This is a genomic window from Glycocaulis sp. (assembly GCF_051859565.1).
Taxonomy (GTDB): Bacteria; Pseudomonadota; Alphaproteobacteria; order Caulobacterales; family Maricaulaceae; genus Glycocaulis.
The window spans coordinates 1-55,575 of record NZ_JBHYFK010000006.1 but is presented as its reverse complement, the minus strand read 5'-3'; the positions used below and the strand labels follow the sequence as shown (position 1 = coordinate 55,575).

The following is a 55,575-nucleotide window of genomic DNA, read 5'->3' as shown; positions in this document are numbered from 1 at the left end:
CCAGCCGGCTGACCTCGGCCTCGCTCATGCCCGGACCGCTATCACCAACCGCCAGCACCAGCTCGGCTCCGCTGGCGCGCAGCATCACGACGACAGCCCCGCCATCGGGCGTGAACTTGATGGCATTGGACAACAGGTTGAGCACGATCTGGCGCAGCGCCTTGCGGTCGGCGTGAACCGTCAGTTCGCTTTCGCGAAGATCACAGCTCAGGCGGATATTCTTGTCCTCGGCGCGCAGGCGCATCATCCGCACGCACGTCTCGACGACCTCGCCTGCATCGAACGTCTCGCGCAGCAGCTCGTAGCGGTCAGCCTCGATCTTCGACATGTCGAGAACATCCCCGATCAGATCGAGCAGATGGACGCCACTTTCATGGATGAGGTCGGCATATTCGGCATAGCGAGCCGGCATCGGGCCGAACAGGCGCTGCTTCATCAGGTCTGAAAAGCCGATAATAGCATTGAGCGGTGTGCGCAGCTCATGGCTGATCGCCGCCAGGAACTCTGACTTGGCCTTGCTGGCGGCAATGGCCTCATCGCGCTCGCGCGCCAGCCGGTCCAGCACCTTGTCCTCACGCTGCGGCACCGACAGGGCGACGACAAAACCGTCTCCGGCCCGGTGCGCGCGCGCCTCCAGTGTTATCGGGCGGCCGTTATCGCCGCGCATCTGGGTGACGATGGACCCGCTCGCCTTGTGCAGCTGGCGCTCCAGCATGTCGCGCCCCTCGTCTTCATAGGCAAGGTGCGATACCGGCAGGCCTGCCACATCGCGCGGCAGGCCGGGCATGAGGGAACGCGCCGCAAGCGATACCGCTTGCATCCGTCCGTCCGCATCGCACACGATCAGGGCGGACGGCGCATGCACAAATCCGTCTGCCAGCGGCTGCAATCCGGCATTATCCCGGCCCAGCCGGGTGAGCGCGGGCAGCAGGCCTGCCAGGGCAACCAGCACGCCAAGCCCCAGATAGGCGGCCAAACCCAGCTCGAGCGGGAAAGGCAGGCCCGAGGCAGCGGGCTGCACCACGCCGGCATAGAACATGATGAACAGGGAGGCGGAATTGACCAGCAGGCTGACCAACGCGCCACCATACTGCCGGCTGGCCGCCAGCGCTGCACCACCGGCCAGCGCCGCAAACGGCGTCAGCCAAGCCGGCCCGCCCGGAAGCGCGGCGAGCGCCAGCACCGGCACCACCCAGCTGATGACGATGAAGGCACGTGCCGCATCGCTCCAGCCGTCCGCGCGCGCCAGACGCAGGCCCACTAGTCCGGGAAGGGCCGTCGCAGCCAGCAGGGCGGCCGTTTCAAGAGGGGAACCCAGCATCAGCGCCGACGCTCCGGCGCACAGCCAGAACGCTGCCCAGAGCGCATGAATCCAGCGGGTCCGGGTACGGGCTATCCAGCTGCCAAGCCTTGTTGCCAGGGTGATCATGCGGCCCTTGAGATTCCGACTCACTAACATCGTTGATGACCGCAAGCTCTGCCTGCGGCGTTAACAATTATTGAATCGCGCTTAAGACTTGTGATCGCTGCGTGCGCCCTTGGACAACGGCAAATTTCACGGCAAAGTAGCTCCACTCAAGCTGTCTGGAGCGCTACCGGCCATGATCACACCTCTGCTGGCCATCCTGTCTGTGTCCCTGCTGCATTCCGGCGTTCAGGAAGCCGCTGAAAACACAGAAGAAAATGCAAGTGCGGATCCGGTTCTGGTGCTGGAGTCCGCGCCTCAGGCCTCGGCCCTGCGCCTTCATGCCGACACCTATGCCGCCTACCATTCCGATGTCAGCGAGGCGGGCGCCCGCGAACTGACCTCTGTCATGGCGCTCGACGAGACGATGGACTCGCTGGCCGCCTATTACACCGATGACCGGCTGGTGGACGCCCAGATCGCCTATGCCGCCCTCGTCGCGGCGCAGCATCCTGAATTTATCGACTCGGTACGCGCCATTGCCGACTATTACGGTTCCGGCATAACGGCCGCCAGCCTTATGAACGATCCGGTTTTTGTCACCGGCTTCATGGGCGCTGACACCGCCTCTGACAATGTGGTCGGCGCGCTGACCACCGATACACGCACGATGAACATCGTGGCCGACCGCTACCGCGAGGCGGCCTACGATCTGCAGAGCCAGACCTGGGCGCGCACGCGCGCGCATGACCGCCGCACCCGGCTGGAACAGATTGAAAGCGGGTCTATACGGCTGCAGACGCCGTTCCGCATGGCGGAAAACGGTAATGGCCGCCGTCTCGGCGCCGCCTCTGACCTCTTTGGCGCGTCGGCCAGCGCGCCCCGCCCGGAAGCCCCGACACCCGGTCTGGCGCTGACAGTGGGCGAGACCCAGCTTCAGCCCGATGAGCGCCGCGTGGGCCGCATCCTTGCGGTAGCTGCGCTTCAGTCCATCGAGGCCGGCGACATGCGCGCCATGGATGCGCTGCTGGCCGATCCGGCCGTGGGCCGCTGCATCGTCTCGGCGCGATTGAACCTCGCCCAGTGCGTCGCCGCCGGTCACTTCAAGTATGAAGACGCTTTTTGCATCGCCGAACACGCGCTTCAGGAAGTGGCTGTCTGCCTGACGACAACGCGCGCGCCTGTGGCCGAGTAGCGGCAGCGTTAATGCTCTGAAAACCATTACTAACTGGCGTTAACAGGGCATTTACCGCGACCACTGCTTTTGTTGGAAATGGCCGGAACGCTCGCCTAGCCTTCATCGTAAGGGACAGTAAGTACCCGTCGAAGCAGGTCTGAGGCAAAAGCCGATGATGTTCATATTGCGCGCTGTATTCTGGATTGCGGTCGTGGCGGCATTCGTGCCGCCAGGCTTCACCGCGGCTGGCGGCCTGTTTGCCAGCGATATGGAACGCATGCTGGCCGAACCGGCTGCGCGTGCGGCCCAATCCCTGCACAGCGAAACGGCCCAGCCAGCACAGACCCGTGCGCACGAAACGGGCATTTGCGCCGAGTATGGCGAGCTGTGCGAGATCTGGGACCATGTCACGGGTTTCGGCGGCTATGTCGGCTCGGTGGCCCTGTCACAGGCCGATGCGATGATTGAATCGGCGCGCGAGACCAGCTCTGCAAAACCCGCCGCGCAGACGCGGTAGCACACGCGCGTCTTGCCCTTGACTGCCGGTGCGCCTAGGTCAGGCGCATGCAGACCGGCGACACCGTCATTGAATCCCTCGTGGACGAGTTCGACTTCCTGGGCGACTGGGAAGAACGCTACCGCTATCTGATCGAGATGGGCCGGGCGCTTGAGCCTTTAAGCGCGCAAGAACACAGCGATGCCAACAGGGTGCAGGGCTGCGTCAGCCAGGTCTGGCTGGTTCTCGGCAAGGATGGCGAAGGGCGGCTCGTCATTCGCGGGGATTCCGACGCCCATATCGTCAAGGGTCTGGTAGCGCTTCTGATCCGCCTTTACGCCGGGCGTCCGCCGGCCGAAGTAGCCGCTATTGATGCGCGCGAAGTGCTGGTCCGCATCGGACTGGGAGAGCATCTTTCCCCGCAACGCTCCAACGGCCTTGCCTCCATGGTGGCGCGCATCCGCTCCTGGGCCCGAGAGGCCTAGCCCGCAAACGGATCAGCGGCCCTCGCGGCCCGCTTCAGCCCGTAATGGATGGCCAGACGATCCAGCGCGAGATGCAAGGCCGTGCCACCCGCCTTGTCCGGCCAGTCAAGATCACGCACCGCCCGCTCCATACCCGTCTCCCGGATGACGATATTGATGAGCAGCCTGTCCAGCCCCGGCCCTGCCGCTGCCAGCGCCGCCATCACCCGTTCGCGGGCATCCAGCGCCCGCGCAGGCGCGCCAGCGGGGTCATGACCGCCGCGCGGACCGGATCGCGGCACACCTGACCAGTCGGACGTCACGCGCGAGCGCAGCGTCGAGGCATCATAGTCAGCCCGCAGCCGGTCTGCCGCTGTCACATGGACGCGCTCCAGCAAGGCTGCACGCCCCGGACGCGCAACGGCGTAGCGTGCAACGGGCGACGCATCGCCATTGGCCAGCGCCGCTACCACGCGGCCATCGGCCTGCATGACAGCGCGCGGTTCGAGCCTGCGGTGCTGGGCCGCAAACCGGCCCTCATCGTTGCTGCCCGGCACCTCTTCGCGCTTCAGCCTTGCAAGCCCTGCCTCCGTCACGGTCCAGCACGTTCCGCCCTCGCCGGCCTCCAGCGTGCCGTCGCTGACGCCCGCAGACAGCTCGCGCGCACTGAGTACCGCCAGTGGCCGGCGGCGGCGGTCAGCACCGGCAAACACGCCATAGCCGCGCCCGCCGGGCAAAGCCGCGATGCGTCTTCCAGGGCGCGCCAGCCGGATCAGCCAGGAGGGCGCGCTCACCAGCACAGCTCCGCGCGGTGGCGCCCGTCTGCGTTCAGCGGAGCTGCTGCCGGAAGAGCGGGCGATGGCATGGCCCGCAGCGAGGTTTCAAGATCATCCAGCCGTGCATCAAACCCGGCATCATCGCGCATGTCCTCGATCTTGTGGCAGGCATGGGCGACCGTGCTGCGATCCCGGCCAAAGGCGAGCGCGACGCGCGCCAGCGACATCTCGAACGCGACATGCGCCAGATACATCGCAACCTGACGCGCCTGCGCAGCCTCCGCCGTGCCGCGGCCCGTAGCCTGTACCGCCTCCACTGGCACACCCAGGCTGAACGCGGCGGCCTGGCGGGCCAGCTGGGCCCGCGCCCGGTCTAGCCTGACCCGGTCTTGCGGTCCCCGGCCCTGACCGCCGCGCGCATGCATGTTTTCCATGTCCTCAACTCCCTGCTTCAACGCCATGCCGGGCATAATAGGCCCATAAGCCGAAAATGAGGATAATATTCCTATCTGAAACGCAAAAACCCAATCCCCCTCACGAAACCGCTCGGGGATGAACCGGGGGGAACGCCCCGGCAGAACCTTGAAATCACTGATGAATGAGCTTTTACGCAGAGGGGCCCGCTTCGCCACAGGCGATGCGGACCGGGGGACATGAGCGGGGATAAGGGAGGCTGGCCTAGGCCACCGGGCGCGTCAGCGACCAGTTCCAGTAGCGCAGCACGGTCTGCGCCTTGTCGACCGAGAGCGTGTCGAACACATAGCGCGCCTGTTCGGGCGCGGGATCACCGCGCCCTGCCGTTTGCAATAGCGACATCAGATGCCCGCGTGACAGGCCGGTCGCCTTGGTCAGGACCGCCAGCGGCTCACCGCCGAAATCCGCCAGCATCCGCTCCAGCAGCGAGCGCTGGATGTTCGCCAGCCGCGCCATTTCGTCGATCAGTTCCGGAGAAAGACCCGTCCGGGCCGCTTCTTCAATGGCCCCTTCCAGCGATCCGAAGGGCGAGTTTTCCGCAGCGGCACGATTGCGCTGGCGGCGCTCGATATAGCTCAAGGCGCGGCCAATCAGCTCGTCGCGCGGCGTTTCGCTGGCCGCCAGTGGGAACACATCTTCGGCGGCATCCTGCAGGATCGCGCGGCCCACGGCGAAGCGTTCCAGCAGGGCCCGCCGCTCGCCATGCCCGCATTCCCAGAACAGGGCCATGGCCTGTGCCGGGCGCATCTCAGCGCGCTTGATGAGGCCGTGGGTCAGGGCCAGCTCGTCAGCGGCCATCTGCAACAGGCGGTCCACCGTCTGGCTGGCAAGCTTCGCGCCGGGATTGGCCAGCAATACCAGTATTTCTGCCGTGCTCCCCGAGGCCACCAGCGCCGCCGAGACCACTTCGCTCACATGCTCGCGCCGGGCGATGGCCATGCGGTGGCGGGTTTCGCCCTTGGCCGCAATCTCCATCAGATCGAAATCGGTCAGGGCGCGCGCTGATTGCAGGATCGGCTCGGCCACCTCATAGGTGTCCAGCGCCAGACGGCGCAGGAGGCCCGGCGGGGCCTCTGCCTGCTCTGCCAGCCGCCGGGCAATGCGCATGCGCAATTCCGGTGCAGCATGGCGCATGATCTCGTCCAGCACGTCAGCAACCACCCAGCGCTCCTGCGGGCTGACCTGGCTGGAGGGCAGGCAGACAATGTCGGCCAGCCGCCGCGTCAGCCGCGAACGGGCCGTCACGCTGGGCGCAATTGCTGGATCGGCTCGGTCCATTGCGGCTCGGCTCCCTGACGCGCGAAAGGCTTGTCGCTGCAAAGCTTGCCTTCAGCGCGTTAAGGAAACGTGGCAAAGCCTGTTCAATCGGCGTAACTGGTCTTCTCCGGCCCGCTGCAAGGATCTGTGCAGATTCGCCATGAATGACAGACCGACCGTATCCCGGCAGCCCTACCGGCGGCGCTTCAGACCTGATCCGTTCTGGGCCTATATGGCCGTGGTAGCGGCCTGGTTTGCCAGCTTCGGCCTGCAGACCACCCTGTTTCCGGGCGTTATCAATTTCACCCTCGCCGAAAGCCCCGCGCGCCTTGGCATCGCCCAGGCCGCCCTTACGGCGCCCATGCTGTTCCTCCTGCCGCTGACCGGCGTGCTCGCCGAGCGCGCAGACCGGCGCACCCTGCTTCTGGTCTTTCACGGTGTGGCAGGCGTCTCGGCGGGCATCATGGCCGCCCTGATGTTTGCCGGCCTGCTCAGCTATGAGGCGCTGGTAGTCTATGCGCTCGTGGTCGGATCGGCCGGCGCGTTTGTGATGCCCGCGCGCGATTCCGCGATCAATGGCGTGACACGCGTCACCCAGCGCCTGGGCAACCCGCTCAGCCTGCAGCGGGCCATCGTTTTCGCGTCCCTCGTGCAGTTCGGTGCCCAGATCACCGGCATGGGCGCAGGCTTTCTGGCCAGCTATGTCGGCCCGGCGCCGCTGTTTGCCGTACAGGCCCTAATACTGGTGGCAGGCGGCGCAATGGCCATGTCGATGCCGCGCCTGCCACGTCCGCGCGAACACACCGAGCCCGTGCTGACCGCCCTTGTAACCGGACTGCGCACGGTCATCAGCTCACCCGTCATCTGGCCGATGACGCTCATCATGATCGCGGTGGGCGCGCTGGTGGTCGGGGGCGGCTTCTTTGTCATCATCCCCGTACTGGTGCGCGACATCTATCTGGCCGGCTATGACGTGCTGGCCGGGCTGATGGTCACGTTCTGGGTCGGCGCGCTGTTTTCCAACATCATCCTGGCGCGCATGCCGCTGATCGAGCGTCCGGGCAGAACACTGATGGTGGTGCAGACAGCCGCCGCACTCGCGCTTGGATGCATTGCCCTGCCTTTGCCCCTGCCCGCCCTCTTCCTGACCATCTTCGTCTGGGGTCTGGCGGGCGGCGTGGCGATGTCGCTATCGCGTGCGCTGGTGCAGGAAAACGCGCCCAAGCGCCAGATCGCGCGGGTGATGAGCGTCTACCAGCTGGGCCTTTTTGGCGGCATGCCGGCCGGCGCCGTCATCATGGGCTATGTCGTTGAGTGGATGGGGCCGCGTGATGCGGCGCTGATCCCGGCTGCCGGCATTCTGGCCGTTCTCATTGTCATTGTGCTGACAACGCCCATCTTGTCTGTCAAACGCGCCGATCCGTCATAGGCGGCGCACAAGACGGGAGCTTGCCCCATGCCGCGCCTGCCAGCCGACCAAGTCCGCGCCCTGCGGGCCAGACTCACCCCCGAACAGGACCGGATCGCCTTCCATGAGGGCACCGAGCCGCCCGGCTGCTCGCTTCTGAACGCGGAAAAGCGTGCCGGAACCTATCATTGTGTCGTATGCGGCGAGGCCCTGTTTTCCTCCTCTGCAAAATACGAGTCCCGCTCTGGCTGGCCCAGCTTTTTCGAGCCCGTAAGCCCGGACGCCATCGGCACAAAATCTGATTTCAAGCTGTTGATGCCGCGCACCGAGTTCCACTGCGCCAATTGCGGCGCCCATGGCGGACACGTCTTCAATGACGGACCGCCGCCGACCGGCCAGCGCTGGTGTGCAAATGGGGAAGTGCTGGACTTCCGTCCCGACGCGAATGAGGGCTAGAGTGCAGGCCATGCCGCGTTGCGGTCTGGTCTTTTATTCCCGGAGCCTGATTTCCATGTCTTCCATTCGTTTGCGTGCAAGCCTTCTGGCTGGCGTGGCCGGTCTTGCCCTTGTCGGCCTGACCGCCTGCGAGCCCGCCAATACACCCGAAAACACCAGCGCCGCGAGCCAGTCTGAAATGAACGAGAATGCCCCGCAATCTGCCCTGATCGACCGGGCGCTTGCCTTCACCCCGCCAAGCGTGGAGGCCCGCCCCGTCACCATCGAGCAGCTGGGCCGCACCCGCACCGACAACTACGCCTGGTTGCGCGATGAGAACTGGCAACAGGTCATGCGCGACCCGTCTGTCCTGACCCCTGAAATCCGCACCTTCCTGGAGGCGGAAAACGCCTATTACAACGAGGTGATGAGCCCGCTCTCCGAGCTTCAGGAGACGATCTACCAGGAAATGCGCGGCCGTATCCGCGAGGATGACAGCTCTGTGCCCAGCCGCGATGGCGAGTGGTTCTACTATTCGCGTTTCCGCGAAGGCGGCCAGTATCCGGTATTTGCCCGCCGGCCTGCCGACGCTAACGGCGAGATTTCCGGCGAAGAGCAGATCATCCTGGATGGCGATGCAGAAGCCGAAGGCGTCGAATACTTCTCGCTGGGCGCGTTCGAGCACAGCCCTGACCAGCGCTATGTCGCGTGGGCGGTCGATACCAATGGCTCGGAATATTACGAAATCCGCATTCGCGATCTTGAAACCGGCGAAGACATCGCAACCCTGACTGATGAGGGCTATGGCTCGCTGGAATGGGCCAATGACTCGCGCACCATCTACTGGGTATGGCGCGATGACAGCGCCCGGCCCAAGCGCGTCTACCGGCAGGCCATCGACTCCACCGAGCGCGAACTGGTCTATGAAGAGGCCGATGACGGCTTCTTCCTGGGTGTCAGCCGTACCGATGGCGATAGCTGGATCAGCATCTATACCGGCGACCATACCACCAGTGAAATCCGCCTCTATGACGCCAATGACCCGTCAGCAGAGGCCGTGCTGGTCTCCGAGCGTGAGGAGGGCGTGGAGTACTCGCTGACCGAAACCGGCAACGGCATGTTCATCCGCACCAATCAGGACGGCGCCGTGGATTTCCAGATCATGCGCGCGCCGGTCGATGATCCGCGCCGCGAGAACTGGGAGCCCTTCATCGACCACCGTTCCGGCACCTATGTGAACGGGCTGATGGGCTTTGAGAACTGGCTGGTGCGCTCCGAGCGTGAAAATGCCCTGCCGCGCATCATCGTGCGCAATGTGGAGAGCGGTGAAGAGTTTGCCATCGCCTTCGAGGAGGAGGCCTTCTCGCTTGGCATGAGCGGTGGCTACGAGTTTGCCACCGACCAGATGCGCTTCACCTATGAAAGCCCGTCCACGCCGCGCCAGACATGGGACTTCAACATGGCGACACGCGAGCGGACCCTGCGCAAGGAGCAGGAAATCCCCTCCGGCCATAATCCCGATGACTACACCGTCCGGCGCATCAACATTACCGCGCGTGACGGCACTGCCGTCCCGGTCACCATCCTGCACCGGGTCGAGACGCCGATTGATGGCTCGGCACCGCTGCTACTCTATGGCTACGGCTCCTATGGCTATTCCATGCCGGCCAGCTTCTCCATCGGCAATCTGTCGCTGGTGGACCGCGGCATGGTCTACGCCATCGCCCACATTCGCGGCGGCACCGACAATGGCTATCAGTGGTATCTGGACGGCAAGCTCGACCGCAAGATGAACACCTTCAACGATTTCGTTGATGCGGGCCGGGCACTCGCAGCCGAAGGCTATACCAGCGAAGGCAATATCGTGGCCTTCGGCGGATCGGCTGGCGGACTGCTGGTCGGTGCAGCCATGAACCAGGCGCCCGAGCTGTTCTCCGGTGTCATCGGCGCTGTGCCGTTCGTCGACGTCATCAACACCATCTCCGATCCCACCCTGCCGCTTACCCCGCCAGAGTGGAATGAATGGGGCAATCCGATCACCGATGAAGCTGCCTATGACTACATGCTATCCTACAGCCCGTACGATCAGGTAAGCGCCCAGGACTATCCCCACCTTCTGGCGACGGCCGGTCTTACCGACCCGCGCGTCACCTACTGGGAACCGGCCAAATGGGTTGCCCGTGTACGCGAGATGCGCACCGATAACGGGCTGACCCTGCTGCGCACCAATATGGGCGCCGGCCATGGCGGCGCCTCTGGCCGCTTCGACAGCTTGCGTGAGCGGGCTCAGGACTGGGCGTTTGCACTAATGGTCTCAGGCCTTGCCGACAGCGAAGCCAGCGTCGAGGTGGAGGACGCGCCTGCCGAGGATGCAGCCGAATAGGCCGCGCCCTCACTTGCCTGTTGAATGCAGAAAGCCGGGCAGTGTCGCTGCCCGGCTTTTTTCTGACCGAAGGCCTGTCGATGACGCCGACGCCAGCAACGAAAAAGGCCCCGGACAAATCCGGGGCCTTTCATTGATCAGAGCGCCAAGCTGGCTGTGAACTAGCCTGCTGCACCTTCGCGTGCAGCACGCTCCAGAGCTTCGCGGCGTTCCGCCGCCTGCTCGTCATTCATGCCGACTTCGCGGAACTGCTCGCCGTACTGGTTGAAATAGATCTGACAGCGCTGGGGCACTTCGATGCGCACGCGGCCATCCTCGTCAGCCTCACCGATAACCGTCGCGATACGGCGTTCAGCTTCGACTGTCAGGCGGCACTCGTCGATCTGCACCTGTTCACGCTGGCGGGCACGGCGCGCCACACCCTCGATCTGGCCATTCACGAACGTGATCCAGCCATTGGCCTGGCTGCGCGACGATGCAAACCTTGCACCCTCGCGGAAAGCGGCCAGCGCACCCTGGTTGTCATTGAGGTTGAAACGCGCGGTACCCAGCAGCACCCAGGCTTCGCCGGGCTGGCGAAGGCCACCGCGGTTAAGCGCTGTCTGGAAAGCTTGCGCAGCCGGCTCCCACTGGTTCAGCTGGTAATGCGCCTCCGCCAGCACCAGCGCCGTCTGGCCGTCCTGGCGCATTTCCGAAAGCTGGCGCAGAACCGGCAGGGCCCGTTCAAACTCGGCCGCCTGACGCCACATATTGGCCAGCAGCTCGACATTGCGGACATTGCGTTCGATACGCCCGGCATTCATTTCCCGTTCGAGAATGGTCGCGCCGCGATATGGGTTGTCGTAAAAGCTGTAATACTGGGCAAGCCGCAGCAATTCCTCGCCTTGCGTAAACAGCCCGTTCAGATACATCAGCTTGTTGGCTTCGAACGCCTGTTCTTCCTGCTCCGTCCGGGCCATGAGGCTGACCAGGTTCTGCCAGCCCGTGCGCTCCTGGGGGAAACGGTTCACCATCTCGCGCACAACCCGAAGCTCGTCAGCAGGACGGTTCAGCTGCTGATAATAAACCAGCATGATCGGATATTCGTTCAACGTCTTGTTGGGCGTAGCCTCATACCACTGCTCCGCGTAGCGAAGCCCGTCATTATAGCGCTCGCCTTGCGCATACGCGATGGCCAGCAGGCGGGCTAGACCGGCATTGACCGTTGCTCCTGCCGCAATCGCTGCCTCCAGCTCACGGATACCGGCATCGATTTGCTCCATGCTGATCAGGATCTGCCCCAGATTGACGCGAACATCGCGCACCTCTGTGGCATTCAGACCGCCCGCATTGATCGCCGCACGGAAATCGGAAACGGTCTGGCTCATATTATCGAGCATGAAATGCAAGCGGGCGCGCTGCGAATACATGACGCTCGCCTCATAGGCGCTCGGATTCATGCCAAGACCACGGGTAAAGGTGTCGACCGCAGCCCGATACTGCTCGGCTTCGATCTGTTCCTGTGCCTGAAGCACCAGCGTACCGATCTGGGTCGAGAACGTACGGTTCTCGTTACTCTGCTCCCTTTCCTGGTCGCGGTCACGGCGCTGCGCTTCGGCATCAGTGCCGACAGCCGTCATGCCAATGCTGCCAGCTACCAGCACAGCTGCGAGGACACGCCCAATTCCGGTCATGCTCTGGCTCTCGCGGATCATCTTGTCACTCCTGTAGAACGCCTCGAAGGCGGCGAGCCGACACGTATCGGTCTGTTACTGGTTTAGATTATAGTCGAACTGCGTCTGCACACCGCGCCGCCACTGCGGCGTACCGTCCTGGACGCGCGGCTCATAGCGCCAGCGCTCGACCGCGCGAATGGTTTCGCGTTCGAACACCGAGTTGGTGCAGCTCAGAATACGCACATTCGTCGGGCTGCCCTCCGGTGTCACGTCGAACTCGACCGAACACCGTCCCTCGATACCACGCTCTGCGGCCCGGGGAGGATAGTTCGGAGGAATCCGTACCAGCGGCTGCGCGTCACGGTCGGACACGTCGAAGCTGATATCGCCACCGGCCAGCGACGGGCGGTCAAACTCCGGCAGGCCACCGACGATGGTGGACATGCTCTCGGTCGGCTGATCGGCGCGAGCCCGCTCGATTGCCGGGGGCGGCGGCGGCGGCGTTACATCCTCGACCTGGTCGATATTCGCGTCACGTTGACGGGCCTGGATTTCCTCCGGGGCGTCGGCAATCGTGATCCTGACCTCATCACCCGCGTCGTCAGGCGGCGCGGTATCATCAAAGATGAGGATCTGCATCAGCGTGAAGAGAAGGAAGGTGACGATTGCCGCGAGCGGCGCACCTACAAGAAGACGGACAAGACTGGCCATCGTTATATTCCTTCCTGCCTAACGCGGACGCGTCGAAATGGTGACCGTGACGCCCAGCTGCTGAAGCACTTCCTGGACATCAAGAACGGTACCCACAGGCGCATCAGCATCGCCTTGAATCATCGCTTCCGCGCGGGGGTTTTCCTGCAGAAGCTGCTCCAGCACGTTTCTGAGCTGGTTCATCTGATAGACCTGACGGTTCACCCAGATCTCGTCATCGGACGTTACCGCAACGAGAATAGTGGGGCGAACCCGCTCTTCAGTCTGGGTCAGCGGACGCTGAACGTCCACACCCGGCTCTTTAACAAACACGGCCGTCACGATGAAGAAGATCAGCAGGATGAAAACGACGTCCAGCATGGGCGTCATGTTCAGTTCTGTATCTTCGTCTTCGGTTACGACCCGGCTCTGTCGGCGCGCCATACTGAATACTCCTCGCTACGACTGACCGCCGGGACGGTCGCGATTGATCGACACAGGAATGCCGTTCGCCATCATCTCATCCCAGATCTGCACCGTGATCCCGTGATGGGCCTCGTCATGAGGCTGGATCAGCACCGCAGAGTTGGGCGCTTCAGCCCGCAGCCGCGATACTGCCGCCATGACACGGTCAACCGAGGTCTGATCCTGGTTCACGAACACACGGTTCTGCTCCGTCACCTGGACCAGAATTACAGGATTGGCGTCCTGTGGCGGTGTGTCAGACGGAGGCGGCGGGCGCATGTCAATGCCCTCTTCCTGGAGGAAGGTCGCCGTCACGATGAAGAAGATCAGCAGGATGAACACGATATCCAGCATCGGCGTCATGTTGACTTCGGCTGAATCGTTCCCGCGGTTCTTACGTCTGCGCATGGGCTACCCCACTTCCAGTTCGTCGGCCAACTCGTGCACACGGCGCTTGGCCATGCGTTCAATCTGGCTGGAGAAAATAAGTCCCGAAAGCGCAGAGACCATGCCGGCCATCGTCGGAATGGTCGCGCGGGCAACACCCGCTGACATCCCGCGAGCATCCGACGAGCCTGAAATGGCCATCACGTCGAACACTGCCACCATGCCGGTCACCGTACCCAGAAGACCGAAGAGAGGCGCAAGAGCCACGAGGGTCTTGATCAACTCCACATTCTGGTCGGCCTTCAGCTTGACCTCGGAAATGAGCTGGTCGCGGATGGCGTGGGCGTGCCAGGAGCTGTGGTCGCTGCGCGCCCCCCACTCCCGGATCGCCCGGCCGGCCACTCCCTTGTGGGCCAGCCCGAAATAGGCCAGCCGCTCAAGGATGAACGCCCACATCACGAAGGTCAGAGCCATGATCCAGGTGAGGATCGGGCCACCGCGCTCCAGGAATTCCTGCAGGCCGGAAAAGGCGCCTTGGAAATCCATGATTGCCGGTCCTTCTAGCCAGCACGCTCTTCAGCGTGACGTGCAATGATACCAGCGGCCTGCTCTTCCAGCGTTTGCTGTGCCCCGCGAGCGAAGCTGGCGGCAAACGAGTGGATGAAGAGCAGCGGGATGGCGGCGATAAGACCCATAACCGTGGTCACGAGGGCCTCGGAGATACCGCCCGCCATGATGCGGGGGTCGCCGGTGCCGAACAGGGTGATCTGCGTAAAGGTGCGGATCATACCCGTAACCGTACCCAGAAGACCCAGCAGCGGCGCAACAGCGGCAGCGAGCTTCAGGAAATTCAGGCCGAATTCGAGCTTGGGCGTCTCGCGCAGGATGGCTTCATCCAGCTTGAGCTCAATCGTCTCGATCGGACGGTCTTTCACCTCTTCATAGGCGAGCATGATGCGGCCGAGCGGGTTGCCCTTCGAGGCCGTGGAACGGCGCTTCTGGCCATTAATCGCCGAGTTCGTGGTGAACAGGGCAAACAGGCGGAACAGACCGAAGGCAGCCGAGAAGATCAGCAGGCCGAGAATGATCTGCGCAACGATACCACCCTGGTTGAAGCGTTCGACCGTGTTGGGGACATCCTTGTAGATGTTCAGCAGCTGGCCACGCGACGGATCGATCGGGCCGGAGACGATCTCGCCTTCAGAAGCGCGGGCAAGATTGCTGGCGGCATCAAGCAGGCGGCCTGGCGGCTGGCGCTCAAGCTGCACGAGACGGTAGCCGGCAGCCGGGTTGGTCTCTTCGGTGCGCCACAGCACGTAACGCGTGCCACCTTGCGTGATGAAAGCGTTGAACACGCCCACGCGGGTCACCGGAACCGGCTGGCCGTCATTCACACCAGACACGCGGGCATTGAAGGTTACGACATCACCCTGAAGCTCCATTTCGGAGATCATGGCCTGCCAGATCCGGTCCAGCTCGGCACGGTCCGGCAGGGTGCGGCTTTGCGACAGTTCGCGAAGCGGCTGGTGACGGCCCGGCGCCTGCGCCGAAGCAATGGAGGCCTCGATGATGGAGGCGAACTCGCCAGATTTCTGACGGGCTGCACCAAACAGCTCACCGAACGCGCCCTGGGCCTGACGCAGTTCGGCGTCAAGCTCGCGGATCCGCTCCTGGTTGGCCTCGAAGCGGGCCTGGTTGGCCCGTCCGGCAGATTCCAGGGTGTTCAGCTGACCGCGCGCCTGGGCAACAAGAGCTGCCTGACGATCACGGTTGGCGCGGAACTCCTGCAAGCGGCGCTGGTTTTCCGCCGCTGCGTCACGGGCATCAGCCCGGACGCGGTCAAGAAGTTGCGAAATGGATGTTACCGGCTGGCGCTGGCTTTCCTGGGCCATCGCGGTGCCGGCAAGAAGGCTGGCGCTGAGCGAGACAGCCGCGGCAATTTTAAAAAGCGTTTTCATCGCTTTGTTTCTCCGTCTCTACAGCGCTAGCGGGTAGCCGGGCCCGGAAGGGGCGCGACAAACACATCAGGCGTGGTCACTTCCTGCGCAATCCGCAGAGCACGCTGGACGTTGTTGGCGTGAGACCCTGACAGCGGACGCCATTCAGGATTCGACTGGGTCATGATCTCCATCGAGCGGTCCTGGAAGATGCGCACCAGCGCAACACGGCCGAACTGAAGAACGTTCACCTCATTGGGAACGCCATCGATGACGACCTCTTCGCCATAGGTGCGAAGGCTGCGCCCGTAGGCGGCCTCGATCTCATATGCGTTCAGGATTACGCGGTATTTCTCTGCCGGAGGCACCGAGGCATCGCCAAGCAGCCGCTCGATATTGTCGAGACGGGCGCGGCGCACATCGGTCTGGAAAGGCAGGTCATTGGAAACGAATTCGTCGATAGCGACATACATTTCCAGAAGCATCGGCGTGAGATCGCGCTCGATCGAGCCGACGCGCTCAAGCTGGAACTGGAGAGCTTCAAGCTCGTTTGCCTGCGAGCGCAGAAACACTTCCTGCTGCTCTACATAAACGCGCTGATCTTCGATCTGCTGACGCAGAGCCAGATATTCGCGCTCAAGATCACCCGCCCGGTCAGCGACCTGGTTGATCTCTTGCTGAGCGCGGGCGCCCTCCTGGGTGGACTGGCGGGCCACCTGAAGCGCTTGATCGAGCTGGGCATGGGCAGCGCCCGCGACCAGCATGGAACCCAATCCGACGGCAATCGCCGTACGGAGACGTGATTTCAGTTGTGACATGTCTCGCCTCACAGAAGCCGGCCAGCAAACAGGGAACGTTGCTCGTCCGGTTACCCTCTAAAAAAACCTGCCAGGTCAAACCTCAACCCGGCACCCCCGACAAACCATAAGCGCCACGACCTGGCGCCAGAGCCCGTCAGGGCCCGCGAATCGTCCGCAGGGAATAACCGTATGATCAATTATCCCCTTTCAAACGCGGCGTTTCCCGCCGTCTTTTTGAATGAGCAGATGCCATGCATTCCACTCCATGATTTTGACGCTAGCGCTCAAAACGCCTTCGATCAACCGTGCAAGCGCTGCAAATGCTGTGCCGCTCGCAGTTAACGCTTCCTAGTGCGAAACGGTTTCGAAATTGCGACAACTTCCCGATTGCTGCAGTGCAAGGGGCTTCCCGCTACAGGCCACAGCGCCGGGACAACCACACCAGACAGGCTGTCAGGCAATCAGGGCAGCAGCATGACGGGAAAATGGCTGGGGTGCCAGGATTCGAACCTGGGAATGGCGGTACCAAAAACCGCTGCCTTACCGCTTGGCCACACCCCAGCAGAACACCCGGAGGTGTTTGCGGACCGGCTAGATAGCCCGCGCGGGAACGCGATGCAACGCCCTCCTGCAACTGTCTGACACAATCTTCTGCACAAAAGCCAGTCCAGCGCGATTGCCATGCTGCCGGGGACTGGATATACAGCCCGCCTCGGTTCGGAGTATAGCTCAGCCTGGTAGAGCACCGTCTTCGGGAGGCGGGGGTCGCAAGTTCGAATCTTGCTACTCCGACCAGTACATCCCGCCCCCATAATCCCACATTGCAGACAATACATATTTGGTGGCCTCGACCCGGCGCGCCGTGCTCTATATCTTCGCTCGCGAGGGGCCCGTATTGCGGCCACGTCTTCGGATGATCGGGAGTGCTGCGATGCGCCAGTTCTGGATTACTTTTTTCGGGTCAATTGCCGGCGTCATAGCCGGCGCAATTCTTACCATGCTGCTGCTCGGCTTCATGCTGGCAGCGCTGATCGCGTCTGCGGCGCAGCAGGCCAGTGAAGGCCGCAGCGCGCGTGCCTCTGGCGGCGACGTGGTTCTTCAGCTGGATCTGCGCCGCGACCGGTTGGACCAGCCCTCGCGCTCACCCTTTGCCTTTTCAGAGCCGCTGTCCGTGGTCGATATCGTGACCACACTGCAGCGCGCTCAGAGCGATAGCCGGGTCCGCGGGGTTCTCATCCGCGCCAACGAGTTCGGCATGTCACCAGCGCAGGCCGAAGAGATTCGTGGCGCCCTTGCCCGCTTCTCCGCCAGCGGCCGGTTCGTCATCGCCCACGCCCAGGGCTTCGAGGGTACAGGCATCACGAACTATTTTGCGGTCAGCGGCGCTGATGAAATCTGGATGCAGGACACCTCGTCGTTCTCGGCTGTGGGCCTTGCCAGCGAATCGCTCTTCCTCGGCGGCCTGTTGGAGCAGTTCGGCGCCCAGGCCGAATTTCTGCAGTTCCACGAATACAAGAACGCGGCCAACACCTTTACCGAGGACGGGTTTACCGAAGCCCATCTGGAAGCCACCAGCTCCTTCCTCAACGCCATTCTGGAATCGGCCCTGGCGGCCTCCGCCGGGGACCGGGGCATGGATATCGCCACCTTCCGCCAGCGGATCGTGTCCGGCCCGCACAGCGCGGAAGCCGCCTTGCAGGCCGGCCTCGTGGACCAGCTGGGCCATCCGGCCGCCGCGCGCGCAGCCGCCCTCGAACGGGCCGGAAGCAACGCGGCAGTGCAGGACATCGAAACCTATGCCCGCAATCTGTCCACCACGCCTGCCGCCACGCGCGGCCCGGTGATCGCGATGGTCAGCGGACAGGGCTCCATCATCACGGGATCCGGCCAGACCGGATTTGGCGGCGGCAATGCCATTGGCGGCGACGCCATGGCCGATGCGATCGACGCTGCGGCCGCCGCAGACGATGTGCGGGCCATTATCGTGCGTGTCGACAGTGGCGGCGGTTCGGCCATCGCCTCCGACCAGATCTGGGACGCCGTTGTGCGGGCCCGCGAGGCAGGCAAGCCTGTCATCGTATCCATGGCGTCCCTCGCGGCATCGGGCGGCTATTATCTGGCAGCGCCGGCCGACATGATTATCGCCAATGCGACCACGCTCACCGGCTCGATCGGTGTTGTATTCGGCAAGGTTGTAATCGAGGGCGCTCTGGACCGCATCGGGGTCAATATAGAGCCCGTTTCGGTTGGCGGCGAGTTTGCCACCGCCTACTCCTCCCAGACGCCGTTCTCCGAAACCCAGCGCGCTGCGGTCGAAGCCATGGCCTCGGAAATCTATGACGATTTCACCAGCCGTGTTGCCGAAGGCCGCGACCTGCCGATCACCCGCGTGCGCGAGATTGCCCGCGGGCGGGTGTGGACCGGCGCGCAAGCGCTGGAGCTGGGACTGGTCGACCGCATTGGCGGCCTGCACGAAGCGCTGGAAGCCGCACGTGAGCTGGCTGGCATCGACGCCGATGAAACCGTGCGCGTGCGCAGCTATCCGCGCCAGCCGACCCCGATGGAGGCCCTGCAACAGCTCTTCGGGCTGAGTGCCGAAGGCGCGCAGTCAGTCTCGCGCCTGCAAGCGCTCATGGAGCTGCCAGAGGTACGCGCAGCGCTGGAAGCGCGCGAGCGGGCAGGCGTGCGCGGCGTGCAGATGCGCACCGACGAGACCGTGCCCCGTTAGCAGCTTTTCACTCCAGCCTGAAAATAAAGAGCCCGCCGGAGACATTCCGGCGGGCTTTTTGGTGCGCTGTGCCTCAGCTAGTTGGCCAACGACATGGCACCGAAGACGACTGCCATGAGCAGACCCGTCATCAGAAAGAAGAAATAAAGCCCATCCAGCACGAGGGTACGCACCACCGAGCTGAACCGGCCGCGCCCGTAGACGACCCGGTTGATCCGGTAAAGATAGGCGTTGGCGTAGATCAGGAGGCCCAGCGTCGCCCAGCCCCAGCCGATCACCATGGATGCCAGCACGGTCACGGTCATGGCCAGGAACAGCGCCGCATGAAAATGCAGCGATACGATCAGATGATCGAAGTACAGAAAACGCCGCCGCCACAGATACACCAGGGCCAGCAGGGCTGCGTAAACCGGCAGCAGGACGAACATGATGCGCGGCACCCACCGGCGGGTCTCGGCCCAGAGACGCGAAGCATTGTCCCGCACGAACCCTAGCCCCGTCATGTCGAGATCGCCCGTCCGGCCCGCCGCCTGCAAGGCTTCTAGAGCCTCCGGCGGCATGCCCGTTGCCGGACGTTCGCTCCCGGTGCGATCCGGCGCATCCTGCGGCAGGGTCTCTGGAGCGCGCCCGCGCAATATGCTCTCTGCCAGCCCCAGGCCTTCAAGCGCGTCCTGATATTCCTCGTCACTCATCTCGCCGCTGTCGCGCGCCTGTTCCAGCTGTTCACGAGCGGTATCGATGCCGCCCATGGACGGATCGAACCCGATCCCCTGCCCTAGCGTCAGCGGCAGCAGAACAAAGAATATCAGGGACGCGAACACATACAGGCGGAAGGGTGGAATGAACCGCGCACGGCGGCCATCAAGATAGTCCCGCGATACGCGGCCCGGATACAGCATCAGCGCCGGCAGGGTTTGTGCCACCCGCCCGTCCATGACGAACAGGGTCTCGACGCTTTCCTTTACCAGCGTCCAGAAGGGACGCCGCAGGCTGCGCGCGCTTTGCCCACACTGATGGCAATACTCGCCAACCAGATCTGCGCCGCAATTGCGGCAGACCCCGTCACTGCCCCCATCACCGCGGTCGGCGCCGAGCCCGCCCAAGGCATCTGCCTGGACGTGCTCGACAACCGTATCTGCGGCTTCCCCCAGCGGATCGTTCAATAGCCTCAGCCTTCAGCTGAACCGTCCTCGATATCGGAGAAGCACATCCACCGCGTCCGGTGAATGTGGACGATATTGTCTTCCCAGCCCGTCACCCGGGGATTCACCAGCGACTTGTTCACATAGTAGACAATCGGGATGTAGGGCATGTCATCGAGCATGATCTGCTCGGCTTCCACCAGCAGGCGGCCACGTTCGTCGGCGTCGACCGTGCGATTGGCCTGAGCCACCAGCGTGTCGTAAGCCTCGTTGGACCAGCGGGTATAGTTCATCGGCACGGACTCAGTCTCGGCCAGGAACAGGAAGTTGTAGGCGTCGTTATAGTCGCCGATCCAGCCACCATCACCCAGCTCGTAGTCGGCAGAGCGCATGTTCGAGTAGTGAATCTGCGTTTCGACGACCTGGATATCGACCTGTACCCAGTCTGCGATCAACTGCCAGTCCTGCTGCACCACCGGCGCAATACGCGGGTTATCGCCCGTCGCACGGAAGGTGTAGGTGAAGCGAAGCGGATTACTGGGCCCGTAGCCGGCTTCTTCCAGGAGCTCGCGCGCCAGGCGGCGGCGCTCTTCTACCGGCGCATCAAACCAGCCGATGCGCGCCGTACCGGGATAATTGTCAACGCCCGGCGGTATGAAGGAGTGCGCAGGAATTTGGCCTGCACGCAGAATGTTCTCGGCGATAAACTCACGGTCAATCGCCATGCCGAGCGCATTGCGCACGCGGGCGTCGGAAAACTTCTCCAGCGTCGTGTTGAACGAGAAATACACAATGCCGAGATAGGGATGCACGCGCACATAGTCCGGCACCTGCTGGCGCAGGAAAGGCAGGCTCTGGCCGGCAAAGTCGGTGATCAGGTCCAGCTCGCCATTGCGCACCCGCCGCTCGGCGGCCGCATTGTCAACGGTGGGGTAGTAGAACACCTCGTCGATGCAGACATTCTCATTGTCCCAGAACAACTCGTTGCGGGTCACATGAACGTAGTTGCTGGCCCGCCAGGCAACGAGCCTGTAGGGGCCATTGGTCTGGATGTTCTGCGGTTGCACCCACGCATCACCGAACCGCTCGACGACGTGACGGGGGACGGGAAAGGTCGTGTAATGCGTCAGAAGACCCGGCAGATAGGGCGCAGGAAACTCCAGCTCGATCACCAGAGTGCGCTCGTCCACGGCGCGCACGCCAAGCTCCTCAGGGGTCATATCGCCCGTGTTGACCGCGCGCGCATTGCGGATCGGGTAAAGGACGGAGGCATAGTTAGCCAGCGTCTCGGGCGTCAGGATGCGGCGCAGCGCATACTCGAAATCATGGGCTGTAACCGCCTCGCCATCGCTCCACTGCGCTTCACGCAAGGTGAAGGTCCAGCTTAAGCCGTCCTCTGCCATCTCCCAGCTTTCGGCCATGCCCGGAATGGTTTCACCGGCGGCATCCTCGGTGAACAGCCCGATGAACATGTCACCGATAATGTTGTTTTCCCAGGTTCCCGAAGCCTTGTGGGGATCAAGCGTAAGAGGCTCAGCCATATTGCCCCGGTGGAGGACCACCGAATCTCCGTCGACATTGCTGCGGCCGCATGCGTTAAGCGCCAGCGCGGCAATACCGGCCAGCGCAAGGCTGCCCGCCTGTCTCATTATCCCCATGGATTATCTCCTTGTTATTGATGGCGTGGCGCGTTTCCCCTCGCGGCCACACCAAAGCTTCCGGTTTGTGATTTTAACCAGACCATATCCGTTATCGCCTGGCGAGACTATGGCATCTCTCTTTCGCTTTTCATCTGCCTGCTGCAGATGCTTGCGTCAGCAGGGCCATATTTGGCGGCAGATGTTACGCTTGCATTGACACACGCCCGCGCAACCGGGCTCAATCTGACAAAATCGACTGTCTGGAGGTATCCGTCATGTTCCAACCCGGCCGCCGCACCGCGTCCTCCCTGGCGTTTGCCGTAAGCGCCCTTGCGCTTGCGGGCACCAGCGCATCAGCGCAGGAGCTTCAGGGCTCACCGCTGATGGACGACCTGATCGCCTGCCGCGCCCTGACATCCGACAGCGAGCGTCTGAGCTGCATGGACCGGGCTGCATCAGCTCTGGACAGCGCAATTAGCGCAGGCGAACTGACCGTTGTAGAGCGCCAGCGGGCTGTTGTTGCTGAACGCAACACCTTCGGCAGGGCGGTATCGGGCACCGGCCGGATTTTCGGCTCGTTGTTCAGCAGCAGCGGCACTGACCTGTCGGCCGAGCACGCCTATGATGACGGTGCTGTCGCCGAGCGGACCCCGGACGGAGACATACAGGCATTGCGCGGTGTCCCGGTGAGTGCGGTTCGGGCCGATCCGTACGGGAAGCTTGTCATCACCCTGTCTGACGGACAGGTCTGGCGGCAAACCGACTCCCGGCGCCTGCCTGTTCCTCGCGACACTGACGGATTAACTGTTGAAATCGAACGGGGCGCGCTGACCTCGTTCTTCATGCGCCTCAGCTCTCACCCGACACGGTTTCGTGCTGCACGCGACTAGCCGTCCTTCCAGCCGCGCGAGCGCTAGCGATCCTTCGGATCGATAGCGTCGCGCAGGCCATCCCCGATGAAGTTGAAGCAGAACAGCGTCAGCATCATCGTCAGCGCCGGCACGATGAGCGTCCAGGGCGCGACTTCCATATCCCGCGCGCCATTGGAAATCAGATTGCCCAGCGAGGTGAGCGGCTCCTGCACGCCAAGACCCAGGAAGCTGAGGAAGCTTTCGGCAAGGATCACAGCCGGAATGGTCAGCGTCACATAGACCACCACCGGCCCCAGCACATTCGGCACGATATGCCGGCGGATGATGGCGAACTGGCTGACACCGGCCGCTCTGGCCGCCTCGACAAACTCCATACCCTTCAGGGCAATCGTCTGCCCGCGCACAATCCGCGCCATGGTCAGCCATTCCACGGCCCCGATGGCTACGAAGATCAGGATGATATTCCGCCCGAACACCACCATCAGGATGATGACGAAGAAGATGAAGGGCAGCGAGTAGAGCACGTCCACGATGCGCATCATCAGCTGGTCTACGCGCCCGCCGATAAAGCCGGCGGTCGCGCCCCAGAGAACGCCAATGACCAGTGACACAGCGGTTGCCACCACACCGACCATCAGCGACATGCGCAGGCCGACCAGCGTGCGCGCCAGAAGATCACGCCCCTGCGCGTCGGTACCAAACAGGTGCCAGTTTTCCCAGCCCGGCGGGATCTGTACCCGGTCGCGATAGATGAAGCTGGAATCATGCACCCACAGCAACGGTCCGATAAACGCCAGGAAACACAGAACGCCCAGGACAATGAGGCTGGCGACAGCTGCGCGGTTACGCAGCAGGCGCGCACGCGCATCATCCCACAGGGACCGGCCGCTTACCGCGGCGCGTTCCATCATTTCGGCCTTTTCGGTCGGAGGAGATGTAAACGCCATCAGTCGTACTTCACTTTCGGATTGAGCGCCGCATAGAGCAGATCCGCGATCAGATTCAGAATGATGATGAGGCTGGCATAGAGTATGACCACGCCCATCACGACCGTGTAGTCACGCTGCAAGGCGGCCTGCACGAACTGGCGCCCGATACCGGGTAGTTGGAAAACCTGCTCGATCACAATCGAGCCCGTCAGCAGCGCCGCAGCGGCCGGCCCCAGATAGCTGACCAGCGGCAGGACGGCACTGCGCAGGGCATGGCGCACGATGACGCTGGCAGCGGGCAGGCCCTTGGCTTTCGCCGTTCGCACATAGTTCGACCGCAGAACCTCGATCATGGAGGCGCGCATGAGCCGGGAAATGATAGCGATCTGCGGCAGGGCCAGCGTTATCACGGGCAGGATGAGCCGCTCCGCTGTCATGCCATACCGCGGATCAAGCCCGCCCGTTGGCAGCAATCCCCAGTGCAGACCGACGAGCAGGGCCAGGATTGGCCCCATCACAAAGGGCGGAATGACAATGCCGATAGTGGATATGCCAACCACCGTATAGTCCGCTGCGGTGTTCTGCCGGAGCGCGGCAATGGAGCCCATGATCGTGCCGACAAACACGGCCAGCGAGATCGACAGCGCACCTATCACGGCCGATACAGGGAAACCCTCGGCAATGATGTCAGCAACCGTTTTGTCACGGAATTTCAGCGACGGACCAAGATCGAACCTCGCGATCCCGGCCATGTAATCCACATACTGCTTCCAGACAGGCTGATCCATGCCATAGGCCGCCATGACATTCTGGCGGATCTCTTCTGGCATGGGGCGTTCAAGGTCGAACGGGCCGCCGGGCGCGGCGCGCATCATGAAGAACGCAACAGTGATGATCACCAGGATCGTCGGGATAGCGACGAGCAGGCGCCGGGCGAGATAACTGAGCATGAAGCCTTGCGCGGTAACTGAACGAAGGCGCGAAGTCTTGGCCGCTTAGGCGTGTGCGATCAAGCAAGCCTCGCAGTCATATCTGCGCTCCGTTACAGAGCGCCCTGTTCCAGCACTATTCGCGCGCTGCCCGCTGGCGCCTGCCCTGCATCTCCTCCCGCAGCGCCGGGAGAGCCACCCAGTTTTATTGCTGCGGCGACCAGGATTGCCATCAAAACAACACGAATGCGCGCCGATATTCCCGACAGCACCTTTCCGGTCTTTTCCATTGGGCTGTGCCAACCTGTTTCAGCTTTCCGCCACTGCGCGCACTGCAGCAAAAATCACGCCGACCTAGCTACTGTGCAAAACACACCATTTGCGTTGCCAAGCCTCACCGAGGCGCTAGAGTGCGCCCGGAACCTGTCTGGGAGCCTAGCCTGATGGCCTCTTCTGCCTGGTGGAATGATTTCCGCTACGCCAAAGGGACGATGCATGTGAAGAAGACCGGCGCGGCGGTGCCTATCGAACCGGCCATCGTGCGGGACTTTCTGAACTGGTGCGTGTTTCACGGCTGGGTGGAATGTGCCCGCCACAGCGTGGTGTCTGACGGGCCGCGCATCTGGTTTTCGCCCGACCAGCCCAGGCCCTGGTATCTCATCTGGCCGGTCATGGCGCTTAGCCGCGCGCGCTTTGCCCGCCACCCCTCCGAAGCCGATGTGATTTTCACCTTTGATGACGCCACCTGGGTGCCGGAGCGGCCAGTGCCGCTGCATGTTCCTGTGCTGAACGCCCGCTGCAGCGACATCTCGAAAACGCATGTGGCAGAGGTGTTCGAGCAGGTCTCAGGCCGGGCCTTGCGGTGTGACCCGTTAAATTACGGCGCTCCCTATGTCGAAAAATCCGAGCAGAACGCGGCCCATGACGGCCGCATCCTCTACCAGCCGCAAGCTCCGCGCGATGGCTACACATACCAGCGCCTCATCAACAATCTCGACCATGACGGCAATGTGCTGGACCTGAGATGCTCTACCATCGGCGGGGAGATTGTTCAGGTCTATCTCAAGCGCCGTCCGGTCGAACGCCGCTTTGCCAACAGCAATACGCGGGTAACGCTCGCAGACCCCGCAACGGTTTTTACGGCGGTCGAACGGGCGATGATTGCCCGCTTCTGCTCAGCCATGGAGCTTGACTGGGGCGGCATTGACGTCTTGCGTGATCGCGACACAGGCGAATTGTGGATCGTTGACGTGAACAAGACCGATATGGGGCCGACCATTGCGCTCGGCCTGAAGGACAAGATTACGGCTGTACGCAGGCTCGCCACCCGGCTGGACGCCTATCTGGAGACGCGCCTGCGCCAAGAACAGTCCGCGATTGCCGCGTGACCCGGCAAGCCCCCACACCCCCGCCGCCGGTCCCCTTTGTACGGGAGATGGCGTTCCAGCCCGGACAGGCCGATCAGGTTTCACCGGCCATCAGACGCGTGGTGGCAGGCAATTCGGGTGCCTTCACCTATACCGGCACCGGCACCTATCTGGTCGGGCGCGGCAAGGTCGCCGTGATCGACCCCGGCCCCGCTGACGACGCGCATTTTGCCGCGCTCAACCGGGCGCTGGGCGGCGAAACGGTCAGCCACGTCATCGTCACCCATCACCATCTCGACCACTCTGCCCTCGCCCGGCGCTTTGCCGATCATCATGGCGCGAAAATCTACGGACGGCCCGCATCTGGCGGACGGCCCATGGATCCCGATGCGCCGGTAATGGAAGAAGGCGCTGATTTCAGCTTCACACCGGACCACACGCTGCAAGATGGCGATGCCATTGCCGGACCGGGCTGGACGCTGGAAGTGCTGCACACGCCCGGTCATACGGCCAACCATATCTGCCTTGCCCTGATGGAAGAGAACGCCCTCCTGTGCGGGGACCACATCATGGGCTGGGCGACCTCGGTCGTGCTGCCGCCTGATGGCGATATGGGTGATTATCTCCAGCAACTGGAGCGCGTGCGCCAGCGCGGCTTTGCGACGCTCTGGCCCAGCCACGGCCCGCCCGTGACAGACCCAGAACCCTTCATCACCGCCTACATCGCCCACCGGCATTACCGCGAGGCGCAGATTCTGTACGCGCTTGAAGCCGGACCATCACGGATTACAGATCTGCTGCCCGTCATGTATGCCGGGCTGGACGAGCGGCTCTACCCGGCCGCGGCCATGTCGGTCTGGTCCCACATGGTGGACCTGCACCGGCGCGGGCGCGTGACAGCGGGCGGCGAACCGGCGCTGGACAGCACTTACGCTCTCAGTCGCTAGGGCTTAGTCCTCGCCCAGCCGGTCACGCAGCCGGTCCGAGAAAGTACGCAGGCGCGCCGCATTTGCACCGAGATCAGATACGCCTACGCGCGATACGGACCGCGCATCCACCACGGCCCCGCCATCGGCAAGCGCCGTGACGCGCACCACAATATCGTCGCGGAAACCGTACCAGAATGTCGTCGCGGTCGCCTCGAACATGAGCTCACGCTCGGACTCGGTAGAGACCGTCCATCCCAGCTCGCGCGCCACCCGCAAGGCTGCCTGATAGGCCGCTAAAGGTTCGGCGGAAACGGCAATCGGCTGGATGTCGGGATAGGCCTCCGCCTGCACCTCCGGCAGCGGGCGGCCCGAACGCGGATCGGTCTTGGCGGCGTAATCGACGCTATTGGCGTCCGCCCCGCGCCGGATAACCAGCGAAGCGGTAAACTGGGGCGGGTTGGCCGTATCAGTGGAAATGTCGTGGATGGGCGGAATCTCGGCGGCGCGTGCGGCCACGGACGCGGCATACCACAGGCCGCCCGCACCGACGGCGATCGCCGCAAGCGCCGCAACCCACGAGCCGGCTCCTGCCCTGCGATCCTTGACGAAAATCGCCGTGGCAATCAGCAAGACCAGCGCCAGCGCGCCCAGCCCCAGGGCGGCAAAAAGCAGGTTTGGCCCGATCTCGCGCGTCATCGTGCCAAGACCGAAGCGCCAGTCCCACAGGCCAAAACGCGAGCCCAGCCCTGCGGCTGCGAACCATACTGGCACTAGGATCGCGGCCAGCCCTGCCAGCCAGATAACGATTGCCCTGATGGTCAGCAAAATGCCCATAACGCTTCCCCGCCCCGCTTTTACATGCTGGCTAAGGATAGAGCCTTGTCTGCGTGAAGGGCGAGTCCAAATCGGCCCGCTCGAAAACCAGACGGTCATGCAGGCGGAAGGGCCGGTCGCGCCAGAACTCGATACGCAAGGGGCGCACGCGGTAACCGCTCCAGAAATCCGGGCGGGGAATCTCGCCCAGGCCAAACTTCGCGGCGAACTTCGCCACGCTCTTTTCCAGCGCATGGCGGCTTTCCAGCGGGCGCGACTGGGATGATGCCCAGGCGCCGATCCGGCTGTCGCGCGCCCGGCTGGCGAAATAGGCGTCGGCTTCGGCATCACTGACCGGCTCCACCAGCCCCCTCACCCGCACCTGACGGCGCAGCGACTTCCAGTGAAAACACAGCGCCGCCTTCGACACGGCGGCCAGCTGATTGCCCTTGGCGCTCTGCAGATTGGTATAGAAGACAAAGCCGCGCGGGTCGGCGTCTTTCAGGAGCACCATGCGAACATCGGGCAATCCGTCTTCATCGACTGTTGCCAGCGCCATGGCATTGGGATCATTGGGCTCTTTCCCGCTCGCCAGGGCCAGCCAGTCGGCAAACAGCACGAATGGGTCATTGCCTTCGGTCAGCGGCACATCGCCTTTTGCGCCGTCGCGCTGATAGTCCGCCTCGCTGGGGCTGGGCGGGATAATGTCGCGTGAGGCCATGGGAAGGCTCCTTAGGAAAAAATCGGGCATGAGCGCAGAAATGACACCCCGCGCGATATCGTCAACCTTTCGCCAACCGGCCTGCGGTTAGTTTGCCCCTATGAGCAATGCGAGCGAAGCCATTTGTGCCGCGTACCGCGTGTTGGGCCTGGAGCCCGACAGCGACTACGCGTCGGTGAAATCTGCCTTCCGCAACAAGGTGAAGGCCGTGCACCCAGATCATGTGGAGCCGACCGCCGATACGCTGTCACGCCTGCAGATTCTGCTCAAGGCCCACGAAATCCTCAAAGTCTGCGCGCCGCGCCAGCAGGATCTGGTGTTAACGCCCGACGAAGCGCGCGTGGGCGGGCTGCGCACGGTCGACCTTGATGGACGCAGCGCGATGATACGCGTGCCGCCCTTGTCAAAGACGGGCGCGACCATCGTGCCCATTGGTGAGCCCGTCTGGCGGGTGCGCATTCTGGTGCGCGATCCGATGGCCGACTGCGCCGCCGATGAGGGCCCCGCCGAGCGCGCCGCACGCGAGGAAAAGGCACGAAAACTGGCCGAAGCCGACGCCCGCCGGCAGGCGGATGAGAGTGCGGGCCTTCTGTCGGCGTTCTACGAGCGCTTCGTCAAAGCCTCTCCGGCTGCCCGCTTTGCCCGATGGGTGCGCAAGAACGCGGCGTAAGCCAGACCATGGATGACGCGGGCGCGAACGCGCCCTAGGATCAGCCATCACTCCCATCGCGTCTGGCAGCTTCCTCATGTCTCACAACAGTTTCGGCCATCTTTTCCGCTTCACCACATGGGGCGAAAGCCACGGGCCTGCCCTTGGCTGCGTGGTCGATGGCTGTCCGCCGGGCATCGCGCTCACCGAGGCGGACATCCAGCCCTTCCTCGACCGGCGCAAACCCGGCCAGTCGCGCCACGTCACCCAGCGCCGCGAGGATGACGCCGTGCGCATTCTCTCCGGCGTGTTCGGGGACGAGCGCACGGGCGGTCAGGTGACAACCGGCGCACCGATCAGTCTGATGATCGAGAACACCGACCAGCGCTCAAAGGATTATGGCGACATCCGCGATAGCTGGCGGCCCGGTCATGCCGACTACACCTATGACGCCAAGTATGGCGTGCGCGATTATCGCGGCGGCGGACGCTCCAGCGCGCGGGAAACGGCTGCGCGCGTTGCCGCCGGAGCGATTGCCCGCAAGGTTCTGGGAGACACAATCACCATTCGCGCCGCCCTCATCCAGATCGGTCCGCGCGCGATTGACCGCGCCCGCTGGGACTGGGACGCGGTTCACAGCAATGATTTCTTCTGCCCGGACGCCGAGACCGCCAAGCTATGGGAGGCGGACATGGACGCCATCCGCAAGGCGGGTTCGTCTGCCGGCGCGCTGGTGGAGACCGTCGCTTCCGGCGTACCCGCAGGCTGGGGCGCGCCGGTCTATGGCAAGCTGGATGCCGACCTTGCCAGCGCGATGATGAGCATCAATGCCGCCAAATCCGTCGAGATCGGCGCAGGGCTGGAAGCGGCCTCGCTTCGCGGTGAGGACGCCGCTGACGAGATGTATCTGGACGAAAGCGGCAAGCCCGCATTCCGCTCCAACCACAATGGCGGCGTGCTCGGCGGCATCTCGACAGGGCAGGATGTGGTTGTCCGCATGGCGATCAAGCCCACCTCCTCCATCCGCATTCCCCGCCAGAGCCTCAACCGCGATCTTCAGAGAGTGGAAGTCGTCACCAAAGGCCGCCATGATCCATGTGTCGGCATCCGCGCCGTGCCGGTCGCCGAGGCGATGATGGCGCTGGTGCTCGCCGACCAGATGCTGCGCCACCGCGCGCAGACCGGCCTATGACTCTGCACTCCGGGCCAAAGCTGGCCGTCGGCGGCGTGGTCTGGCGCGGCGGCGAGGTGCTGCTGATCCGCCGCGGCAAGGAACCCTGGATGGGCCAGTGGTCCATTCCCGGCGGCAAGGTGGATTTCGGTGAGACGCTGGAAACCGCACTGGCACGTGAAATCCGCGAGGAGACCGGCGTCGAGGCTGCGCTGAAAGGCTTTGTCGGCGCGTTTGAATCCATCACCGCGCACGGCCATTACGTAATGATCGACTATGCCTGTGAATGGCTGTCTGGCGAGCCGGTCGCGGCAGACGATGCGCTGGACGCCGCCTTCTTCCCCTTTGCCAAGGCTATGGAGAAGGTAGGCTGGGACGAGACGCGCAATGTCATCTCGCTCTCGAAATCGCTGATCACGCCTTGAACATGCCGCTTTTTCAGACGAATAGACGCTCCATGATCGCGCGCATCGCCCTCCTCGCCCTTGTCGTGCCGGCCCTGACGGCCTTTGCCCCCAAGCCGGGTATGCTCGCCACGCAGGCGCCCGTTACTGGCAGCGCCCAGTCCGACGCCACCTACCCGCTCGAACAGCTCGCCGGCGTGCTGGGAGAGCTGCATGCGCTTGCCTTCCTGTGTCAGGGATCGGGCGCGCAAGCCTGGCGCCGCCGGATGGAAGAAATGCTGTCGGTGGAAGCGCCCGATGATGCGCGCCGCCAGCGCATGATTACCCGCTTCAATGATGGCTTCCGCCAGCACCAGCAGCGGCGCACGCGCTGCGGCGCGGAAAGCGAGATGGAGGCCCAGCGCCTTGCGCTGCAGGGTCAGGCCCTGTCTGAGACGCTGCGCCGCAATTACGCGGATTAGGGCCTTTCACCCTTCCCGCGTTTCACCGGCGTAAGCCGGTGCCCAGAAAGTGCTGGATCCCGGCGTCCGCCGGGAAAACGCGTTTAATGGTCGCCCCTCTCCGCGTCATTCCGGGCGACCATCAGGGAGACCCGGAACCCAGTCGGCGCGTAGCGCTGCAAGGGCGACCGCCCGCCCGCGACTTTTCGCGGAACATCGCAACGCGGATGCGTTGCAGAACAAAAAAACTCTGGGTTCCGGATAAGCGCTGACGCGCTTTCCGGAATGACGAAGTGAATGGCGTTACCAATCACCTCGTCATGCCCGCGTAGGCGGGCATCCAGAGATCGTAGGGCGAAGACAGTGCCAAGCTGCTCTGGGTTCCCGCCTGCGCGGGAACGACGAAGAAATCTCACAACGGAATATTGTCGTGCTTCTTCCACGGGTTGGTGAGTTTCTTGTCGCGCAAGGTCCGCAGCGCCTTGATGAGGCGCACGCGCGTATTCCTCGGCTGGATCACGTCATCGAGATAGCCGCGTGAGGCGGCCACGAACGGGTTGGCAAAGCGCGTCTCGTAATCCTTCACGTGCTCGGCCATTTTTTCAGGATCATCCATGTCCTTGCGGAAGATGATCTCGGCGGCGCCCTTGGGGCCCATCACGGCGATTTCCGCCGTCGGCCAGGCATAGTTCACATCGCCGCGCAGATGTTTCGACGCCATCACGTCATACGCGCCGCCATAGGCCTTGCGGGTGATGACAGTGAGTTTGGGCACGGTGGCTTCGGCATAGGCAAAGAGCAGTTTCGCGCCGTGCTTGATGAGCCCGCCATATTCCTGGCGCGTGCCGGGCAGGAAGCCGGGCACGTCGACGAAGGTGATGATCGGGATTTCAAACGCATCGCAGAAGCGCACAAAGCGCGCGGCCTTCTTGGAGGCATCGATATCGAGCACGCCCGCGAGCGAAAGCGGCTGGTTGGCGACAAAGCCCACCGTCTGGCCTTCCAGACGGCCAAAGCCGACCACGATATTTTTGGCGTAGTCCGGCGCGATTTCGAAGAAATCGCCTTCATCCGCCGTTTTCACGATTAGCTCGCGAATATCGTAGGGCTTGTTGGGGTTGGGCGGCACCAGCGTTTCAAGGCTCGGCTCCACGCGGGCCGGATCGTCATAGACCTCGCGTACGGGCGGCTTTTCACGGTTGTTCAAGGGGAGAAAATCAATCAGACGGCGCATCTGGAAGAGCGCTTCAAGATCGTTGGAGAAGGCCCCGTCGGCCACGCCGGACTTCTTCGCGTGGACGCTTGCCCCGCCCAGCTCCTCATGGGTGACGATCTCGTTGGTGACGGTTTTGACCACGTCCGGCCCCGTCACATACATGTAGCTGGTATCCTTCACCATGAAGATGAAGTCGGTCATGGCGGGCGAATAGACATCGCCGCCCGCGCACGGCCCCATGATCACGCTTATCTGCGGGATCACGCCGCTAGCCAGCACGTTGTTCTGGAAAATCTCGGCATAACCGCCCAGCGCATCAACGCCTTCCTGGATGCGCGCGCCGCCCGCATCGAAAAGTCCGATGATGGGCGCGCCGTTCTTCAGCGCGGTTTCCTGCAGGCGGGTGATCTTGCGGGCGTGCGCCAGCGAGAGCGAGCCGCCAAACACGGTGAAGTCCTTGGCGAACACATAGACGAGGCGGCCGTTCACCGTGCCAGAGCCCGTGACCACGCCATCGCCGGGAATTTTCGATTCGCCCATGCCGAAATCGGCGCACTGGTGCTCGACAAACATGCCGGTTTCTTCGAACGAGCCGGGGTCCAGCAGCACGTCGAGGCGCTCACGCGCGGTCAGCTTGCCTTTGGCATGCTGTGCGGCAATCCGCTTTTCGCCACCGCCGAGGCGTGCCGCTGCACGCTTGTCATCAAGCTGTTCGAGAATGGGTTTCATCGGTTTGGCCGTCCGCCCTGAACTGGAGTTGTGTTGGTCGCCGTGCTGGTTAGCACGCAGAGGCCAAAGGGCAAATCCCGGCCAGCTCCGGCGCAGGCGCAAACGCCCCGCGACAAGCAGGCCAAACCCTTGCTAGAACGCTGCTCATGACCAGTAACGACACCTCACGCCCTGCGGACACGTTCGAGGAAATGGACGAGGCGGCAGCCTCCGGCGCGATCACGGCGACCGATCCCGGCGCGGCCCATGGCAAATTCCGGCCCGGCATCGCCTCGCGCGTCGGCATGGCTATCGGGCGCGCTTTACCGCCCGGCCGTCCGGGTTTGAAGCTTGCCGGACTTGCCCAGCCGCTTGCCATGAGCGCGCTGAAAGACGGCGTGGCCGATATCAAGGTACTGGGCATGAAGCTGCGCCTGCACCCGCTGGACAATCTGTCAGAGAAGCGCGCCTTCCTGACCCCGCAATGCTTTGACGCGGTGGAGCTGGACGCGCTGCGCGCGGCCATGGGGCCGGGCAAGACCTTTATCGATATCGGCGCCAATGCCGGGCTTTACAGCCTTGTCGCGGCCAAGGCGGGCGGCCCGGCCGCGCGCGTGATCGCGGTGGAGCCACAGGACGAGATGCGCCGCCGCCTCGCCTATAATGCGCGCACCAACAATCTGGAGAATATCGAGATTTCCGGCGTGGCGCTGGCCGATTATGAGGGCGAGAGCGTGATGCGCCTGATCGGTCATAATCGCGGCGGCACGCAGCTCGCCGTGACCGATGATGGCGCGAGCGGACGCACCACAGCCGTGCGCGTGGCAAAGCTCTCCACCCTGCTGGAGGAGTTGCGTGTCAGCCGGCTGGACGTGATGAAGATTGATGTCGAGGGCGGGGAGCTGGCCATTCTGGCTCCCTTCTTCGCCAGCGCGCCGCGGGAGACCTGGCCGGAGATGATCATCATGGAACGCCCGGCCATGAACAAGGTCGAGGCCGGGCGCGATGCGCTGTCGCTTGCCTGCTCACGCGGCTACCGGGTCGAGACCGAGACCCACGCCAACGCCATTTTGAAACTCGCCCGCACCGAGGGCTGACGGGAAGGCGCGGGGGGGCAGACAGGGCATGGTCTTCAGCACGCCGATATTCCTGTTCGTCTTCCTGCCGCTGACGGTTCTGGCGTTCTACGTGGTGAACCGGCGGCTGGGCCATGAGGCGGGGCTGATCTTCCTGCTCCTTGCTTCGCTGGTCTTCTATGGCTGGTGGGATGTGCGCTTCATGCCGCTCATCCTCGGCTCGATCGTGGTCAATTACGCCCTCGCGCGCGTCATCAGGCCCGGCAATGGCGGCTGGCTGCTGGCCTTTGGCGTCGCGCTTAATCTGGGCGCGCTGGGCGTGTTCAAATATGCCGATTTCTTCGTGCGCAATGTGAACGCGCTGACCGGGCTGGAGCTCGCCGAGCCCGGCCTGCCCTTGCCGCTCGCCCTATCCTTCTTCACCTTCCAGCAGATCGCGTTCCTGGTCGATTGCTCACGACGGATCACCGCGCCCGACGGCAAACCCCACCGCTACAGCCTGTTCGTCGCCTTCTTCCCCCAGCTGATCGCCGGCCCGATCGTCCATCACCGCCTGATGTCGCCGCAGCTGGGCGAGAAAGACCGCCAGAGCGATATCAGCGCCAATCTGGGTATCGGGCTGTCCATATTCGCGGTCGGCCTCGCCAAAAAGGTACTGCTGGCCGACAATCTCGCCCCTTACGCCAATGCCGCGTTTGACACCGCCGCCGCAGGGGAGCCGGTCGGGCTGTGGCTCGCCTGGACCGGCGCGCTGGCCTACACGCTGCAGATATATTTCGACTTTTCGGGCTATTCTGACATGGCGATGGGCATTGCGCGCATGTTCGGTTTTCAGCTGCCGGTCAATTTCAATGCGCCCTACAAGGCCCGCAACATCACTGATTTCTGGCGGCGCTGGCACATCACCCTGTCGCAGTTCTTGCGCGACTATCTCTACGTATCGCTTGGCGGCAATCGCAAGGGCTATGCCCGCACCCTCGCCAATCTGATGATTGTCATGCTGCTGGGGGGCTTGTGGCATGGCGCGGCGTGGACCTTCGTGGTCTGGGGCGGGCTGCACGGCGCGGCCCTGATCTGGTGCCGCCTGCTGGACCGCTGGTTGCCGAACGGCCTTTTCGGGCGCTTCTGGATAGCGTCCAGCGCCTGCACCTTCCTGTTTGTCATCATCACCTGGGTGTTCTTCCGCGCCACCAGCTTTGATGCGGCGGCCATCATGCTGCAGGGCATGGCGGGCCTGAACGGGCTGGGCGTCAATCCCGGCGACGGGCCGTTCATAGCAGCCCTGATCGGGCTGATCCTTGTCTGGTCACTGCCGGAGACCGCGCAAATTTTCTACCGGCAGATCGAGGATGGCGTACTGAAGACCGCCAATGTCGCGCCGCCGCGCAAGGAGCGCTGGAAGGCGAATATGCGCTGGGGCGTCGGCCTGTCGGTCCTGCTGTTTGCGTGCATGATCGCCAGCTGGTCCTATTCCGAATTCATCTATTACAACTTCTGATCTGATGCAGCGCTACACCCGCCTCTTCCTCATCATTCTCGGCAGCGCACTCGCCCTCTTTGTGGCGTTCAACGCGCTGGTCGATCCGTATGATACGGGAACGGGTCCGCGCATTGCGGGTCTCACCGCAGAGAAAACCCGCGTCCACGAGGACGGGCGGCGCGTGCAGGTCGGCCACCAGATAGGACAGGTGAACGCAGGCACGCTCATCACCGGGTCTTCGCGCACGGTGGACGGTTTTCCGGTGGAGGTCGAAGACTGGCCGGGGGGGCTGTGGAATGCCGGCATCAGGGGGTCGAACGCGTTCGAGCTGGCACATCTGGCCGCCATTGCAGGCCGGGAAGCGAACCTGCGTTGCTTCATCGTCGGCCTCGACATGGCCGAGTTTGCCAGCGGCGAAAAATACAAGCCCGCCTTCCCGATCAGCCGTCTGGCCGACGGCCGGCGCTGGGTGGCCACGGCGCGCGTGACCCTCTCGCCGAATACGTTTGCCCGCGCCGTTCAGACCGTGCAGGAGAACGTCACCGGCACCGCACCCGAACCGCCCTTCCGCGACGTGTACCAGCCGGGCGAGCAGTACCGGCGTTTCCTGAACACGCCGCTTCCCACGCTCAGCTATTACCGCGCCATGCGCGTTTCGCCTGAACGGATGGATTTCCTTTTTTCCACGCTGGAAGCGCTGGCACGCGAAGGCGTGCAGGTGATCGGCTATATCCACCCGGTCCATGCCTGGAACGAGGAAGCCATTTTCGCCGCCGGACGCACGCAAGCCTATTTCGACTTCCGTAGCCAGATGGCGGCGCGCTTCGCCGCGCTGGAACAGGCTGGCGAGCCGGTAAACGCCTGTGTTCCCGGCGGCGCGGCCGTGTTGTGGGATTTTTCAGGCTACCAGCCCCCGTCCACCACTCCCCTGCCAGCCTCCGACCAGACCATCAGCCATGATGTCTATCACGAGCCTGCGCACTATCTGCCCGCGCTGGGGCTGCAAATGCTGGCCGTCATCCAGGCGGGCGAACCGATAGACGGGTTTGGCATCAATCTCAGCCAGAGCGATCCGCGCAATAGCGAGGCCGCCATTCTTGCGCGGCGGGAGGCTTATCTTGCCACGCAGGACGGCGAGAGGCTGCACGCCATGCTGGCTCCGGGCCTTACAGAGACAGGCTCGCGCGGCTGGCAGAGCGTGGGTATCAGCCACGCCGAATGGCGCAGCCTGATCGCGCTGAACGGGGCGATAGCCAGACGCGAGGAGCGGCTCGCGGCCAGCGCCGACTAGTTGCGCTGACGCAGGAGCTTTTTCAGGAAGTATTGCAGCCCGCCACGGTTTTCCTTGCGGTCGAGCTCGTCCTGACTGGTCAGGAAGGTGACCTGGATCACGTAGCGCTCGCCCTCGAACGGCAGATGGCCGTGCCAGGAATTGTCAGAACGCAGGAAGGCGAAAACCTGCCCAGCGAGCGGTGGCACCTGGGCGGTATAATCGGCAAAATCGTCCGGCCCGTTGAGTACGCGAATGCAGCCCGCATCGCTCTCATCCCAGTGCTCATTGAGATAGAGCAGCATGGTGAGGATTTTCGATTTTGAATCGTTGTGGATCGGCCCATCCGACAGCTTGGAGATGCGGCGCACCGTGATCATGCGCGGCTTGTCGGACAGATCGATGCCCAGTTTCTCGCCGAGTATCTCTGCAAGACGCGGGCTCATCAGATCATCGGTGACGGCGGCGAACGCGCCCTTGCGCTCCAGCTTTGAGAGCGGCAAATAGCCCGGCTCATTGATACCGGGATAATCGGCGCGGATCTGCGCAGCCTGCTCCGGCGTCACGACATTTTCGGCCATCAGGTAGGTGTAGGGCTGGTGCTGCACCGGACCGGAGGCCAGAGCCTCGAAATTCATCAGCGTGGTGGCGCTCATCCGCTCGTCCTTTGAAACCGTCGCGCTTTCTGTAAGTTCTATCTACTATCGCAGCCTGTCCCGTTCAATCGGCCTGCGCTTACGCGCCGCACTGGCAAGGAAAGAGACCATCATGTCCGAACCCGATATCATTATTGAAGGCCGCAAGAAGGATCTGGGCGGGTTTCAGGTGGCGCGCGTGCTGCCATTCGCGAAGAAGCGCATGGTCGGCCCGTTCGTGTTTTTCGACGAAATGGGACCGGCAAGGTTCGCGCCCGGCAATGGAATCGACGTGCGCCCGCACCCGCATATCGGGCTGGCCACAGTCACCTATCTGTTCGAAGGCGCCATGCACCATGCCGACAGTCTGGGCGTGTCGCAGGAAATCCTGCCCGGCGCTGTCAATCTGATGATTGCCGGCAGCGGCATAACCCACTCGGAACGCACCGACCCGGAGGTGCGCGCGCGCGGCTTCTCCCTGCATGGCATCCAGACCTGGATCGCCCTGCCCGAGGCGCGTGAGGAGGACATGGCCAGCTTCGAGCATTACAGCGCCGACACTCTGCCGGTCTTCGTCGAGGGCGGCGCCACGATACGCCTGATCATCGGCAGCGCCTATGGCCACACCGCGCCGACGACCATGCTGTCGCCGACCATCTATTTCCACGCCGATCTGGCGCCGGGAGCATCACTGAACTTGCCCGAGGGCCACGATGAACTGGCGGTCTATCTGGTGTCAGGTGACGCCAGCGTTGATGACACCGCGCTGGAGCCCGGACAGATGGGCACGCTGGAAGGCCGCAGCGCCAATATAACGAGCCAGAACGGCGCGCGCGTGATGGTTCTGGGCGGCGCCGTGATCGGCAAGCGATTCATTGAGTGGAATTTCGTTTCGTCCTCCAGGGAGCGCATCGAGAGGGCGAAGGAGGACTGGCGCGCCAGCGCCGCTGGCGGCTGGACCGGCACACCGTTCACCCTGCCGCCGGGTGAAAACGAATACATTCCCCTGCCCGGCGACGATCTGCCCGAACCCCCTGCCCCGTCGAAGGACTGCCCGACGACCTAACCTTCCTTTTCGAGAGCCTTGAGGCGGGCGGCCAGGTCACTGCGCACGTGCAGAAAGTCGAGTATTTCGACGTCCCGGCCTGTTCGCCGGAACACGATGAAATGCATGGACGCACGCCGGCAGGCCACTTCGCCGTCACCGCGCATCGTCAGGCCGTGCAGACGCCGGTCGAGAGGGGATGGCGCCGGCAGGGACTGGCAGGCACCCAGCAGTTCAAGGCGATAAGCCTGAGCCTGTTCCGGGCCGAAACGGTCAAATGTCCAGTCCGCGATATCCACAAGCGCCGCAACGGCGCGTGACGTAAAGCGAATGGCCATCAGGCAGAATTACGTCTGCTGTGGCGGCGCTCCGCGCTATCGAAAGCCTGATTGATAATGTCTTCGACGCTGCCATCGGCGAACTCGCCCGCATCGGCCTCGGCGAGGCTGGCTTCGATGCGTCCGCGCAAGGCCGCCATCGTCGCTTCCTCCCGCTCCAGCAGGCGCAGCCCCGCACGCATGGCTTCGCTCACATTCTGATAGCGGCCTGATTTCACCAGACCGTCCAGCATCTCGGCCTGGGTATCGGTGAGCACCACGTTGCGCGTGACCATTACTGCCTCCTCGGATTGTTGGCATAATATGCCAATCAAGGCCAGAATGCTACTCCGGCAATATCGCCTCCAGCGCCTTGCCGGTCACCAGATAGGTGGCAAAGCTCGCCAGCCAGTGACTGCCCTCATAATGCTCATCAGAGACCGATGCGACGCCTGCTTCACGGTGCTCGGCCGCCGAAGCGAGCAGTGAAGCGATACGCGCATCGCCCTCCGGCAGGCGGGCGGCGATAGCCTCCAGATTCCAGGCGCGTGACAGGTTGAACCCGTCCAGATGGACCAGCTTACCGTCTGTGGGGTCGAGCACCACGCCGGGGCGGATCCAGTCCGCGCTGCCATCTTCGGGGATTTGCGGCATGAAGGCGGCCAGCCAGTCGGAAAACTCTGACCGGCCCATCACCCGGCGCATCAGGTCGGCCTGCATCATGCAGGGCGAGAGGAAGTCCTCGCCCGATGGTTCATACGCCAGCGGACAGTTCACATCGGCCAGATGGAACTCACGCGTCTTCTCCACCAGCAGCGCTTCCAGCTCGCCATGCCCGGTCTGGCGCGCCCAGTCGAGCGCCAGCGCAAAGCCGAACGCGGTCTGGTTATGGGTGCCCGAGCGCACCGGGTAGACAAGATTGGGCAGCCATTCGAGATAGCGGCTGACGGCAACCGCCTCCAGCGGCCGCAGGGTTTCGGCCCAGCGCTGCGCGTCGGCATCGTCAAAGGCGCGCAATTCCGCCGTCAGTTGAAGCAGCCAGGCAAGCCCGTAAGGGCGTTCAAACGATGCCCGGCCTTCGCCTGCCATATAGGCGGCCTCCACCGCAGCCGCGTCATCGGTGAAGTTCCGCTCCAGCGCCGCGCGCGCCGGGGCTGCGATCGGCGAATCGGGATAAAGGCGCATCAGGCGCACCAGCAGCCAGTGGCCATGCACGGCGGAATGCCAGTCATAACAGCCATAGAAGATCGGTGTGAGCTGGCTCGGCGGCAGCGCATCCGCGTCCGAATGCAGCACGTGCGCGATCTTGTTGGGGTATTCGCGGTGTACACAATCCAGCGCCAGCCGGGCAAACCGCTCGGCCTGCGAAACATCCAGCATGGCATCGCCCTCCTCTGCTTTCGCGGCTCCGGCCCCGGCCACCATGAAGCCGCCAAGTGCCCAGACCAGCAGCCATTTTCTGAAACCCGTCTTCGCCGACCCTCCCTGTCCGTTCAGCTTCGCGAGCCTAGGCGCCATCGCACCGCGGGGAAAGCGCCGCACTTTGTGTACTTGGCGCGCCGGCTGTTTCGGGGCTAGAAGGAAGGCCATGCACGACAAGGCCCCGGCAAGCGGGCCAGTCCGAGGGAGATATCATGTCTGACGTAGCAACGCCGATCCGCGATCTGCGGGATCTGGGTATTACCCGTCCAGGCAAGCTGAACATCAACTGGCTTGAACCGGCCCTTTACGAAGAAGCCATCCGGCGCGGCGAAGGCCGTGTGGCTAAGGGCGGCGCGCTACTGGTCGAAACCGGCCAGCACACCGGGCGCTCCGCGCGCGACAAGTTCACCGTGCGCGACGAAAACACCGATGGAAACATCTGGTGGGACTTCAACGCCTCCATGACACCGGCGCATTTCGACGCGCTCTGGGCCGATATGCGCGCCCATATGGAGGGCCGCGAGCTCTTCGTGCAGGAGCTGTTCGCGGGCGCAGACAAAGCCCACCGCCTGAATGTGCGGGTCGTCTCCGAGCTCGCCTGGCATTCGCTGTTCATCCGCCATTTGCTGCGCCGGCCTGAAAACGCAGAGCTGACAGACTTCGCAGCAGAATTCACCATCGTGAACCTGCCAAGCTTCCGCGCCGACGAGCACCGTCATGGCACACGCCATGGCTCTGAAACCGTCATCGCGATCAATTTCACCGAAAAGCTGGTCCTTATTGGCGGCACCTCCTACGCAGGCGAGACCAAGAAGGCCGTCTTCACGATCCTGAACTACCTCCTGCCCGAAAAGCACATCATGCCGATGCACTGCTCGGTCAATGTGGGCGAGAAGGGCGATAGCGCGGTCTTCTTCGGCCTGTCGGGTACCGGCAAGACCACCCTCTCGGCTGATCCCAGGCGCAAGCTGATCGGGGATGACGAGCACGGCTGGTCGGAAAACGGCCTCTTCAATTTCGAGGGCGGCTGCTATGCCAAGATGATCCGCCTGTCCAAAGAGGCCGAGCCGGACATTTACGCCACCACCGCCATGTGGGGCACCGTCCTTGAAAACGTGGTGATGGACCCGGCAACCCGCGCCCTCGATCTTGATAGCGCCGAACTGGCCGAGAACTCGCGCGGCGCCTACCCGCTGCACTACATTCCCAATGCCTGTGACAAGAACACATGCGGCCACCCGTCCACGCTGGTCATGCTGACCTGTGATGCGTTTGGCGTGATGCCGCCCATCGCACGGCTGACCCCGGCGCAGGCCATGTATCACTTCCTGTCGGGCTATACGGCCAAGGTCGCAGGCACCGAAAAGGGCGTGACCGAGCCGTCGGCTACCTTCTCCACCTGCTTTGGCGCGCCCTTCATGCCGCGCCACCCTGCCGAGTATGGCAATCTCCTGCGCGAGCTGATCGCCCGCCACGGCGTGCAATGCTGGCTGGTCAATACAGGCTGGACGGGCGGCGCCTATGGCGTGGGCCACCGCATGCCGATCCGCGCCACGCGCACGCTACTGAACGCAGCCATCGACGGTTCACTGTCAGCGGCCCAGTTCCGGAAAGATCCGGTCTTCGGCTTTGACGTGCCGGTATCGGTACCCGGCATTGACCCGGCCATCCTCGATCCGCGCCAGACCTGGAGCGATGCATCCGCCTATGACGCGCAGGCGCTGAAACTGGCTGACATGTTCGTGGCGAACTTTGAGAAGTTCGAGACTCATGTGGATCCGGCAGTGCGAGCCTCCGCCCCCAGCCCGGACGCCATCCGGGCGGCAGCGGAGTAGCTGGCCGGGCCAAAATGGAGATTGTCCGGCTTTGGCCCGGTCATGACGCCCGCTTCCGCTGAAGCGGGCGTAGTCTGCGCACCCCAACTCGTCACCCCCACGCAGGTGGGGGTCCAGAGATCGAAGGGCGAAGGCAGGTGCCAATCAGCTCTGGGCTCCCGCCTCAAGCGGGAACGACGAAGGGAGTGCTGGAGCGGTTACGCGCTCTGGCGTTGACCACCGCCGGGCTTGCGCCGGCGATTGCCTGAACGCTTCTGGCCGCCGCCACCATTGTTCTGCTGGCCACGCTGGCCGCCCTGACGATTGCCGCCCTGGCCACCACCGTGTCCGCCACCCCGGCGCGGGCCGCGCTGGGGCTGAACCGGACGCGTCGGGCCAGAGATCGGCGGCGCATCATTGAGCCCCTTGATCCGCAGACCCGTGAGCTTCTCGATATCCTGCAGCAGGCCACGCTCGTCCGGGGCCACCAGAGCCACGGCCCGGCCTTGCGCGCCGGCACGGGCTGTACGCCCGATCCGGTGAACATAGGATTCCGGCACGTTCGGCAGCTCAAAGTTTACCACCAGTTCCACGCCATCAATATCCAGCCCGCGCGCGGCAATGTCGGTCGCTACCAGCACCCGCATCTCGCCGGACTTGAACGCGGCAAGCGCTTTCTCGCGCTGGTTCTGGCTCTTGTTGCCGTGAATGGCAGCCGCCTTGTGGCCGTACTCGGCCAGAAACTTCGCCACCTTGTCGGCCCCGCGCTTGGTGCGGGTGAAGATGATGGTGCTCTTGTTGGCTTCCGGCGCCATCAGGTCGATCAACGCCTGACGCTTTTCCGCCGTGCCGACATACATGACCGATTGCTCGATGCGCTCGACCGGCTTGGACTGGTTGGCAACGGCCACCGTCACCGGATCGTGCAGGAAGTCGTCTGCCAGCGCGCGGATAGGCGGCGGCATGGTGGCCGAGAACATCACCGTCTGGCGCGGCTTGCCCACCATGTGCAGGATTTTGCGAAGCGCCGGCATGAAGCCGAGATCGAGCATCTGGTCGGCTTCGTCGAGCACAACCAGCGAGGTGAGGTCGAGGCGCGCCTTGCGGTCGGCCACATGGTCCAGCAGACGGCCGGGCGTGGCCACCAGAATATCGAGGCCGCGCGCAAGGGCACGCACCTGCGGCCCGTGCTTCACACCGCCAAAGACAACCGCATGCGTCAGGCCCGTATGGCGGCCATAAACGGCGATGGAATCGCCAATCTGGGCAGCCAGCTCGCGCGTTGGCGCAAGGATCAGGCAGCGGCAGGAGAGGCCCGGAGCCTGCTTCTTTTCAGCCAGCAGGCGGGTCAGGATCGGCAGCACGAAGGCCGCCGTCTTGCCGGTGCCCGTCTGGGCGATGCCGACAACGTCCTTGCCCTGCAGAAGCGGCGGGATGGCGCGCACCTGAATCGGTGTCGGCGTCTCATAGCCTTCATCCACGACTGCACGCTCGACCGGGGCCGCAAGGCCCAGCTCAGTAAATTTAGTCATATCAATGCCTTTCATGCGGGCGCGCAAACATGCGTCAGCCCGCGAGGGGAGTTTTGTTTTTTGACAACTGCGCAGATCAGCCGCCGGTTAGGAGATGGGCCTGCCACACTGGCAGATCATGCATCTCACGCCCGGACTGAAGGTTTGCGGGAGATGTCCGCTACCGGTCCGATCAGGCCACGCTTGAAGCCCTTAGGAGGGCCTTTCTACGCACGCAGCACTTATGCGCTGGCGCGGTGTATGCGCATGCTTTGCGGCGAATGCAAGGCGTATTGCGGTCAGATCACAAGATCGGGATCGAAAAAGATGGCCATCTGGCTTGCGCCGCCCACCCCGTCGCGCACACCGGCAATATCACGCACCAGCCAGCGCCTGTTGTGACGCGCCGCCACGCCTTCGGCCCATGCCCGGAAGCGCGCCCGGTCCCACTCAAACGTGTGTTCGGGATGGCGGAAACGGTGAACGGGCACGCCCAGCAACGGATTGTATTCGGCGTTGGGTGTGGTGATGACCACCAGTTTCGGCGCGATGATATCAAAGACCGCCTTCTCCCAGCGCGAAAGCTGGTCAGGAGGCAGGTGTTCGATGGTTTCCACCATCACTACCGCGTCGACCCCTGCCAGCTCGGGGCGCGGCTCGAGCATGGAGCCTTCAATCAGCGTCACACGGTTGCGGATATTTTCATCAAGGACGGCCAGTGCCGCGCGCAATGCCCCAAGCGCGGTAACGGATTGCTCAATGCCCGCCAGACGCACAAAGGCAGGGTCTTTGGCCAGACGTAGCAAAAGCGCGCCATCACCGCATCCCAGATCGGCAACCGAACGGGCGCTTGTCAGGCGCAGCACGTCCATCACCGCCTGCAGACGCTCTTCATGCAGGGCTGTGCTCAAGGCTTTCTCATCAGGGCGATGTCCTTGGCCGGTATCTCGCAGTGCCAGCCGAAATGTCCCGCCAGCCAGCGCAGGGTCTCCTCGCGATAGAAAACCACATGAGTGGGGTCCTTGCGGTAGTGCCAGCCACCAAACCGGGCATCATCGGTGTGAAAGCAGGTCATCACGCCCAGCCATCCGCCTGGTCTGAGCAGATCATCAAGCCGCGCAAACTCGGCCGCTGGATCATGGAAGTGCTCGGCCACCTCGCTGCACGTGATGAAATCATATGTCCGGTCCAGAACCGCGGCGCCCGGCGCATAGAACGGATCGTAGAGCGCCACCGAATGACCTGCCTCCTCCATCATGGCCGCCAGTGCGGGGCCGGGACCGCAACCATAGTCCAGCCCGTGGCTGCCCTCTGGCAGCCTCTCCAGCAGCGGCTCGGCGAGGCGTGACAGAAAATGTCTGTAGCCTGCGTGCGAAGCGTCGTTCTCATGCAGGTCATAATGGGCGCGTTCGGTATCCGCATCCGGGCGGTAGCAGGGCTCGAGATATCGCGCGCCGCACCCAAGGCAGCGGCTATAGACCTTCGCCCCCTCATTGAAAAAGGCCTCAACCTGGCGCCCGGCACAAACCGGGCAGGCACTTTGCACCATGCTGGTTCCCCACCTTGCCCTTGGCTCCGGACGGGTCGATCACACAAAGTTTGTAGCCGGAGCAATACAGGATTACCCTGCCCTTCAAATCAGGGGCATTTAATCATATCCACGCCTGCCAGACACGTTTATCAGAGCAGCAGGCGGGGGCAGCAGGGCTTTTGTAATCCAACCGGACCGCTTGATCTCACCTTACAGCGGGATGGACCAGCGGCTCGCAGGAAAGGCGGATATCGGTGATTTCCGGCGGTCTTGATCAGATTTTCGAATGGCCGCGTCCGGTCAAGCGCGCGATTCTGACCATTGTGGACGCCCTCTTCATCGCGGCAAGCTTCCTTGCTGCGATGATGCTGCGCCTGGATAGCCTGCACTGGGTAAGCGCGCCTCAGATCTGGGTAGCGCTGGCCATCACGCTGCCTGTGACTTTGCTCCTTTTCGACAGGCTGGGCATCTATCGGACGGTAGTGCGCTTTATCGGAACCGATTCGCTGAAGGCTCTTGGTCTCGGCGTCATTCTCTCAGCCTTGTTCGTGTTCACAGCCAGCCATTTCTTCCAGCTGCTGGTGCCGCGCTCGGTCCCCTTCATCTACGCCCCGCTCCTGTTCATCCTGGCAGGCGGTGCACGTTTCGCCGTCCGGTCACTCTTCCTTCAGCGCCGGTCATTGCAGAAGTCGCGTGTCATCATCTACGGCGCCGGCATGTGTGGCCGCCAGGTTCTGGTATCCCTCCAGCAGGCTTCAGACTATCTGCCGGTCGCCTTTGTGGACGATTCGCCGGAGCTTCAGGGCGCCCATATCGGCGGGTTGGAGGTATTTCCGCCCCAGGCCGTACCGCGCCTGATGGCCTCCACTGGCGCGAAAATTGTGCTTCTGGCCATCCCCAGCGCAACGCTCGCCCAGCGCAAACGCATCATCGCGCAGATGGAAGACCTGCCCGTCCGAGTCCAGACCATTCCCGACATGAGCGATATCGTCTCTGGACGGGCCAATGTAAGCGAGATCAGACAAGTGGCCCCCGAGGACATGCTCGGGCGTGACCCGGTTCCCCCCGATCCCGCTCTGATGGGCGCCAATATCGCTGGCAAGGTGGTGCTGGTGACCGGAGCGGGCGGATCAATAGGCTCCGAACTCTGCCGGCAAATCCTCCGGCAGAAACCCAGCCAGCTTGCCCTGCTCGAACAGTCAGAGATCGCGCTTTACATGATCGAACGCGAGCTGGATGCAATGGCCTCCAAGGAGGGGATCGATGTTGTCATCACGCCGCTGCTCGGCTCGGTCCAGCACGAAGGCCGGATAAGTACAGTCCTCGCCCGGCTGGGTGTGAACACGATTTTTCACGCCGCCGCCTACAAGCACGTCAATCTTGTGGAGGAGAACGTCGTCGAGGGCCTGCGCAATAACACGTTCGGCACATTGACCATGGCGCGCGCCGCCATTCAGGCGGGCGTAAACATGTTCGTGCTCGTTTCCACCGACAAGGCGGTACGGCCGACCAATATCATGGGCGCCAGCAAACGGATGGCAGAGCTGGTCTGCCAGTCGCTGGCTTCCGAGCAGTCGCGCACCCGTTTCTGCATGGTCAGGTTCGGCAATGTTCTGGAGTCCTCGGGCTCTGTTGTTCCGTTGTTCCGCCGCCAGATTGCCGCCGGAGGGCCGGTAACGGTGACCCATCCGGACGTCACCCGCTACTTCATGACCATTCCCGAGGCATCCCAGCTGGTCATCCAGGCAAGTGCGCTTGCGCGGGGAGGAGACGTCTTCGTTCTCGACATGGGCGAGCCGGTGAAGGTCTACGACCTTGCCCGGCGCATCATCAGACTGTCTGGCCTGAAACCTTATGTCGCCGGCGAACGCGGAGCGGAAACAGGCGATATCGAGATCGTTTTCGGAAAACTGGGGCCTGCCGAGAAGCTGCACGAGGAATTACTGGTATCTGACCATGCGCGGCCAACCCGTCACCCGCGGATCCTGACAGAGCCCGTAACCTCGATGGCGTGGGCCGAGCTTGAACCCGTACTGCACCGCCTGCGCGATGCCTGCGACGCGTATGACATCACTAATATACGCAATATTCTGGTGAGGGCGCCGGTCGAATATACCCCTGCCCCCCGCATCGCCGATCTGATGTGGCGCCTGACGGCACGCAACGCTGCGGCAGAATAACATGCAGGCCGCGCGCGGGTTACGCGGCAAGTGTTGACTATGCTGAGCGGATGGTCTGTACACCCCTGACACTTGCAAGAAAGTACGGGGCAGTCATGCCGGATTTCGCCGCGAACCTTAAAAGCTACGCTGCCCGGTTTGGTGCAGGCGCCGGCGAACGCTCGCGCCCTTTGTCACCGCACCTGAAAGCGCTGGAGGCTGAATCCATTCACATCATGCGCGAGGTTGCGGCAGAGTTTGCCAATCCCGTCATGCTCTACTCCATCGGCAAGGATTCAGCGGTCATGCTGCATCTGGCGCTGAAGGCCTTTTACCCCTCCCGTCCGCCATTCCCGCTGCAGCATGTCGACACCGGCTGGAAATTCCGAGACATGATCACCTACCGCGACACCCTGGCCAATGCGCTGGGGCTGGAACTGCGCGTGGAGATCAATGAGGAAGGCGTAAAACGCGGTATCAACCCGTTCGACAGCGGTTCAAACCTGCACACGCAGGTGATGAAGACCGAGGCACTGCGCAACGCAATGAACCGCCATCGCTATGACGCAGCCTTCGGCGGCGCACGGCGCGATGAAGAGAAATCACGCGCCAAGGAGCGGATTTTCTCCTTCCGGGACGCCCACCATGCCTGGGACCCGCGCAATCAGCGCCCTGAGCTCTGGCGCACCTTCAACACCCGGATCAAGCAGGGCGAATCTATCCGGGTTTTCCCCCTGTCCAATTGGACCGAGCTGGATATCTGGCAGTACATCCTGGAAGAAGATCTTCCGATTGTCCCGCTCTACCTGGCCGCTGAGCGTCCCGTTGTCGAGCGCGGAGGCACCCTGCTCATGGTCGATGACGACCGTTTCCCGCTGCAGCCGGGCGAAACGCCGCAAATGCGCCGGATACGGTTCCGCACGCTGGGCTGCTATCCGCTCACCGGGGCTATCGAGTCCGATGCAACATCACTGGAAGACATCGTGCTGGAAATGCTGACGGCGCGCACGTCAGAGCGCTCCGGCCGCCTGATCGACCACGACGAATCCGGGTCGATGGAAAAGAAAAAGCGTGAGGGATATTTCTGATATGGCCGAGGGGGACGCACGCAGCACCGTGCTGAGCCGGCTCACGCGGGCTGGCGACAAGGGGGTCTTGCGCTTCATCACCTGCGGATCGGTGGATGATGGCAAGTCGACGCTGATCGGACGGCTGCTTTACGATTCCAAGCTGTTGTTCGAGGATCAGATCGCCACGCTTGAGCGTGACTCGAAAAAGCACGGCACGACCGGCGAGAACACGATGGATTTCGCGCTTCTGCTCGACGGGCTGGAAGCCGAGCGCGAGCAGGGCATCACCATTGATGTCGCCTACCGCTTCTTCAACACGGAAAAGCGCAAATTCGTCGTCGCCGACACACCCGGCCACGAGCAGTACACCCGCAACATGGCGACGGGCGCCTCGACCGCGGACCTCGCGATCATTCTGGTGGATGCCCGCAAGGGCGTGCTGACCCAGACGCGCCGCCACACCTATATCGCCAACATGATGGGCATCCGCCACGCCGTGCTGGCGGTCAACAAGATGGACGTCGCCGGGTATTCCCGCTCGCGCTTCCACGAGATCGTGTCGGACTATCTGCGTATCGCCGAGACACTCGGCTTTGACACCATCACGCCGATACCAATCTCGGCCCTGCATGGCGACAACATCTTCGCGCCTTCAGAGGCCATGAGCTGGCATGACGGCCCTACCCTGCTGGCCCATCTGGAGAGTGTGGAAACCGCGACCGAGGAAGTGGCCAACCGGCCTTTCCGCATGCCGGTCCAGTGGGTGAACCGGCCCAATCTCGATTTCAGGGGCTTCTCCGGCGCCGTCACCTCAGGGCGGATCACCGCCGGTGACGAGATCGTCGCGGCCCTGAGCGGCAAGACGGCCAATATCGCGCGCATCGTGACCGCTGATGGCGACAGAAACGAGGCCGTGGCCGGCGACGCGGTGACCATCGTGCTCGACCGCGATATTGACGTGTCGCGCGGCGATATTCTCGCCGACCCCAAGGCCCGTCCGGAGGTTTCCGGCCAGTTTGCCGCCGAGCTTTTGTGGATGGCCGAGGAGGAGATGCTCCCCGGCCGTTCCTACCTGCTCAAGGCAGGCGGCCAGGTAACGCCAGCCTCGGTGACGACGCTCAAGCACAAGCTGAATGTAAACACGTTCGAAAAAGAGCCCGGCACCAGCCTGAAGCTCAACGAAATCGGGGTGTGCACGCTGGCCACCTCCCGCGCCATCGCCTTCGATCCTTACGCCGACCAGCGCGATACCGGCTCCTTCATCCTGGTCGACCGTTTCACCAATCAGACGGTTGCTGCCGGTATGATCGAGTTCGGCCTGCGCCGGGCCAGCAATGTCCACACCCATGCGATGGATGTCGATCAGACCCGCCGCGCCGCCATGAAAGGCCAGAAGCCGTGCGTGCTCTGGTTCACCGGCCTGTCGGGCGCGGGCAAGTCAACAATCGCCAATCTGGTCGAGCGCAAGCTGGCCGAAGGCGGGCGCCACACCTATTCGCTGGACGGCGACAATGTGCGCCACGGGCTGAACCGGGATCTGGGCTTCACCGATGCCGACCGGGTGGAAAACATCCGCCGCATTGGCGAGGTGGCCCGCCTGTTTGTGGATGCCGGTCTGATCGTGACCTGCTCCTTCATCTCGCCCTTCCGCGCCGAGCGCGCCATGGTCCGCGAGATGCTGGAAGAGGGTCGCTTCATCGAAGTGTTTGTAGATGCACCGCTGGAGCTGTGCATCCAGCGCGACCCCAAAGGCCTCTACAAGAAGGCTCAAGCCGGCGAGATCAAGAACTTCACCGGCTTCGACAGCCCCTATGAAGCCCCCGAAACGCCCGAACTGCACCTGCGCACCGGCGAAATGTCCGCCGAAGAGGCCGCCGAACAGGTGATCGACCAGCTGATCAAACAGGGACTGATCGGGTAGGAGTGGGAACAATCACTTTGGCGTAAGGATGGGAAGGTCGGTGTTGAACGCGGCGTTGAAGCGCTTAACAGCCTCCTTCAGCTCGGCACTGTTGGTCAGGAAATCCCGCTCTTCCTCAGTGAGCTCGGAGCGCGCGGGCTTCCCTGTGACGTTCAGCGTGGAGTTTCTGTTACTGGTGCTGGCTAGCGCTTGTGCAGCCGGTTGCCGCCCATCGCCGCCGAATAATGGGCGATAGACGCGGTCAAACAGCCAGTCCTCGCGGGAGGCGGCATCCAGAAACGCATTAAGATGCAACAGGTGGATCTGCCACCCCCCATCCTTGCTCTCGTTCCAGGCCTTGAACTTCACAATAGATTGCAGGAGCGGCAGCAAGCGCTCCACATATTCTTCTACGTCCTTCCTCCAGCCACGGCTATGAAGAGAAAGGAAATTCTGATCCAGATTGCGGATACAGAAGAAGAAGTGCCGTTCATTTTCGAACTCGCCGTATAGCTCATTCATCAGCCGCCAACGCTTCTCTATCTGCGGCGTCTTGAAGCCGACGACATGTCTGGAGGTTAAGGCATTAAAGTTGAATGGCATTTGAGGGCTTTTGGCGTACATTCCCGTCAATGTCAGGGCGACACGATGCGAAGCAAACTTCTTCTGGCGGCCTCGCCCGCGAAGGGTACGCCGCGCCGCCTCCTCAGCATGATAGGCCGCCATCTCCTCGAGGGCGCCCTTCACCTTTGGCAGGGCGTAATGGCCCACTTCGCCAAATAGCTGTGTATCGGGGTGCGCCGATATCAGATCAGCAAAGTTCCGGGTCCCGCTGCGGGGACTCCCGCCAATAATGCACAGTTTGGGATCGCTCATGCCATCTTCTCCAACGCGTGATCCCTCACCGCGACCGAAACGGGTAATTCACGGAACGTATTGAGCATCTGAGAGCCTTCCTGCGCCTTCCATCGCTCAGGCCGGCAGCAGCTGGTGACCGGGAGCGAGAGCCTTTTCCCGCTCGCCCTCGGGCAAGCTCGCAAACTGGTCCGAGGACAGGATATCAAAGTCTTTGGCAATCATGCCCACCAGTGCCCGATATTCTTCCGTTCGCTGGTCATTCACATAATTGGCGATCTTTCCGCCTTCGTCGAACTCCAGCAATGACCATGAGTGGGTGAGCAGGTTGAGGAATTTACGTTTCTCACCGCTCCGGTCCTGCAGAGCATATTTGCGATAGAGCGCTTTCACATTGTGTGCTCCGTCGCGTTTCATGGGGAAGGCGAACGAAGCAAAGACGCTTTCATCACGCTGCTCCTCGGTCAGCGGAATTTCGATCACTCCGTTGGACCAGCGGTACGGGCCATCCAGCTCGGCAGGCTGCGCGCCGCGCCCCATGGCGGCAGATTTGTGGCTGGCGTTAAAGGAAAGCTGCAACCCCGCCTCGGCCATTGCCTCAATGGTCGCGCCGCTCCAGCGGAATGATCCGGCCCGGTAGGCGAGCGTAGGCCGTCCGGTAAGCTGCGCCAGCCGGTCGGCAAAGTGCTTCAGGACGAAGTGCGCCCGGCTCTTGTCGAACTCGTTCATCTGGGACGGCTCAGACGGCAAGTCGTGACGCGCCCAGAACGTATCGGGCAGAATCTCCGGGTGAGCGTGAAGCTGCACGTCTTCCCCCGCATCACCAAGATAGCGGGCCACCTCAGCGATCGACTCGCCGAACAGCTCTTCTTCACACATATCGAGAAAGAAGACGTGCCGGGCGCCAAACTCCTTGCCTATCGCCGCCATTTCCCTGATCCCGGCGCGCCCTTTTGGGTGCTCCCCCCAGATCAGCTTGTTGACGTGGCGGTTTTTCGCCCGGTAGCGCATGGCCTCGGTATCTACCGTCAGGAAAGCCAGCCGCGAGCCCAGCCGGTTTACCGCCGGACAAGCCGGGCGAGGTTCCAACAAGTCTACAACCCGCTTGGGCGCGTACTGCGAGTAGGTTTGCCACTTTCCAGGATCAATAACGCCCCTGGACGCCAGAGCAGAAATGCCATCTGCCAGCTTATGAGCGGCGGCTTCCTTCTCAGCCTCCGTCAGACGGATTTTCTGCGCATTTTCTGACAGCTTGGTGCGGACGTAGGGCACCTCTTCAAACGGGAATGAATCAATCTGCAGAAATTCTGAAAGGCGGCCCAGCAACTCGGCGCGCCTTTGTTGGAGATCCTCAAGTGCGTAGATGAATAACCGCTTCCCGGGAAACGCGTTCTCGAAGCGCTCAAGCTGCATATTGTAGTCAGAATACGCTAGCGCCTGGGCAAGAAACCTGGCTCTTGCCTTCGGGTTGTCGGGATCGACATATCCCTTGCCCGCATTATGGACAAAGTGACTTTCGATCCGCTCGATCGGATCCCTCATGGCGTAGATGAAGGTGAAGTCCAAGCCTGAGCGCCGCATCCGCTCAGGCACCCGCTTGATAAGGGGGTATTTGGTATAGTGGGTGGACGATTCAAGCCCGTAGAGATGGGTTTCGGGGTCGAACTCGGCCCATCCTGAGAGATACCAGCTCAGCCCTTTCTTCCAGTTCTCATCACTGGAAAAGAAGTGGGGGTCGTGCGCCTTTTCGTGGGGGCAGAGCTGAGGGTGCTGAGACAGATAGCGCAGCATCGCCCGGGTCCCACACCGCATGCCGCCAATCATGACCAGTAGTTTGGCCGGTATAGCCGCCTTGTTAAGCTTAGACTGGGGGGGTATTTCATTCATAAGAAATGCCTCGAGGCCTGCTGACGTAGGGTGCCCCATCGGTCATCTGACGTTCGACAGACAAACCTCGCGATCGCAACAAATTGAAGTTAGTAGATTGACCCTTCAACGACATCCTCGCGAGAAAAGCGTTTCCAGCACTAGCTGGCGTGATGTAGTCGGTCAAGGCAAGCATATGCCCTCAAACAAATAGTTCAGCTTGAAGGCTGCCCAACGACCTGATAAGGAACAAATCGAATTCAATGTGGATACGAGCGTTTGAGAATTGGCATGTACACAAAAGAGTGCGTAAAAATATTCAGCACGTCGGGCAGCATTAATGGCGCCCGGAGATTGGCAAGTCTTATTCCCCTTAATGCAGAAGCATTACTTTTTGAAAAGGAAAAATTTATCTCAACGGATAAGGTTTTCATATCACACAACACAAGAAAAATACCATCCCAAGAAAATTGTAACTCTATACTATATGCGCTGCAGAGCGTTGTTAATAGAGCCCTTAACGACAAGTCGTTCGCATCTCAGATAGTAGATTATCCACCTCGCGCCATCTACACCAACACAGCGACAGCTGCTGCGGACTTGCGCAAACTGGGCCTGAAGGCGGAGTGTCTGTATCGCCCCAGCAAGCTGAATATGCCCGACGAATACACCCCCCTTCCTGAGGAGCCGCGGGTGTTGCTCTACTGGAAGGCAGATCATCCACCCATGGCTGCCTATCGCGACGCCGTGACTTCGCTAATCCGAAGCTTGCCAGAAGTGCAGTTCTGGACGTTTCCGGACAAAGTCCCTCCCGTCGATGCGCCGAACGTAAAGGCGCTGGGGCGCATCCGCATGGAAGAGGTGGTTCCGCAGGTTCACGGCATGGTGCGGATATGCGACCGGTATGACTACGGGCGCTCCACTTTTGACGTGTTGCTGTATGGACGGTGGGTTTTGTACAATGACATGCCGGACGAACTGTTTTCGCTGTCAGCGCCCTTGCCTGCCATGGCCGAAACGGTGAGCAAGCTGGTAAGCGAGCGCTCCGAGGAGCGGGCACGCAAGCAATTTGACGACGTGACGCGCTATTTTAGTGAAGCTGAGTTAAGGCGCCGCTGGGCGAATGCAATCTTGCCACATCTGGATGGGGAAATTGGCGTGGGGCCCAAAGAACAGGCGGCAGTCAAACGGTTTTGCACGCAAGAACATCAGCTGGATGGCGCAACACTTCGCATCGACCGCCTGACTGGCGAAGTGTCGCTATCGGGCGGCGGGACGCTCAGGGAACTGCCAAAGGGCCAGGATCAGGATATGTCTACCGGGCCTGTGCTGGTTAGCGGCCCTGGCCCGGTAGAGATCAAGGCAGGGGGCGGCAAGCTGCGTTGGCGCGCGTTTGTAGGCAAATCCCCCGTTGGGTATTTCATCACCAGCCCTATGGCGGAAGACAGATTTGAAGCCTGCAATCAGGTTCACGGCTATCTTCATCAGGAGCAGGCCCTGGCGCTGTTCCATGCTGGCAGATGCGCCACACCAGGGGCCGCACTGGTGGAGATCGGTGCCTATCACGGAAAATCCACCAACTTCCTCGCGGAGGGGACGGAAGGCGTTGATGCATCCATTGTCTCAGTGGATACATTTGAAAATCACGCCATGACTGAAGGTCTCCAGCCGACATTTGAAGCCTACAGCGCGAATGTACAGCGCTTTGGCGACCGTGTGCGTCCTGTAAAGGGCTTTTCGCACGAAGTGGTGGATCAGACGCCTGACAGCATCAACTATCTGTTTATTGACGGCGACCATTCCCTCAAGGGCTGCGCAACAGATTTGAAATATTACTACCACAGAGTGGTGCCAGCCGGCGTGATTTCATTTGACGACTATTATGACAAAAGCCCCAGCAAACGTGTGAAGCGGGTCGTGGATCACTTCGTCGATCTCGGACTGCTAACATTCATCACCGAAGCTCGCAGCCATGCCGTAACTGTCAAATCACCAGCCAGTGCCGTTGTGTGCTCGCCCAAAAGCGGATCCAAGGGCAAGGCCACGCACAAGGCACTCAAGGCAGCCGGACAACGTGCCTTTGTGGTTTCAAGCGACGGTCTGAGAGCAAAGAACGAGGCGGCGATTCTCGCAGACAGCGCACTTCATGCGGCTGAACACGTCGTCTCCATTAACTACACCAAGCTGCCCGCTGCAGTGCGCAAGCGGTGTACGCTCGTGCTGCTGAACGCCGCTTCGGATTCGCTCTCTGCTGACCCGCAAAAGCAAACGGACCTCTGTGCCACACCGTTCGCCGAGGTCATTGTGCCCCATGAAGATTTGGCTCAATTGCTCCGCGGACAGGGCATCAATGCAAAAGCAATGGAGCTCGACTCGTATTTGGCCAGCTTGCGCCCCGGGAGCTAGGCTACCGCCCTCTGTCAGTCAGCACCTTGCGGTAAACGTCTGCCACGCGGGCGCCCGCCACGTCCCAGGTGCGGTGGGCCAGCACCCAGCGGCGCGCCTCGGCACCCAGCTGTGCGCGCAAGGCCGGGTCAAGGATCAGGCGCTCGAGTGCATCGGCAAGAGCCTGGGTCGAGCCCTTGGCAAACTGCAGGCCGCGCTCCTCGTGCTCCACGATCTCGGCCAGCGCCCGCACATCCGACACGATCACGGCCTTTTCCATCGCCATGGCTTCAAATGGCTTCAGGGGCGACACGACCTCGCACACCTCCCAGGGTTTGCGCGGGAAAGGCGCGATGTCGACCAGCGAGTAGT

The 55,575-nt window shown here is 62.6% G+C and carries 51 protein-coding genes and 2 tRNA genes (1 of these 53 only partly in view); 24 read left to right on the top strand and 29 right to left on the bottom strand.

The features are described from left to right. Positions 1–1,459, bottom strand: the 5' portion of a protein-coding gene (locus ACTIGC_RS09840) for an ATP-binding protein (RefSeq protein ID WP_439634233.1). The gene continues 281 nt to the left of window position 1, outside the view; the window shows 1,459 of its 1,740 coding nt (coding positions 1–1,459); its start codon is at positions 1,457–1,459; the stop codon falls past the left edge of the window. Between the two features lie 142 nt (positions 1,460–1,601). Here ACTIGC_RS09840 and ACTIGC_RS09835 point away from each other — a divergent pair, with 142 nt between their 5' ends. The 3 genes from ACTIGC_RS09835 to ACTIGC_RS09825 all read left to right on the top strand — a co-directional run bounded on the left by ACTIGC_RS09835 (position 1,602) and on the right by ACTIGC_RS09825 (position 3,563). After that, the gene (locus ACTIGC_RS09835; protein ID WP_439634232.1) at positions 1,602–2,600 is read left to right on the top strand and encodes a hypothetical protein; all 999 of its coding nucleotides are present in this window, start codon (positions 1,602–1,604) and stop codon (positions 2,598–2,600) included. A gap of 154 nt (positions 2,601–2,754) precedes the next feature. Next, positions 2,755–3,099 carry a hypothetical protein gene (locus tag ACTIGC_RS09830; protein ID WP_439634231.1) on the top strand — a complete coding sequence of 115 codons (345 nt, stop codon included), beginning with the start codon at positions 2,755–2,757 and terminating at the stop codon, positions 3,097–3,099. 47 nt (positions 3,100–3,146) lie between these two features. Beyond that, positions 3,147–3,563, top strand: coding sequence for a SufE family protein (locus ACTIGC_RS09825; RefSeq protein WP_439634230.1), 417 nt, complete (start codon positions 3,147–3,149; stop codon positions 3,561–3,563). On the opposite strand, the gene ACTIGC_RS09820 is transcribed toward ACTIGC_RS09825, so the two are convergent. The 3 genes from ACTIGC_RS09820 to ACTIGC_RS09810 form a co-directional block, all read right to left on the bottom strand. Continuing rightward, positions 3,560–4,336: a DUF6456 domain-containing protein gene (locus ACTIGC_RS09820; protein ID WP_439634229.1), complete on the bottom strand. Its 777-nt coding sequence runs from the start codon at positions 4,334–4,336 to the stop codon at positions 3,560–3,562. The two genes, ACTIGC_RS09825 and ACTIGC_RS09820, sit on opposite strands and share 4 nt — an antisense overlap. Then, positions 4,333–4,752: a helix-turn-helix domain-containing protein gene (locus ACTIGC_RS09815; RefSeq protein ID WP_439634228.1), complete on the bottom strand. Its 420-nt coding sequence runs from the start codon at positions 4,750–4,752 to the stop codon at positions 4,333–4,335. Before ACTIGC_RS09815 ends, ACTIGC_RS09820 begins: the two co-directional genes overlap by 4 nt. Positions 4,753–4,996: 244 nt before the next feature. Further along, entirely contained in the window at positions 4,997–6,070 is a 1,074-nt protein-coding gene (locus ACTIGC_RS09810; RefSeq protein ID WP_439634227.1) for a DUF2336 domain-containing protein, read from the bottom strand. Positions 6,071–6,209: 139 nt separating this feature from the next. On the opposite strand from ACTIGC_RS09810, the gene ACTIGC_RS09805 reads away from it, so the two are divergent. The 3 genes from ACTIGC_RS09805 to ACTIGC_RS09795 are packed head-to-tail and all read left to right on the top strand — an operon-like array spanning position 6,210 to position 10,275. Beyond that, positions 6,210–7,478 carry an MFS transporter gene (locus tag ACTIGC_RS09805; RefSeq protein WP_439634226.1) on the top strand — a complete coding sequence of 423 codons (1,269 nt, stop codon included), beginning with the start codon at positions 6,210–6,212 and terminating at the stop codon, positions 7,476–7,478. 27 nt (positions 7,479–7,505) lie between these two features. Next, positions 7,506–7,913, top strand: coding sequence for a peptide-methionine (R)-S-oxide reductase MsrB (gene msrB, locus ACTIGC_RS09800; RefSeq protein WP_439634225.1), 408 nt, complete (start codon positions 7,506–7,508; stop codon positions 7,911–7,913). Between the two features lie 55 nt (positions 7,914–7,968). Continuing rightward, positions 7,969–10,275: a S9 family peptidase gene (locus tag ACTIGC_RS09795; RefSeq protein ID WP_439634224.1), complete on the top strand. Its 2,307-nt coding sequence runs from the start codon at positions 7,969–7,971 to the stop codon at positions 10,273–10,275. Positions 10,276–10,436: 161 nt separating this feature from the next. Here ACTIGC_RS09795 and ACTIGC_RS09790 read toward each other — a convergent pair whose 3' ends face one another. The 8 genes from ACTIGC_RS09790 to ACTIGC_RS09755 all read right to left on the bottom strand — a co-directional run bounded on the left by ACTIGC_RS09790 (position 10,437) and on the right by ACTIGC_RS09755 (position 16,770). Then, positions 10,437–11,969, bottom strand: coding sequence for a tetratricopeptide repeat protein (locus tag ACTIGC_RS09790; RefSeq protein ID WP_439634223.1), 1,533 nt, complete (start codon positions 11,967–11,969; stop codon positions 10,437–10,439). 54 nt (positions 11,970–12,023) lie between these two features. Further along, positions 12,024–12,641, bottom strand: a complete 618-nt coding sequence (locus ACTIGC_RS09785) for an energy transducer TonB (RefSeq protein WP_439634222.1) — start codon at positions 12,639–12,641, stop codon at positions 12,024–12,026. An 18-nt stretch (positions 12,642–12,659) separates the two neighbouring features. Beyond that, entirely contained in the window at positions 12,660–13,064 is a 405-nt protein-coding gene (locus ACTIGC_RS09780; protein ID WP_127567732.1) for an ExbD/TolR family protein, read from the bottom strand. 15 nt (positions 13,065–13,079) lie between these two features. Then, positions 13,080–13,493, bottom strand: a complete 414-nt coding sequence (locus ACTIGC_RS09775; protein WP_127567734.1) for an ExbD/TolR family protein — start codon at positions 13,491–13,493, stop codon at positions 13,080–13,082. Between the two features lie 3 nt (positions 13,494–13,496). Beyond that, positions 13,497–14,018, bottom strand: a complete 522-nt coding sequence (locus tag ACTIGC_RS09770) for a MotA/TolQ/ExbB proton channel family protein (protein ID WP_439634221.1) — start codon at positions 14,016–14,018, stop codon at positions 13,497–13,499. Between the two features lie 14 nt (positions 14,019–14,032). Further along, positions 14,033–15,430 (bottom strand): MotA/TolQ/ExbB proton channel family protein, encoded by a 1,398-nt coding sequence (locus ACTIGC_RS09765; RefSeq protein WP_439634220.1) that lies wholly within the window; start codon positions 15,428–15,430, stop codon positions 14,033–14,035. Positions 15,431–15,456: 26 nt separating this feature from the next. Continuing rightward, complete coding sequence (locus ACTIGC_RS09760; RefSeq protein WP_439634219.1) at positions 15,457–16,227, bottom strand: DUF3450 domain-containing protein; 771 nt, start codon at positions 16,225–16,227, stop codon at positions 15,457–15,459. 468 nt (positions 16,228–16,695) lie between these two features. Then, a tRNA-Gln gene (locus ACTIGC_RS09755) sits at positions 16,696–16,770 on the bottom strand. Between the two features lie 157 nt (positions 16,771–16,927). On the opposite strand from ACTIGC_RS09755, the gene ACTIGC_RS09750 reads away from it, so the two are divergent. Together ACTIGC_RS09750 and sppA are read left to right on the top strand one after the other, a co-directional pair. After that, a tRNA-Pro gene (locus tag ACTIGC_RS09750) sits at positions 16,928–17,004 on the top strand. 202 nt (positions 17,005–17,206) lie between these two features. Then, entirely contained in the window at positions 17,207–18,937 is a 1,731-nt protein-coding gene (sppA, locus tag ACTIGC_RS09745) for a signal peptide peptidase SppA (RefSeq protein WP_439634218.1), read from the top strand. Positions 18,938–19,014: 77 nt separating this feature from the next. Here sppA and ACTIGC_RS09740 read toward each other — a convergent pair whose 3' ends face one another. Beyond that, the gene (locus tag ACTIGC_RS09740; protein ID WP_439634217.1) at positions 19,015–20,100 is read right to left on the bottom strand and encodes a DUF3667 domain-containing protein; all 1,086 of its coding nucleotides are present in this window, start codon (positions 20,098–20,100) and stop codon (positions 19,015–19,017) included. Between the two features lie 5 nt (positions 20,101–20,105). Next, entirely contained in the window at positions 20,106–21,737 is a 1,632-nt protein-coding gene (locus ACTIGC_RS09735; protein ID WP_439634216.1) for a peptide ABC transporter substrate-binding protein, read from the bottom strand. A 257-nt stretch (positions 21,738–21,994) separates the two neighbouring features. Here ACTIGC_RS09735 and ACTIGC_RS09730 point away from each other — a divergent pair, with 257 nt between their 5' ends. Beyond that, the gene (locus ACTIGC_RS09730; RefSeq protein WP_439634215.1) at positions 21,995–22,609 is read left to right on the top strand and encodes a hypothetical protein; all 615 of its coding nucleotides are present in this window, start codon (positions 21,995–21,997) and stop codon (positions 22,607–22,609) included. Positions 22,610–22,632: 23 nt separating this feature from the next. Here ACTIGC_RS09730 and ACTIGC_RS09725 read toward each other — a convergent pair whose 3' ends face one another. Together ACTIGC_RS09725 and ACTIGC_RS09720 are read right to left on the bottom strand one after the other, a co-directional pair. Beyond that, complete coding sequence (locus ACTIGC_RS09725) at positions 22,633–23,538, bottom strand: ABC transporter permease (RefSeq protein ID WP_439634214.1); 906 nt, start codon at positions 23,536–23,538, stop codon at positions 22,633–22,635. Beyond that, positions 23,538–24,470 carry an ABC transporter permease gene (locus tag ACTIGC_RS09720; protein ID WP_439634213.1) on the bottom strand — a complete coding sequence of 311 codons (933 nt, stop codon included), beginning with the start codon at positions 24,468–24,470 and terminating at the stop codon, positions 23,538–23,540. Before ACTIGC_RS09720 ends, ACTIGC_RS09725 begins: the two co-directional genes overlap by 1 nt. A 422-nt stretch (positions 24,471–24,892) precedes the next feature. Here ACTIGC_RS09720 and ACTIGC_RS09715 point away from each other — a divergent pair, with 422 nt between their 5' ends. Beyond that, entirely contained in the window at positions 24,893–25,837 is a 945-nt protein-coding gene (locus ACTIGC_RS09715; RefSeq protein WP_439634212.1) for a hypothetical protein, read from the top strand. A 47-nt stretch (positions 25,838–25,884) separates the two neighbouring features. Next, the gene (locus ACTIGC_RS09710; protein ID WP_439634211.1) at positions 25,885–26,763 is read left to right on the top strand and encodes an MBL fold metallo-hydrolase; all 879 of its coding nucleotides are present in this window, start codon (positions 25,885–25,887) and stop codon (positions 26,761–26,763) included. 3 nt (positions 26,764–26,766) lie between these two features. On the opposite strand, the gene ACTIGC_RS09705 is transcribed toward ACTIGC_RS09710, so the two are convergent. Both ACTIGC_RS09705 and pdxH read right to left on the bottom strand, forming a co-directional pair. After that, positions 26,767–27,579 (bottom strand): DUF1499 domain-containing protein, encoded by an 813-nt coding sequence (locus tag ACTIGC_RS09705; protein ID WP_439634210.1) that lies wholly within the window; start codon positions 27,577–27,579, stop codon positions 26,767–26,769. Positions 27,580–27,610: 31 nt separating this feature from the next. Beyond that, on the bottom strand, positions 27,611–28,279 hold the full coding sequence (gene pdxH / locus ACTIGC_RS09700) for a pyridoxamine 5'-phosphate oxidase (protein ID WP_439634209.1): 669 nt from the start codon (positions 28,277–28,279) through the stop codon (positions 27,611–27,613). Between the two features lie 100 nt (positions 28,280–28,379). On the opposite strand from pdxH, the gene ACTIGC_RS09695 reads away from it, so the two are divergent. From ACTIGC_RS09695 to ACTIGC_RS09680, 4 genes are all read left to right on the top strand, one after another. Continuing rightward, entirely contained in the window at positions 28,380–28,949 is a 570-nt protein-coding gene (locus ACTIGC_RS09695; RefSeq protein WP_439634208.1) for a J domain-containing protein, read from the top strand. Positions 28,950–29,025: 76 nt separating this feature from the next. After that, a complete protein-coding gene (gene aroC, locus ACTIGC_RS09690; RefSeq protein ID WP_439634207.1) occupies positions 29,026–30,120 on the top strand; it encodes a chorismate synthase in 1,095 nt (364 codons plus the stop codon). After that, complete coding sequence (locus ACTIGC_RS09685; RefSeq protein WP_439634206.1) at positions 30,117–30,524, top strand: NUDIX hydrolase; 408 nt, start codon at positions 30,117–30,119, stop codon at positions 30,522–30,524. The genes aroC and ACTIGC_RS09685 overlap by 4 nt, the downstream gene beginning before the upstream one ends. Positions 30,525–30,556: 32 nt before the next feature. Further along, positions 30,557–30,964 (top strand): TIGR02301 family protein, encoded by a 408-nt coding sequence (locus ACTIGC_RS09680; RefSeq protein WP_439634205.1) that lies wholly within the window; start codon positions 30,557–30,559, stop codon positions 30,962–30,964. Between the two features lie 391 nt (positions 30,965–31,355). Here the strand turns inward: ACTIGC_RS09680 and ACTIGC_RS09675 are convergent, their stop codons facing one another. Beyond that, positions 31,356–32,888 (bottom strand): acyl-CoA carboxylase subunit beta, encoded by a 1,533-nt coding sequence (locus ACTIGC_RS09675; protein ID WP_439634204.1) that lies wholly within the window; start codon positions 32,886–32,888, stop codon positions 31,356–31,358. Between the two features lie 146 nt (positions 32,889–33,034). Between ACTIGC_RS09675 and ACTIGC_RS09670 the strand changes: the two genes are divergently transcribed. Genes ACTIGC_RS09670 through ACTIGC_RS09660 form a run of 3 tightly spaced genes read left to right on the top strand, consistent with a single transcriptional unit; the run spans position 33,035 to position 36,714 of the window. Next, entirely contained in the window at positions 33,035–33,964 is a 930-nt protein-coding gene (locus tag ACTIGC_RS09670) for an FkbM family methyltransferase (RefSeq protein WP_439634203.1), read from the top strand. 28 nt (positions 33,965–33,992) lie between these two features. Then, a complete protein-coding gene (locus ACTIGC_RS09665) occupies positions 33,993–35,441 on the top strand; it encodes an MBOAT family O-acyltransferase (RefSeq protein WP_439634202.1) in 1,449 nt (482 codons plus the stop codon). 4 nt (positions 35,442–35,445) lie between these two features. Further along, positions 35,446–36,714 carry a hypothetical protein gene (locus tag ACTIGC_RS09660; protein WP_439634201.1) on the top strand — a complete coding sequence of 423 codons (1,269 nt, stop codon included), beginning with the start codon at positions 35,446–35,448 and terminating at the stop codon, positions 36,712–36,714. Here the strand turns inward: ACTIGC_RS09660 and ACTIGC_RS09655 are convergent. Beyond that, on the bottom strand, positions 36,711–37,349 hold the full coding sequence (locus tag ACTIGC_RS09655; protein WP_439634200.1) for a 2OG-Fe(II) oxygenase: 639 nt from the start codon (positions 37,347–37,349) through the stop codon (positions 36,711–36,713). The genes ACTIGC_RS09660 and ACTIGC_RS09655 overlap by 4 nt on opposite strands. Before the next feature lie 112 nt (positions 37,350–37,461). Between ACTIGC_RS09655 and ACTIGC_RS09650 the strand changes: the two genes are divergently transcribed. Then, the gene (locus ACTIGC_RS09650) at positions 37,462–38,394 is read left to right on the top strand and encodes a pirin family protein (protein WP_439634199.1); all 933 of its coding nucleotides are present in this window, start codon (positions 37,462–37,464) and stop codon (positions 38,392–38,394) included. Here ACTIGC_RS09650 and ACTIGC_RS09645 read toward each other — a convergent pair. Genes ACTIGC_RS09645 through ACTIGC_RS09635 form a run of 3 tightly spaced genes read right to left on the bottom strand, consistent with a single transcriptional unit; the run spans position 38,391 to position 40,208 of the window. Beyond that, the gene (locus ACTIGC_RS09645) at positions 38,391–38,711 is read right to left on the bottom strand and encodes a type II toxin-antitoxin system RelE/ParE family toxin (RefSeq protein ID WP_439634198.1); all 321 of its coding nucleotides are present in this window, start codon (positions 38,709–38,711) and stop codon (positions 38,391–38,393) included. The genes ACTIGC_RS09650 and ACTIGC_RS09645 overlap by 4 nt on opposite strands. Next, a complete protein-coding gene (locus tag ACTIGC_RS09640; RefSeq protein WP_439634197.1) occupies positions 38,711–38,986 on the bottom strand; it encodes a type II toxin-antitoxin system ParD family antitoxin in 276 nt (91 codons plus the stop codon). The genes ACTIGC_RS09645 and ACTIGC_RS09640 overlap by 1 nt, the downstream gene beginning before the upstream one ends. A gap of 49 nt (positions 38,987–39,035) precedes the next feature. Continuing rightward, positions 39,036–40,208 (bottom strand): DUF2891 domain-containing protein, encoded by a 1,173-nt coding sequence (locus ACTIGC_RS09635; RefSeq protein ID WP_439634196.1) that lies wholly within the window; start codon positions 40,206–40,208, stop codon positions 39,036–39,038. 116 nt (positions 40,209–40,324) lie between these two features. On the opposite strand from ACTIGC_RS09635, the gene ACTIGC_RS09630 reads away from it, so the two are divergent. Next, positions 40,325–41,947, top strand: coding sequence for a phosphoenolpyruvate carboxykinase (locus ACTIGC_RS09630; protein WP_439634195.1), 1,623 nt, complete (start codon positions 40,325–40,327; stop codon positions 41,945–41,947). Positions 41,948–42,144: 197 nt separating this feature from the next. Here the strand turns inward: ACTIGC_RS09630 and ACTIGC_RS09625 are convergent, their stop codons facing one another. The 3 genes from ACTIGC_RS09625 to ACTIGC_RS09615 all read right to left on the bottom strand — a co-directional run bounded on the left by ACTIGC_RS09625 (position 42,145) and on the right by ACTIGC_RS09615 (position 44,986). Continuing rightward, a complete protein-coding gene (locus ACTIGC_RS09625) occupies positions 42,145–43,458 on the bottom strand; it encodes a DEAD/DEAH box helicase (protein ID WP_439634194.1) in 1,314 nt (437 codons plus the stop codon). 278 nt (positions 43,459–43,736) lie between these two features. Continuing rightward, a complete protein-coding gene (locus ACTIGC_RS09620) occupies positions 43,737–44,348 on the bottom strand; it encodes a methyltransferase (protein ID WP_439634193.1) in 612 nt (203 codons plus the stop codon). Next, positions 44,345–44,986, bottom strand: coding sequence for a class I SAM-dependent methyltransferase (locus ACTIGC_RS09615; RefSeq protein WP_439634192.1), 642 nt, complete (start codon positions 44,984–44,986; stop codon positions 44,345–44,347). The genes ACTIGC_RS09620 and ACTIGC_RS09615 overlap by 4 nt, the downstream gene beginning before the upstream one ends. A gap of 236 nt (positions 44,987–45,222) precedes the next feature. Here ACTIGC_RS09615 and ACTIGC_RS09610 point away from each other — a divergent pair, with 236 nt between their 5' ends. From ACTIGC_RS09610 to cysN, 3 genes are all read left to right on the top strand, one after another. After that, positions 45,223–47,148, top strand: a complete 1,926-nt coding sequence (locus ACTIGC_RS09610) for a polysaccharide biosynthesis protein (protein WP_439634191.1) — start codon at positions 45,223–45,225, stop codon at positions 47,146–47,148. Between the two features lie 95 nt (positions 47,149–47,243). Continuing rightward, positions 47,244–48,215: a sulfate adenylyltransferase subunit CysD gene (cysD, locus tag ACTIGC_RS09605; RefSeq protein WP_439634190.1), complete on the top strand. Its 972-nt coding sequence runs from the start codon at positions 47,244–47,246 to the stop codon at positions 48,213–48,215. A 1-nt stretch (position 48,216) separates the two neighbouring features. Continuing rightward, entirely contained in the window at positions 48,217–50,118 is a 1,902-nt protein-coding gene (gene cysN, locus ACTIGC_RS09600) for a sulfate adenylyltransferase subunit CysN (protein WP_439634189.1), read from the top strand. Positions 50,119–50,130: 12 nt separating this feature from the next. Here cysN and ACTIGC_RS09595 read toward each other — a convergent pair whose 3' ends face one another. Next, the gene (locus ACTIGC_RS09595; protein WP_439634188.1) at positions 50,131–50,973 is read right to left on the bottom strand and encodes a hypothetical protein; all 843 of its coding nucleotides are present in this window, start codon (positions 50,971–50,973) and stop codon (positions 50,131–50,133) included. A 96-nt stretch (positions 50,974–51,069) separates the two neighbouring features. Further along, the gene (locus ACTIGC_RS09590) at positions 51,070–52,776 is read right to left on the bottom strand and encodes a sulfotransferase domain-containing protein (RefSeq protein ID WP_439634187.1); all 1,707 of its coding nucleotides are present in this window, start codon (positions 52,774–52,776) and stop codon (positions 51,070–51,072) included. A 333-nt stretch (positions 52,777–53,109) separates the two neighbouring features. Between ACTIGC_RS09590 and ACTIGC_RS09585 the strand changes: the two genes are divergently transcribed. After that, positions 53,110–55,224, top strand: a complete 2,115-nt coding sequence (locus tag ACTIGC_RS09585; protein WP_439634186.1) for a class I SAM-dependent methyltransferase — start codon at positions 53,110–53,112, stop codon at positions 55,222–55,224. Between the two features lies 1 nt (position 55,225). On the opposite strand, the gene ACTIGC_RS09580 is transcribed toward ACTIGC_RS09585, so the two are convergent. Further along, on the bottom strand, positions 55,226–55,575 hold a 350-nt coding region (locus ACTIGC_RS09580; protein WP_439634185.1), incomplete at its 5' end, for a glycosyltransferase.

What these genes read in the sequence shown, in the direction of transcription:
- ACTIGC_RS09815 (WP_439634228.1), bottom strand. Translation starts at nt 4,752, where the DNA reads ATGGAAAACATGCATGCGCGCGGCGGTCAGGGCCGGGGACCGCAAGAC.
- ACTIGC_RS09615 (WP_439634192.1), bottom strand. Translation starts at nt 44,986, where the DNA reads ATGGTGCAAAGTGCCTGCCCGGTTTGTGCCGGGCGCCAGGTTGAGGCC.
- ACTIGC_RS09775 (WP_127567734.1), bottom strand. Translation starts at nt 13,493, where the DNA reads ATGCGCAGACGTAAGAACCGCGGGAACGATTCAGCCGAAGTCAACATG.
- ACTIGC_RS09585 (WP_439634186.1), top strand. Translation starts at nt 53,110, where the DNA reads ATGTACACAAAAGAGTGCGTAAAAATATTCAGCACGTCGGGCAGCATT.
- ACTIGC_RS09685 (WP_439634206.1), top strand. Translation starts at nt 30,117, where the DNA reads ATGACTCTGCACTCCGGGCCAAAGCTGGCCGTCGGCGGCGTGGTCTGG.
- ACTIGC_RS09760 (WP_439634219.1), bottom strand. Translation starts at nt 16,227, where the DNA reads ATGTCACAACTGAAATCACGTCTCCGTACGGCGATTGCCGTCGGATTG.
- ACTIGC_RS09765 (WP_439634220.1), bottom strand. Translation starts at nt 15,430, where the DNA reads ATGAAAACGCTTTTTAAAATTGCCGCGGCTGTCTCGCTCAGCGCCAGC.
- ACTIGC_RS09665 (WP_439634202.1), top strand. Translation starts at nt 33,993, where the DNA reads ATGGTCTTCAGCACGCCGATATTCCTGTTCGTCTTCCTGCCGCTGACG.
- aroC (WP_439634207.1), top strand. Translation starts at nt 29,026, where the DNA reads ATGTCTCACAACAGTTTCGGCCATCTTTTCCGCTTCACCACATGGGGC.
- ACTIGC_RS09640 (WP_439634197.1), bottom strand. Translation starts at nt 38,986, where the DNA reads ATGGTCACGCGCAACGTGGTGCTCACCGATACCCAGGCCGAGATGCTG.
- ACTIGC_RS09830 (WP_439634231.1), top strand. Translation starts at nt 2,755, where the DNA reads ATGATGTTCATATTGCGCGCTGTATTCTGGATTGCGGTCGTGGCGGCA.
- ACTIGC_RS09715 (WP_439634212.1), top strand. Translation starts at nt 24,893, where the DNA reads ATGGCCTCTTCTGCCTGGTGGAATGATTTCCGCTACGCCAAAGGGACG.
- ACTIGC_RS09825 (WP_439634230.1), top strand. Translation starts at nt 3,147, where the DNA reads ATGCAGACCGGCGACACCGTCATTGAATCCCTCGTGGACGAGTTCGAC.
- ACTIGC_RS09625 (WP_439634194.1), bottom strand. Translation starts at nt 43,458, where the DNA reads ATGACTAAATTTACTGAGCTGGGCCTTGCGGCCCCGGTCGAGCGTGCA.
- ACTIGC_RS09790 (WP_439634223.1), bottom strand. Translation starts at nt 11,969, where the DNA reads ATGATCCGCGAGAGCCAGAGCATGACCGGAATTGGGCGTGTCCTCGCA.
- ACTIGC_RS09645 (WP_439634198.1), bottom strand. Translation starts at nt 38,711, where the DNA reads ATGGCCATTCGCTTTACGTCACGCGCCGTTGCGGCGCTTGTGGATATC.
- cysD (WP_439634190.1), top strand. Translation starts at nt 47,244, where the DNA reads ATGCCGGATTTCGCCGCGAACCTTAAAAGCTACGCTGCCCGGTTTGGT.
- ACTIGC_RS09670 (WP_439634203.1), top strand. Translation starts at nt 33,035, where the DNA reads ATGACCAGTAACGACACCTCACGCCCTGCGGACACGTTCGAGGAAATG.
- ACTIGC_RS09675 (WP_439634204.1), bottom strand. Translation starts at nt 32,888, where the DNA reads ATGAAACCCATTCTCGAACAGCTTGATGACAAGCGTGCAGCGGCACGC.
- ACTIGC_RS09590 (WP_439634187.1), bottom strand. Translation starts at nt 52,776, where the DNA reads ATGATTGGCGGCATGCGGTGTGGGACCCGGGCGATGCTGCGCTATCTG.
- ACTIGC_RS09730 (WP_439634215.1), top strand. Translation starts at nt 21,995, where the DNA reads ATGTTCCAACCCGGCCGCCGCACCGCGTCCTCCCTGGCGTTTGCCGTA.
- ACTIGC_RS09650 (WP_439634199.1), top strand. Translation starts at nt 37,462, where the DNA reads ATGTCCGAACCCGATATCATTATTGAAGGCCGCAAGAAGGATCTGGGC.
- ACTIGC_RS09630 (WP_439634195.1), top strand. Translation starts at nt 40,325, where the DNA reads ATGTCTGACGTAGCAACGCCGATCCGCGATCTGCGGGATCTGGGTATT.
- ACTIGC_RS09770 (WP_439634221.1), bottom strand. Translation starts at nt 14,018, where the DNA reads ATGGATTTCCAAGGCGCCTTTTCCGGCCTGCAGGAATTCCTGGAGCGC.
- ACTIGC_RS09805 (WP_439634226.1), top strand. Translation starts at nt 6,210, where the DNA reads ATGAATGACAGACCGACCGTATCCCGGCAGCCCTACCGGCGGCGCTTC.
- ACTIGC_RS09735 (WP_439634216.1), bottom strand. Translation starts at nt 21,737, where the DNA reads ATGGGGATAATGAGACAGGCGGGCAGCCTTGCGCTGGCCGGTATTGCC.
- ACTIGC_RS09785 (WP_439634222.1), bottom strand. Translation starts at nt 12,641, where the DNA reads ATGGCCAGTCTTGTCCGTCTTCTTGTAGGTGCGCCGCTCGCGGCAATC.
- msrB (WP_439634225.1), top strand. Translation starts at nt 7,506, where the DNA reads ATGCCGCGCCTGCCAGCCGACCAAGTCCGCGCCCTGCGGGCCAGACTC.
- pdxH (WP_439634209.1), bottom strand. Translation starts at nt 28,279, where the DNA reads ATGGCCTCACGCGACATTATCCCGCCCAGCCCCAGCGAGGCGGACTAT.
- ACTIGC_RS09635 (WP_439634196.1), bottom strand. Translation starts at nt 40,208, where the DNA reads ATGGCGCCTAGGCTCGCGAAGCTGAACGGACAGGGAGGGTCGGCGAAG.
- ACTIGC_RS09695 (WP_439634208.1), top strand. Translation starts at nt 28,380, where the DNA reads ATGAGCAATGCGAGCGAAGCCATTTGTGCCGCGTACCGCGTGTTGGGC.
- ACTIGC_RS09680 (WP_439634205.1), top strand. Translation starts at nt 30,557, where the DNA reads ATGATCGCGCGCATCGCCCTCCTCGCCCTTGTCGTGCCGGCCCTGACG.
- ACTIGC_RS09720 (WP_439634213.1), bottom strand. Translation starts at nt 24,470, where the DNA reads ATGCTCAGTTATCTCGCCCGGCGCCTGCTCGTCGCTATCCCGACGATC.
- ACTIGC_RS09595 (WP_439634188.1), bottom strand. Translation starts at nt 50,973, where the DNA reads ATGAGCGATCCCAAACTGTGCATTATTGGCGGGAGTCCCCGCAGCGGG.
- ACTIGC_RS09710 (WP_439634211.1), top strand. Translation starts at nt 25,885, where the DNA reads ATGGCGTTCCAGCCCGGACAGGCCGATCAGGTTTCACCGGCCATCAGA.
- ACTIGC_RS09725 (WP_439634214.1), bottom strand. Translation starts at nt 23,538, where the DNA reads ATGGCGTTTACATCTCCTCCGACCGAAAAGGCCGAAATGATGGAACGC.
- ACTIGC_RS09660 (WP_439634201.1), top strand. Translation starts at nt 35,446, where the DNA reads ATGCAGCGCTACACCCGCCTCTTCCTCATCATTCTCGGCAGCGCACTC.
- ACTIGC_RS09705 (WP_439634210.1), bottom strand. Translation starts at nt 27,579, where the DNA reads ATGGGCATTTTGCTGACCATCAGGGCAATCGTTATCTGGCTGGCAGGG.
- ACTIGC_RS09655 (WP_439634200.1), bottom strand. Translation starts at nt 37,349, where the DNA reads ATGAGCGCCACCACGCTGATGAATTTCGAGGCTCTGGCCTCCGGTCCG.
- ACTIGC_RS09780 (WP_127567732.1), bottom strand. Translation starts at nt 13,064, where the DNA reads ATGGCGCGCCGACAGAGCCGGGTCGTAACCGAAGACGAAGATACAGAA.
- ACTIGC_RS09795 (WP_439634224.1), top strand. Translation starts at nt 7,969, where the DNA reads ATGTCTTCCATTCGTTTGCGTGCAAGCCTTCTGGCTGGCGTGGCCGGT.
- ACTIGC_RS09810 (WP_439634227.1), bottom strand. Translation starts at nt 6,070, where the DNA reads ATGGACCGAGCCGATCCAGCAATTGCGCCCAGCGTGACGGCCCGTTCG.
- sppA (WP_439634218.1), top strand. Translation starts at nt 17,207, where the DNA reads ATGCTGCTGCTCGGCTTCATGCTGGCAGCGCTGATCGCGTCTGCGGCG.
- ACTIGC_RS09835 (WP_439634232.1), top strand. Translation starts at nt 1,602, where the DNA reads ATGATCACACCTCTGCTGGCCATCCTGTCTGTGTCCCTGCTGCATTCC.
- cysN (WP_439634189.1), top strand. Translation starts at nt 48,217, where the DNA reads ATGGCCGAGGGGGACGCACGCAGCACCGTGCTGAGCCGGCTCACGCGG.